Raw genomic sequence first — 55,466 nt, 5'->3', positions numbered from 1 at the left:
ACCTGATCCTGGCGGCTCCCGGCCCCATCGATTCGGCCTACTACCAGGGAATGCTCAAGGACAGCGCCAACCTGGGCGCGCTGGAGATCATCCCCAGCCTGGCTGGCCTGGACTTTGCTGACCAGCGCAGCGCGGAACTGCGTGACACCTTGCTGGCCTGGAATGGCGACCAGCACCGCGACTCCTCTGAGGCGCTGCTGTTCAACTACTTCTGGCGCCAGCTCTTGGCAGACATCTTCCACGATGAACTGCCTGAGGATTACTGGCCGGGCGGCAGTTCGCCCTCCTTCGTCACCGTCAAGAACCTGCTGGCTGACCCGGCCAACCCGTGGTGGGACGATGTTACTACGGCCGCCAGGGAAACCAGCACAGATATCCTGGCTGCCGCCTTCGAAGCCGCCGTGGCCGACATCACCGCCGCCCACGGCAACGACCCGGCGGGCTGGGCCTGGGGCAGCGAGCACACCATGACCTTCGAACATGAGGTCATGAGCAACTTCCCGTTGATCGACAGCCTGTTCAACCGCGGCCCCTTTGCCGTTCATGGCGGCAGTTCCATCGTCAACGCCAACAACTGGAGCGCCGCCAATGACAGCTTTGCCGTCACCAGCCTGCCCTCCAAGCGCAGCATCTTTGACCTGTCCAACTGGGACAACTCCCTGCAGATCCACACCACCGGCCAGTCCGGCCATGCCAATGCGCCCCACTACATTGACATGGCCCAGCCCTGGGCGGATGTGCTCTTCAACCCGCTCTACTGGGAACGGGCCACTATCGAGGCCGCCGCACCCGACCATCTGCGTCTGCTGCCCTAGTACGCTGCAACAAAAAAAGGCCCTGCATTATGCAGGGCCTTTTTGTTTGCCTGGATCTTTATGACTTGCTCTTTTTCTCGGTCAGGCGCTTGGTAATCGCCAGGCCGGCGCCCTTCTTGCGCAGGTAATAGAAATAGCCGATGCCGGTCGCCATCATCAGCGCCAGCACCAGATAGCCAATGCCTTCCAGGCTCTCGAAGCCTTCGCTGACCGAGGTGGCGGCTTGCAGGCTGGTGTAGCCAAAATACAGGTAGAGCACATTGCGTACCAGTGTGCCCAACAGGGTCGAGAACAGGTACGAACGCAGGTTGAGCTTGATCAAGCCGGCCACCAGCGAAACCGGCGCAGTGGGGATGATCGGGATGGCGCGCAGCAGGAACATCACCGGGCCGTCACGCCGGCCCTGGTTGAGGTGCTTGCCAAAGGCTTCCACTTCTTCGTGCGAGATGCCCAGGAACTTGCCAAAGCGGCCCAGCACAAAATCTTCCCCCAGGTCGGCGATGATGTACACCACCCAGCTGCCGATCGTTTTGCTGATGGCGCCGATCACGGCCAGCCATAGCAAGTACGGTTGGGCATAACCGGCGGAGGCGGCCAGCGAACCGGCCAGGGTCATCACCAGCGGCGAAGGGATCGGGGCGATCACTTCTTCCACGAAGGCGGCCACCACGGTGAACAGGGGCAGCGGCAAGCTGGTGGCCAGCGTGTGCAGCAGATCGATCATCGCATCAAGAATTTGGGACATATAGGTTGGGGCTCCTCGTTAGAACAAATTTTAGTTCGGTTGCAGTCTTTGGTTAATGCGCCAGATGGCCAAAATGCAGGTGCTGCCCAGCCCCACCAGCAGCACGGGGCCGATCATGGCAAAAGCCGCCGGAACCAGACCCTCTGCGGCCGCCAGGGTTACCGCTCCAGCCGCGCTGAGCAGCACCAGGCCGTTCCATACGGCGTGGATCACGACATTCAGCAGATAGATGCCCAACAGGCGCACATAGCGCCGCTGTTGCCTGGCCTGCACCAGCGCCAGGCCCGCCAGCGCTCCGGTGAGCACATGCATGGCGCTGGCCCCGGCCCGTCCCGCCACGGCCACCGCCAAGGTCTCCGCCGGGGCGGAGAGGAACAGATTTTCCGCCAGGGCAAAGCCGGCCCCGCTCAGCGCCCCCAGGGCGAAACCCTGCGCGGGGGTCAGCGGCCGGCGCAGCAAAAGCACCACGGCCAGGGGCTTGAAGAATTCTTCCACCAGCGGCGCCACCGCGGACAACGAAAACAGCCCGGTTAGCAAGATCACCGGGTCGTTCATGAACGGCGCCAGCAGGCTGACATCGTCCAGGTTTTCTGAGGCTTGCAGCAGCGCCTCGATCGCCCGGGTCAGTTCCGGCGTCACCTGCACATACACCGCCAACCCGGCCAGCACCACTACACCCGCCACGGCCTCCAGGGCCAGGGAAAAGCTGGTCACGCCGATCAAACCGGCGGCCAGACCGCCCCAAATGCGCTGCGCAGAAAGCGGCCCCAGCTTGCGCAGGGCGAGCCAGGCCAGCCAGGCCACCACCAGGATGGCCGGCCCCAGGTACAGCAGCGCCACCAGCCAGTCCAGCCGGGCTTCCAGCGCCAGGTAGGAGGCCCCGATGCACAGGGGCAGCGCCAAGATGCTGAAGGCAAAGGCGCGCCCATAGGGGCGGAAGACCGCCCCGGGCTTGCCCAGAATGCGCCGCAGCGCATAGTAGGTGGAGGGCAGCAACAGTAGGGCCGCCGCCAGGATGCCCAGCAGGCTGCTCAGTTGGACCAGGCCGTCCAGGCTGCTGGCGCGGGGCACAAAAGCCGCCGCCACCGCCAGCCCCAGTGCAGTGGTCAGACCGCTGGCCAGCGCAAAGCCGCTGCTGCCAAACTGCAGCAGCGTCAGCCAGTCAAAGGGGTGCTTGTCTACGGTTGGGGCAGGGACCTGACTCAATGGACCTCAATGCTCACGCGGTACAGCATGTCGCCCGGCGGCAGGTCGGCTTGTTGCGACACATCCCGCGCCTGGATCTGTTCGACGACGTCCATCCCCTGAATGACTTCTCCAAAGATCGTGTAGCCGCCATTCAGATGGGGCGCCGGCCCCAGGGTGATGAAGAACTGGCTGCCGTTGGCCGTCGGGCCGGAATTGGCCATGGCAAACAGGCCGGCGCGGTCAAAGCTCAGGTTGGGACTGGTTTCGATGGCGTAAAAATAGCCGGGGTCGCCGTAGCCCGTATTGGAAGGGTCGCCGGATTGGGCCACGAAGCCGGGGATCACGCGATGGAAGGTGACATTCTCATACCAGCCTTGCTCCACCAGGAACAGGAAACTGTTGACCGCCATCGGGGCCACTTCCGGCAGCAGTTCCACCACGATCTGGCCGTGCTCTGTGTGCAGCGTGGCGGTGTACCGTGCCCCAGGCTCCAGGGCCATCTCCGGGCAGAAGTGGAACTGGCGCTGCGCCAACAGCTTGGCTTGAATAATGTTGTCCAGGCTGAGGATGTCCAGCGGGCCGCCGTAATACAGTTGGCCGTTGATCACCAGGAAGGGCGTGCCGGGCAGGCCGATCTCCTGGCCCCAGTCCCAGGCGGCTTGGGCCGCGGCGCTCAGTTCTTCACTGTGCAGGTCTTCCTTGAATGCGTTGGCGTCCAGTTCCAGTTCGGCGGCGGCTTCGTTCAGCAGCCAGCCGTTAAATTCCGCCTGGCTGAGGGCAGACCAGCTGGCCTGCTGCGCAAACAGCAGGTCGTGCATTTCCCAGAACTTGCCCTGCTTGCCCGCCGCCTCGGCGGCCTGCATGGCCAGCGCCGCTTTGGGGTGCAGCGGCTGTTCGGGCGTGCCGGTCAGCGGGTAATGGCGGTAGACCACGCGCAGCTCGTCGGGGTAACGCGCCAGCAGTTCGTCCAGCACGCCGCTCAGCTGGGCGCAGAAAATGCACTCGAAGTCGCTGTATTCCAGGATGGTGATGAAAGCGTCTTCCGGGCCGCGTTGCCAGTCGGCCGCGCTAAGGCTGTCAAATGGCAGGCCGGCCAGGTAATCGCCGCCTGGCTGCGGCGGGCTGGTGACGGCCGTGCAGGCGGCCGCCGGGTAGCCGCTGGCGGGGAGCGGTTCCAGGGGAGCGGTGATGTTGTTTTCCGGCGGGGTTGGGGCGGCGCAAGCGGCCAGCAGCAGGGCCAGCGCCGCCAGGAGGGAAGTACGCATAAGCCATGATTGTAGCCCCAAGCCGCTTAGTCTGCCAACAGCCTTTGCAGACCCTCAAAGGAGGTCAGCCAGGCCATTTGATCCACGAAACTGCGCAGGTCTGGGCTGCGGGCGTACAGCTCGCGCACCGCCGCGCCCACCGGGTCGGCTCCCGCCGGGCCGGTGGGGCTGTCTGCGTAGCTGCCGTAAAAAGCAAAGTAGGCCTGGTTTAGCTTGCGGATGATGTAGCCGTGCTCCCAGAAGATCAGGCGTCGCGCTTCCATATAGTCTTCGGCTTCGTGCAGCCTGCCTTCCGCCAGCAAGGCGTCCACTTGCAGCCGGGTTTCGTGCATCTCGGCCCGGAAATCAAAGGCGGGCGGGGCCGGCGCCTCCTCCGGTGTGGTTGGTGTTGGCGCCGGCTGCGGTGGCGCCGGCACGCGTTCGGGGTAGTAGCGCGCGATGACCGCCTCGCCGATCTGGCGGCCGGCCAGGTTGGCGGTGGTTTCGTTCATGGTGGTCAGTTCCGGGCTGTGATAATACAGGAACCCCAGCGGCCGCAGCGTCAAGTAGTTGTGCAGCCATTCGTGTGCGATCGTCTCGGCCAGCCAGTTGAGGTTGCTGCTCTGCGCCACCATGGTGGGGTACACGCCAATCCCGCCTACCGGCACCACCAGGGTCGAGACGTTCATCCCGACTGCCACCTGATCTTCGATCCGGATGTGCTCCTCCAGGGTCAGCTCGGTGCGCAGCGAGAGGTTGTGCTGCTGGGCGATGCTGTCGCGCGGCGAGACGATCAGCGCCCAGGGCAGCGGGGTGCTGTGGTACAGCAGCGGAGGAAAGACCACGAAGCCTTGCTCTCTGAAGACGGCGCTCACCTGGGCCTGCAGAATGCTCTCAGCCAGCGGCGCGGCCTGCTGGCGCTGTTGGTAGAGCTGCTCCAACTGCGCCGCCAGGGCACTGCGCTCCGCCGCGCTGGCGGCCGGGTCGGCATGCAGGCGGCGCAGCTCGTTCTCGGCGTCCAAAATACGCTGCACCAGCGCCATGGTGGCGCGCACGTGCGCGCTTTGGGATTCCTCATCCAAAAAGCGCTCGGGCTGCAGCCGGCCCTGGCCGATCTTGAGCGCCGCCGCATGGGCCACCCAGGTCAGGTAGTCAAACTCCACGTCCCAGGTGTAATGGCGGATCGTTTCGGGGCCGGGCAGGCGAATGGCGGAATCGCGCAGCGGTAGGCTGAGGGTGACCAAAAGCACAATGGCGATCAGACGGCGCATGCCGTGATGATAACTGCCAGAGAATCCGCGCGTCAAATCCGCAGGGGCCGAATGCTATAATCGCCGCGCATGAACTTTCTCATCACCGGCGCGGCCGGTTTCCTTGGCTCCAGCCTGGCCAACCAACTGGCCCGTGAGGGCCACCTGGTACGCGGGCTGGATGACCTCTCCAGCGGCGACCCCGATGCTTTGTATAAGGACGTGCATTTCACCCGCGGCGATGTCAACGATCGCCCCAAGTTGTGGTCGCTGCTGCAGGATGTGGACTGCGTCTACCACTTGGCTGCCCGCGTGCGCGTGGCGGAATCGCTACTGTACCCGCGCGAATACACCGATGTGAACGTGGGCGGCACGGTCAGCTTGATGGAAGCCATGCGTGATGTAGGCGTGCGCCGGGTGGTCTTCGCCTCCTCGGGCGCGGTGTACGGCGACCAGCACGAACAGCCGCTCAGCGAAGCCGCCACCCCCAACCCGCGCTCACCCTATGCGGTCTCCAAACTGTCCGCCGAATATTACGTGCGCACCATCGGCTCCCTGTGGGGCATCGAAACCGTCTGCCTGCGCATCTTCAATGCCTATGGCCCCGGCCAGCACCTGCCGCCTTCGCACCCGCCGGTGGTGCCCAACTGGCTGCGCCAGGCGGCGCGCGGCGGCTCCCTGGTGGTGCACGGCGAAGGCAACCAGACCCGCGACTTCGTCTACGTCAACGACGTGGTGCGCGCCCTGACCGCCGCCGCCACTGCGCCGGACGTGAACCAGCTGGTGCTCAACGTGGGCAGCGGTCAGGAAACCAGCATGCGCGAGCTGGCCGAGGCGATCCTGCGCATCACCGGCAGCAGCGCCGAGATCTTGGATGCGCCGCGCAGCGAAGCCGGCGCCTCACGCATGTGCGCCGACACTACGCTGGCCGCTAAGATGCTCGGCTTCCGCCCGCGCACTTCGCTGGAAGACGGCTTGCGCCAGACGCTGCAAGAGGACCCGCGCTTCGCCCAGGTGGAGGGCGCCTGATGGCCACCCAAACCGCCGTGTTTGCCGGCGGCTGTTTCTGGTGCACCGAGGCTGCCTTTCAGCCCCTGCGCGGTGTGCAGCGCGTGCAGCCCGGGTACGCCGGCGGCCAGCAGCCCCATCCGACCTACGAGCAGGTCTGCACTGGCCGTACCGGCCATGCCGAAGTGGTGCAGGTCGACTATGACCCGGAGCAGATCAGCTACCACGACCTGCTCAACGTCTTCTTCACCGTGCATGACCCCACCACGCTCAACCGCCAGGGCAACGACATCGGCACTCAGTATCGCTCGGCCATCTTCTATCTAGACCAGGCGCAGAAAGCCGAAGCAGAGGGCTTCATCACCGAGCTCAATGCAGAGCTGGGCGGCGGCATTGTGACCGAGCTGACCCCGCTGGATATCTTTCATGTGGCCGAGGAATACCACCACGACTATTTCAAGAAGAATCCCGGCTCTGGGTACTGCCAGGCCGTCATTCCCCCAAAGCTTGCCAAGCTGCGCAAACAATACGCTGAGTTGCTGGCGCGCTAATTGGTCATTGCCGTGACTTGCAGGGGCGCAGCATGATGCGCCCCTAGCCCTGACCTCCGTGTTATTCCGAGCGGATTCATTACTTGTTTGCCATCTTCTGGGTTAACTCGATGCAGCAAAAACTCTTCGCTTCGCTCTGAGCGACACGCGGCGCATTGATGGGTCGCGGCTAATAATCGCGCATGGCCCAGCCGGTGCTGGGCAGCTGCTCCCAGGGATACACAATATAGGCGTCCGTGCTGGCCGCGAAGTAGTCCGGACGGGCATTGCCGAACAGGTTGCGCTGCGGGTTGAAGTGCAGCACGCTGGTGAAGGGGATGCCCCCGCCTGCCGAAACCTTGTTCTTCACCGCCGTGCTGGTGCGGCCGGAACCCCATACATCGTCCACCACCAGAATGCGCCGCCCGCTGACTAAGCTGTCTTCCGGGAACTGCAAGAACTGCGGCCAGACCAGCATGTTGTCGCGCGGGTTGTCCAGCATGGCCGGGAAGTCCACAGCCGCCGTCAAGATGTCTTGCAAACCCATGCGCTCGGCCAACATGCCGCCCGGCACGATCCCGCCGCGTGTGATCATCAGCATGGCGCTGAACTCATGCTCGAATTGCACGATTAAATGATCGACCAGCTTGGTGACTTCGTCCCAGCTGACCAGTTCTCTTCGGATGGCCAATGCAGATACCTCAATTCAGGATTCTTTGATTGTATAGCGCATCCCCTGGGCGCAAAAGCCCAATCAAGATAGGATTTTCGGAAAGCAACTTAGCGACATTTGCCCCTTGCAAATAAATAATCGAACATTTATAGTGTGTAAGTAAACAAAATCGAACAACGGGGAGCTTTATGACCACTACTGCGGAACGTAGGCGCTGGATCTCCGAACAAGTCATATCGGCAGGCCATATCACAATTGCCGATATCTCCACGGAATTCGGTGTGTCTGAGATGACCGCCCGGCGCGATCTGAGTGCTCTGGATCGCGATGGTTTGGTGCGCCGCGTGCATGGCGGCGCCATCGTCAGTCTGGGACGCAGTTTTGAACCCCCTTTCCGCAGCCGATTAAACAATCAAACTGAAGTAAAGCGCCGCATCGGCCTTAAGGCGGCCGAGCTGATCCTCAATGGAGACAGCATCGCCTTGGATGTCGGCACCACCACGCTGGAGATCGTCCCTGGCCTGGCCAGCAAGCGCAACCTGACGATTGTGGCCTCCTCCCTGCAGATCGCCAACGAAGTCGTGCGCACCCTTCCCCTGGAAAACCATTCCCGGCTGATCCTGACTGGCGGCATTGTGCGTCCCGGTGAGCTTTCCATGACCGGGCCGATCCCCGAAAAATCCCATCGCGAGCTGCACGTGGACAAGGCCTTTTTAGGCATGGGCGGCATCAGCCCGCGCGACGGGCTGACCGAATACAACATCGAGGACGCGCGCATCAAGCAGGTACTGCTGGAACAGGCCCGAGAGAAGATCATCGTGGCCGACGGCAGCAAGTTTGGCCAGACCACGTTTGCCCATGTCGGCCCGCTTTCCAAGATCAACACCATCGTCACAGATTCCTCGGCCCCCGCAGACATTCTCAAAGAGATCGAAGCTGCGGGGGTGACTGTCATCATTGCCGATTGAACATTTCTGGAAGGACGACCTTATGAAGAACATGATGCAACCACAACGGAGCGGGCCATGAGCAAAGCCGACGGCCGTGCGCTCAGGATCGTGGTGGCTTGCGGCACCGGGATCGCCACTTCGACCCATGTCGCCATCAAGATCCAGGAGATGTTGGCCGCCCGCGGTGTCCCGGTGGAGACGGTGCAGTGCCGGGTGCCCGAAGTGCCGCACAAGCTTTCCGGCGCCGATGCGGTGGTGGCCACCGCCCAGGTGCCTTACGACGATGTACAAATCCCCACACTTAGTGGCTTACCTTTCTTGACAGGCATTGGGGAGGAGGAGGTGATAGACCAGCTCGAACGCATCTATTTGGATACTCCCTAACAACTATCATTCAGCAATACCTTTGAGGAGGTAGTAGTGGAAACTATTCAAGCGATCAGTGATTTCCTTACCGGTTTCGGCGCCCCGGTCATGTTGCCCATTGTGATCTTCATTTTGGGCCTCGTCCTGGGTCTGAAGCCCGGCAAGGCGCTGATCTCCGCTTTGACGGTGGGCGTTGCGTTTGTCGGCCTGGGCCTGGTCATCGGCCTGCTGATCGGCGCTCTGGACCCCGCCAGCCAGCGGCTGATTGCCAACACCGGCCTGCAGCTCGACGTTGTCGATGTGGGTTGGGGTGTGGCGGCGGCGATCGCTTTTGGCACTGCGGTGGGCGCTCTGGTTATTCCGCTGGCTTTCGGCGTCAACATCCTGATGCTGGCCATGCGCTGGACCAAGACGCTCAACGTGGATATGTGGAACTTCTGGCACTATGCCTACACCGGCTCCCTGGTCTTCCTGGTGACTGGCGGCAATCTGCTCTTCGGCTTGGTGGCTGCGGCCATCCATGCGGTCGTCTCGCTCTTGATCGCAGACCTCACCGCCGAACGCGTGCAGAAGTTCTTTAACCTGCCGGGCATCTCCATCCCGCAGGGTTGGGCCATCACCAGTGTGCCCATCATCCTGGGTCTCAACTGGCTGGTGGATAAGATCCCCGGCCTGCGCGACATCAACTGGGATGCCGACACGATCCAGAAGCGTCTGGGTGTTGTCGGCCAGCCGATCATCCTCGGCGGTCTGCTCGGTTTGCTGCTGGGCGTGCTGGCTTACGGCGTGGGCGACTACGCCGCCTGGAGCAGCGTGCTGACCCTGGCGGTGCAGATGGCTGCGGTCATGTTGCTGGTGCCGCGCATCATCTCCCTGTTCATGGAAGGCCTGACCCCCATTTCGGAGGCGGCCCGCAACTTCATGAAGAAGCGCTTTGCCGGCCGCGAATTTCACATTGGTCTGGACTCGGCCATCCTGATCGGTCACCCGATCACGATCGCCGCCGCCATTGTGCTCATTCCGGTTACGCTGCTGCTGGCGGCCATCCTGCCGGGCAACCGTGTGCTGCCCGCCGCAGACCTGGCGGCCACCGCCTTCTTCGTGGCCATGGTGCCCCCGCTGACCAAGGGCAACCTGTTCCGCTCCATCCTGTACGGTGCGGTGATCATGACCATGATCCTGTATGTAGCCGGTGACCTGGCCCCGCTGCTGACGCAGACGGCCGCCAACATCGGCTTCGACACCGGCGGCGCGACCAGCATCACCGGCCTCTCCGGCGGCAACTGGATCGCCTGGCTGCTCACTTCGATCGGCCGGCTGTTCGGCGCTAAGCCTTAGCCTCTAAGCCTGTGGGGTGGGGCGCGCAAATGCTCCCCGCCCCACAGGCACAAATGCGCTAAAGTTGGAGAACGATGGCTAAAGAGAATTGGAACTTGTTGGAGCAGCTTTGCGCCATCCACGCCGTCAGCGGCCGGGAAGACGCCATGACCGCCTTTTTGCGAGACCACCTCACGCCCTTGGTGGACGAGGTGCATGTGGACAACCTGGGCAATGTGGTCGGCATTTTACGCGGCGCCAAGCACCCAGACACGCGCCTGATGCTGCAGGCCCACATGGACGAACTCGGGCTGATCGTCCGCAACATCACCGAGGACGGTTACCTGCTGATCGAGCGCATTGGCGGTGTGCCCGAGAAGAGCCTGCTGGGCCAGCGCGTGGACGTGCTGACCGACGCGGGTGACCTGCTGCCGGGCTACGTGGGCTCCAAGTCGCATCACATCGTGCAGCCCGACGAGAAATTCGTGGTGCCTCGGATCCACAGCATGTACATCGACCTGGGCCTGCGCAGCCGCGCCGCGGTGGAGCAGGCCGGCGTGCAGGTCGGCGACCCGATCACCTACCACCCCAACTTCCATCGCTTTGGCGACAAACAGATCTGCTCTAAGGCGCTGGACAACCGCGTCAGCGTCTACATCCTGCTGATGGTGCTGGAGCAGCTGGCAAAAAAGCGGCCTGACGTGACCGTCGTCTTCGCCCTGACTGTCTTGGAAGAATTCAGCATCCGCGGCTCGCTGCCCACGGTGAATTTCAGCAAGCCGGACGCCATCATTTCACTGGACATCACCATTGCCGCCGACACGCCGGACACCGACAACAATTTGCAAGCCGTCAAGATGGGCCAGGGCCCGGCGATCAAGATGATGGACTTCCACGGCCGCGGCACTCTGGCCGGCATGATGTCTTCCCCCAAGCTGCGGCGCTTCATCGAGAAGCAAGCGGCCGAGAACAAGATCCCCCTGCAGCGCGAAGTCATCGTGGGTGTGATCACCGACCCGGCCTTCCAGCTCTACCTGGGCGAACGCGGTTACATCATCGCCGCCCTCTCGATCCCGCATCGCTATTCACATGCTTCCATCTCCACCTGCCACGAGACCGACATTAACCAGAGCGTTGATCTGCTGGAAGCCTGTGTGCGCCAGTTCAGCCCGGACCTTGACCTAAGCCGCGGGTAAGCATGCAGTACACCCTCACCGATCTGCTTCAAGCAGACCAGATCGTGCTTGACCTGCAGGCGGCCGATGCTGAAGGCGTCATCCGCAGCTTGGTGGATCGTCTGGCGGCCAACGGCGCCGTGACCCCCGCCTATGCGGACGATGTGATCGCCCGCGAACAGACTTTCCCCACCGGCCTGCCCACCGAACCGCTGGCGGTGGCCATTCCCCATGCCGACCCGCCGCAGGTGCTGCGCTCCGCCATTGGCTTGGCTGTGCTGGCCCAGCCGGTGGCTTTCGGCCAGATGGGCACGGACGGGTCCACCCTGGTGCAGACCCGGCTGGTCTTTCTCTTGGCGATCAAGGAACAGGAGAAGCAGGTCGAGATGATCGGCCAGCTGATCGGCGCCATTCAGAACCCCGGATTGCTCGAAGGCCTCACCCAGGCGGCCAGCCCGGCGGCGGCCCTGCAGCTGATCCGCGAGACCCTGCAGCCCTAAAGCACGTTCGGCGGGTTGACCTCCACCCGCCAGCCGGCGGGCAGCCGCTGGCGCAGCAGTGAGGCTGGGTCTGGCCCGCGCAGCAGGATATGCCAGCGGTACTCCCGGTTGCGCCGGGCGAAGAAGCACGGCGCCGGTCCGGTCATCTGCGTGCTACTGCGCTGTTCCTTTTCCAGCCAGCCCTCGATCACTGCCCCCAAGGCCATCGCCTCGTCTTCGGCTTTTTGCGCCTCGGCATGCCGGTATTCCAGGCGCAGCAGCTGCGCAAAAGGCGGATAGCGCAGCTCGCGCCGCCGCTCGCTTTCCTGTGCGTAAAAGGCGGCGTAATCGTGCTGGGCGGCGGCTTGAATGGCGTAATGCTCCGGCTGGAAGGTTTGCAGCACCACCCGGCCGCCCAGCGGGCTGCGCCCGGCCCGCCCGGCCACCTGGGTCAGTAGCTGGAAGCTGCGCTCGGCGGCCCGGTAGTCCGGCAGGTTCAAGCCCACGTCCGCTAGCACCATGCCCACCAGCGTCACTCGCGGCAGGTCCAACCCTTTGGCCAGCATTTGCGTGCCCACCAGCACGTCCGCGCCGCCCCGGCTGAAGGTCTGCAGGATCTGCTCATGGGCGCCTTTGCGCGCCGCCGTGCTGCGGTCCCAACGCAGCACGCGCGCCCCGGGCAGCAGCTTGCCCACCTCGGCTTCCACGCTCTCGGTGCCGGTGCCGTAATACCGAATTTGGCTGCTGGCGCAGTTGGGGCAGGCCTGCGGCGACTGCCGGCTGTAATTGCAATGGTGACATATCAACCGAGCGAAGCTCGGTTGATTTAACGCTTCGCGTTTCTCTTCGCCTGTCCGCTTGCTTGGGGTGCTTTCGAAATGCTGGGTCAGCGGGATGTCGCAGTTGGGGCAGCGCAGCACATAGCCGCAGTCCCGGCAGAAGACGTAGGTGGCGCTGCCCCGCCGGTTGAGGAACAGGATCGCCTGCTGTCCGGCGGCCAGCGTCTCCTCCAGCGCGGCTTGCAGGCGCCGGCTGAAGATCGAGCGGTTGCCGCCGCGCAGCTCGCTGCGCATGTCCACGATCTCCACCGGCGGCAGCGCCAGGGCGCCCTCTTCCGGCTGCGGGCTGCGGGCCGCGCCGCGGTGGGCGCGCACCCGCTCAGGCAATTCGAGCAGTTGCCAGCCGCCGCGCTGCGTGCGTGTGTAACTGTCCAGGTCCGGCGTGGCCGAGCCCAACAGGCACACCGCCCCCGCCAGCTGGGCATAGGCCACCGCCGCCTGGCGGGCATGGTAGTGCGGCAGCTGCCCGGCTTCGTAGTAGCTCTCGTCGTGCTCTTCGTCCACCACGATCAGACCGATGTCCGCCAGCGGGGCGAACAGCGCCGAGCGCGCTCCGACGATCACGCGCAGTTTGCCCTCGCGCGCCAGCCGCCAGGTGTCGTAGCGCTCGCCCTCGGAAAGCTGCGAGTGCACCAGGCCCACCTGGCCGGGGAAGCGCGCCAAAAAGCGCCCGGCGGTCTGCGGGGTCAGCGAGATCTCCGGCACCAGCACAATCGCGCTGCGGCCTTGCGCCAGCACGCGTGAGACAGCTTGCAAATAAATTTCGGTCTTGCCCGAGCCGGTCACGCCGTACAGCAGGAAAGGCGTGGCGTGCTTGCTGGCGCTGGCGGCGATCGCCTTGTGGATCGCCTCCCAAACCGCCGCCTGCTTCGGGGTCAGTTTGGGCTCCAGCCCGGCTTCCGGCACGGCGTCGGCCAGCGGGTCGCGCAGGCTCTCGCGGCTGCCCAGGCGCAGCCAGCCGCGCTTGTTCAAATAGGTCAGGTCGGCTGCCGTCGCCCCGCTCTCGGCCAGCAGCCATTCGCTGTCCATTGGCCCCGGTTCGCTCTGCAGCACCGCCAGCGCCCGCCCTCGCCGCCCGCGGGTGGCCTCGTCCCGCCCCAGAGCTTTTTCATCCTCCGGGGCCGCGGCGAACTCGGCGGTGGGCAGGGTTTTGACCTTGATGCCCGGCTTGGGCGGCAGGCCGCGCCGGGTGAGCAGGCCCTTGGCCGCCAGCGCCGCGGCCGCCGCCCGCCAATTGCGTCGCGGCAGCGCATGGTTGATCTGCCCGTCGCGCAGTGCGCCACGCCGGCGCAGCAGGTCCAGCAGGGTTTGCTGCCCGGCCGGCAGGCTGCCGCTGAACTGGCGGCCTTCTTCACTGAGACTGAATTCCACTTCGGGGTTGCCGCCCAGGCCGGGCGGCAGCATCAGGCCGATGCAGGCCGCCAGCGGCGCCAGGCAACTTTCGGCCAGGTGCTGCGCCAGCTGCAACTGCAGGGCGGTCAGCACGGGGTCTTCGTCCAGCAGCAGGGCGATCGCCTTGGTTTCGGCCACCTCGGGCTGGGCCACCTGCTCCAGCACCACGCCCTGCACCTGGCGCGGCCCAAACGGGGCCAGCACCAGGTGCCCGGGTCGCAGCCGCCCGCTCAGTTCAGGCGGGCTGTGATAGTCAAATACGCCTGAGACCTGGGGCAGGTTAACCGCAACGCGCAGATAGTCTGGCATGGCGTTACTCAGAGGGCAAAAAGCCGATGTAGACGTCGTTGCTGATCGCCAAGAGAATGGCGCGGTTGGGGGTCACCGCAAAGGCCGTGGCCAGCCCGGCGGGCAGGTCGTTCAGGCTGCGGAACTGCGTATCCAAGCTTAGCGTCAGGCTCAAGCGATACACGGCGCGCGCCACTGGGTCCAGCATATACATCGCCGGCTGGGGCGGTTCGCTGATCCGCACCTGCTCAAAGTTGGCGCCCTCGATCTGCGGCCCGTTGCCGAAACCCGGCCGTGTGTCGGTGTAGGTGGCCGGGTTCTCGCAGCTGGTCGGGTTGTTGACGCTGGTGCCCAGCGTGCAGCGCACCATGCGCCCATCGCTGCTCAGCAGGTAGATGTCGCTGCCGTTCACCGCCATGTCTTGCACGTCGCGCAGGCTGGGCACCTCGGCGCCGAAGAAGAAGCGCGGCGCTTCGCCAAAGGCGTGGTCCTCGCCTTCATACAGCCACACCGCGTTGGTTTGCGGGTCCAGGATGTACAGGTCGCCGTTGGCGATGCGCAGTGAACGCGGCCGCCCCCAGTGGTTGTTGGGCGGTGTCAGGGTTTGCGCCGAGGGCGCCTGGCCCTGGGCGCAATACAGCACGTTGCCGTTGGCGTCCATGGCGATCAGCTCGGCATTGGCCGCGTTGCCGCGCGGCAGCAGCGCCAGGTCCACCAGCGCCGAGACGATGAAGCTGCCGTACTGGCCGGGGCCGCAGCGGAAGTTGGCGTCCTGCTGGTAGCGGCCCAGGTTGCCGTCTCCGGCCAGGAACAGCCGCAGGATGTTGCCGCTGCTGCTGTCCAGCAGATAGATCTCGTTGTTGGTGGCCACCATGCGCGTGATCTGCGCATCGTTGGCCAGCGGCTGGCTGAGGATCGGGTTGAATTCCAAGCGCCGGATGACGTCCATCTCATCCAGGGCGGCATTGGCCCGGCTCAGCAGCTCAAAGGCCACCGCTTGGTCTTCTTCATAATGGGCGGCGCGCTCGGCGTAGTACATCACGCCTTCCCAGGCCAGGCGCACTTCGCCCGCGTCGCCGCTGGCTGTGGCGATGGCCGCCGCGGCCTGGGCGCGTTCCAAATAGTTGACATACAGCTGCTGGCGGCCAAACTGCAAATACACCACCGCCACCAGGATCACCACCGCCATCGGCACCAGCAGGGCGATCAACCCCATCACCCGCGGCGGCAGGTTGAAGATCGGCTCTTCCGGCAGAATGCGCTCCAGGAACTGGCGTAGCGGCGGCACAAAGCGCCCGGAAAGATCCCGCAGCCGTTCAGAAATTGGCGTTGGCGTCGCCATTTCTGGCTCAGGGGGGTCGGAATACGTCGTGGCAGCCGCCAGAGGCGGCTCTACCCAGGCGCCGGCCAGCGGCTGCGCCCGGACCGGCGCCGTATCGCTCAGCGTCGCCGGGGCCGGCACGTCAGCCGCGGCTGCAGCGGTTGGCTTGGGTTGCGGCCGCAGCTGGCTTGCGCTCACTTGCTGCAGACTGCCCGTGCCGGGTTGCACTTCCAGCAGCACTGCCGTCAGCTGCTCGCCGGCTTGGTCCAGCAGGCGCTGGCTTAATGCGCCCAGCTCAGCCTGCTCGCTGTCCGCCAGCGTGCTTTCGTTCCAGCTGGCCGGCAGCTGCGCCAGGCTCAGCAGGCGTTCGCCCGGGTGCAGCTCGAATTGGTAAAAGCGCATCTGCGCATTCTGGCCCAGGCCCAACCCGCGGCCGGCGCCCTGCGCATCGTAATAATGGTGGATCGACTTGCTCAACTGGAAGCCGTGCAGCGGGCCGCACTGCGCCAGCGTCAGGCGCTCCTCGCGTAGCAGCATCAGGCTCAGCTGCGCCGCGCCGGCCGGCGGCGACCCCTGGTTGCGCTGGAACAAGTAAGTGTTCAGTCGTTCCACCTGCTCGCGCAGGGCCGAGGTCACCGCGCCCGCCGTGCGGAAGTAGCCGTTGGCCATATCTTGCAGCAGGCTGGCCTGCGCCTCAGCGCTTAACCCCAATTCGGGCGGGGCGAACAATTGCAGCACCAGGCGGTCTTCGCCCCGGCCGCGGGCCGCCCGCCGCGGGGCGGGCGCGCAAAACAAACCGGGCAAGTAAGCTTCATCTTGCCCGTCCACTCTATACAGCGAAACTACGGTTAGATCCAATTTGGCTGACATGCGAGACGAGGCCTGCTTCGTCTTGAAAAATTATACAGGTAAAATTTGGTTGGCTTTTCCTGCCGCCCTGTGTTCATTCCCAACTCAACTTGATCGGAGCTGTATTGCGCATCGAAACCATCCACACGGTGGAGGATTGGGCTGCCCTGCAAGCAGACTGGCAGTCTTTGCTTGAAAGCACACATCAAAATTCCCCCTTTCTGACCTATGACTTCCAGCGCGCCTGGTGGCAGCACCTGGGCGGCGGCGAGTGGCAAGCTGCGCAGTTGCACATCCTCACCGGCCGCGACGAGGCGGGTCAGCTGCGCGGCATCGCCCCCTTGTTCGCTGTCGGCGACACGCTGCGTTTCATCGGCGCTCACGAGATCGCCGATTTCCTTGATCTCATCGTCCGGCCCGCCGACCTGCCGGCCTTCGTGCAGGCGCTCTTGGCTCACCTGGCCGGCAGCGATTGGGCGGCCTTGGAGCTGCACAATCTGCTGGACGAGTCGGCCACCCCCGTCGCCCTACAGTCGGCCGCCGCAGCCGCCGGTTGGGCCGCCGAGCTGGAGACGCTGCAGCCCAGCCCGTACATTACCCTGCCGGACAGTTTTGACGCCTACGGCGAGATGCTGGATAGCAAACAGGCCCACGAACTGCGCCGCAAACTGCGCAACGCCGCCAAGTACCCGGTGGCGGTCGACCTGGAGATCGTCGACAGCCGGCACCCACAGCTGGCCGCCGCCCTGGACGACTTCTTTGCCCTGATGGCCCAGGAAGCCGACAAGGCTGCTTTCCTCACCCCTGATATGCAGGTGCAGATGCGCGCCATCGCCCAGGCCGCCGCGGCTGGTGGCTGGCTGCAGCTGGCTTTCCTCACGGTCGGCGCGGAACGTGTGGCGGGCTTCATGAACTTTGACTATCTGGGGCGCATTTGGGCCTACAACTCCGGCTTCAGCAGCCAGCACGCACGTCTGTCCCCCGGCTGGGTGCTGCTGGCCTACATGATCGAATGGTGCATTGCGCAGGGTCGCAGCGTCTTCGACTTCATGCGCGGCGACGAGGAATACAAATACCACTTCGGCGCCCAAAACCGCTTTGTACAGCGCCTCAGGCTTACCCGCGCTTAGCGGCTGGCCTGCCACCACTTCAATACCCGCAGCGCGCGCAAGGTGTTCCAACGCCCCGGCTTGCCCGGGGTCTCCATGCGGAACCACAGCTTGCCGCTGGCCGGGGTTTGTTCATCCCAACGGCCGTCACCACTTTGGCTTTTCTGCAGCAGCCCGATCGCTTCTGCCAGGCGTTCGTCCCGGGCGGCGCCAGTGGCCTGGAAGTGATCCAGGGCGCGCAGAATATCGTACTGCCAGCTGGGCTGCGCCGGCGTGCGCAGGAAAGCCGCCTTCACGATTGTCCCGCTGCGATGCGAACGGAACAAGCTGTGTTCCAGCAGAAATTGCCGGCCGGCGGCCATGGCCGCCGTAATCGTTTGCGGAGCGGCTGGTTTGGCCTGCCAATAGCGGCGCAATCCCTCCAGCACCAGCAGAGTGGTGTGGAATGAGCTGTGCGTATCGCCCCGATACGAGCGGCAATTCCAGCCTCCATCCGCCATTTGCTGGGCCAGCAAATGGCTGGCGATCTGGTCCACGCGGGCATCATCCAATTCGAAGGCAGAGAACAACCCCAGCGCCATGCCGGTGATGCAGGTCTCGGCGTGACCGTGTTTGTCGGGCTTTTTGAGGTTATAGCGAATGCCGTGGTCCGGCAAGAAACCGTCCTCCAGCAGGATCTGGCAGGCTTTCTGCGCCTGCGCATTCGCCGCCGGCAGCCCCAAAAAGGCCAGGGTCAATAAAGTGTAGTGGGTCGAGGTCCACTTGGGCGTGTAAAGACCGCCCGCCCAGGTGCCCTGCGGGTCTTGCAGGCTGAGCAGCCGGGCGCCCCAACCTTCCTCGGCCACTTTGGCGCGTTCGGCTTCGTAGACAGCCGGGCTCTTATCCAGCAGGTCGCGCTGGGTTTGCCAGCGCACCGCCGGGTCGCCCTCCAGTAGCCAGGCCAGCACCTGTTTGTCCGCTTCCAGCATGCCAGAATTATATAGCGGCTGCCGAGGGGGCGCATGGGCCACGTATAATACGAGGCGACCATGCCCCAGACCAAAACTACCCCCTCTCGCTTCCCGGCTGAGCCGCCGCTGCTGCGCCGCCAGCGCGCCGTCATCGTCGGCGCCTCTTCCGGCATTGGCGCCGCCCTGGCGGCGCGGCTGGCCGCCGAAGGCTACCGTGTGGCCGTGCTGGCCCGCAACAAGGCCCGCCTCAACGCGCTGTGTGAGGACATTAACCGCGCCCACGGCGAAGCCCGCGCCGCGGCCTATGCGCACGACGTCACTGACCTCAAGGCCGTCCCGGTCTTGTTCCAGCGCCTGGTCAAGGACCTGGGCGGCATAGACCTGTTCGTTTATTGCGCCGGGGTTACCCTTCCGGTAAAGATCGACGAGTTCGACAGTCACAAAGACCAGCAGATGCTGCAAACCAACCTGGCCGGCGCCCTGGCCTGGCTGGGCTGTGCGGCGGCGCTCTTCCAGGGCGCCGGCCGCGGCCAGCTGGTGGGCATCTCCTCTGTGGCCGGTGACCGCGGCCGGGTGCTCAACCCGGCCTACAACGCCTCGAAGGCGGGCCTGGACGCTTACCTGGAAGGCTTGCGCAACCGGCTCACCCGCCGCGGCGTGCATGTGCTCACCGTCAAGCCCGGTTTTGTGGATACTGACCAGCTCAAAGGCTCGCCGCGCACCTTCGGCGTCATCTCGCCGGAAAAAGCCGCCGATGGCATTTGGAAAGCGCTGCGCGCCCGCCAGCAGTTGGTCTATGTGCCCTGGTTCTGGCGCTACATTATGTTGGTCATTCGCCTGGTGCCCTCCTTCATCTTTCGGAGACTGTCCTTTTGAGTCCCGACCCCAGCCTGTCGCTGCAGTCCCTGTCGGGCCTGGAAAATTTTGGCCATTCGCTGCGCAGCAGTGCCTGGCTCTACCAGCCGGAGCAGGCCGGTGAACTGCCGGCCCTGTTCAAGCTCGCCCGCCAACAAGGCCTCAGCATCGCCTTGCGCGGCTCCGGCCGCAGCTACGGCGACGCCGCCCTGAACAGCGGCCAGATTGTGCTCGACCTGCGCCGTCTCAACCGCGTCCTGGCCTGGGACCCGGCCCGCGGCCGCATCACCGTCGAACCCGGCGTGACCATTGAAGATCTGTGGAACTACGTGCTGGCCGATGGTTGGTGGCCGCCGGTGGTGCCCGGCACCATGTTTCCCACCATCGGCGGCTGTCTCTCGGCCAATATTCACGGCAAGAACAATTGGGTCGCCGGCCCCATCGGCGAGCATGTGCTGGAGTTCAGCGCCCTGTTGCCCAACGGCCGGCGCGTGACCTGCACGCCGCGCAAGAATGGCGGCTTGTTCCGCGCCATGATCGGCGGCCTGGGCATGCTGGGCGTCTTCACCAGCATCACCCTGCAGCTCAAGCCCATCGAATCCGGCCGGCTGGAAGTCAACGCTTGGGCCGAGCCCAATCTGGACGCCATGCTGGCCGCGATCGACACGCACAAAGACCGCGACTACGTGGTGGGTTGGGTGGACTGCACTGCCGGCGGCCGGGTGCTGGGTCGCGGCCAAATCCACACGGCGCGCTACCTGCACGCCGCCGAAGACCCTCAGGCCGAAGCCAGCCTGCGCGTGGACGCGCAGGTCCTGCCGGCGCGCATGTTCGGCCTGGTGCCGCGCGGCTGGCTGCCCAAATTGATGGCCCCCTTCATGAACAATCTCAGCGTTTGGGCGGTCAACACCGCCAAGTACCTGGCCAGCCGCACCATCAGCCACCACAAGACCTACCGCCAATCGCTGATCGAGTTCAACTTTCTGTTGGACTACATCCCCGGCTGGGAACGCAGTTACGGCCGCGATGGGCTGATCCAATACCAGAGCTTTATCCCCAAAGCGCGCGCCGCGGACGCCTTTGCCGAAATTCTGCGCCTGTGCCAAAAGGCCGGGCTGCCCTCTTACCTGGGCGTGCTCAAGCGCCACCGGCCCGACCCGTTCCTGCTGACCCACGCCCTGGATGGCTACTCGCTGGCCCTGGACTTCAAGGTCACCCCGGCCAATCGGGCGCGGTTGTCGGCCCTGGCCGTTGAACTGGATGAAGTTGTGCTTGGTGCGGGCGGGCGGTTGTATTTCGTCAAAGACAGCACCTTGCGGGCGGGCAGTGCCAAGCGTTTCTTGGGTCGCCGCGCCGTGGCTGAGTTCAAAAAGCTCAAAACCAAGACCGACCCGCACAACCTGTTGCAAAGCGACCTGTACCGGCGCTGGTTTGACTAGTCGCTGATTGCCGCCCGCTTGAAATTTCGTCCAAGAATCACCCCAACCAGCCTTTTGCCTGTATCCTGGCCAGCGCAAAGGGGCAGCTTGTCAAGCCATTAATCAAACTTACCCCCCGCCCCCGAAAGGATTAATATATCTTTTTGACTAGAGGGGTTACGGCTTGGCCCGTTCCGCCGGCGAAGTCGGCGGGTTGGGTTCTCCCGGCTGCTGGCGCACTTTGCTCAGCGGCGAAAGGTAGGCATACAAGGGGCCTAGCAGGCCGCCCACGCCGCAAATGATCAGGGTGGTGCGCAGGTCGCCCAGCCAGGTGCCTAACAGCCCGCCCAGCAGCGAACCCAGCGCCGCCGTGCCGAACACGGCAAAGCGATGCCCGGCGGTCACCCGCGCCAGAAAATCGTCGGTGACCGTATTCTGGCGGAAGGTCCACTGGTGGATATTGGCGATCGTGCCGAACACGCCCATCACAAGATGAACGCCGACCAACCCGGGCAGCAGCGCCCAGCCGCCCGCAAAGGGGATCATCAGGCGCGCCAGGCTCTGCATCAGCCAGCCCAGAATGATCGCCGGGCCCACGCCGATGCGTTGGGCCACCGGTTTGGCCAAGGCTGCGCCGGCCACCGCCGCGCCGCCGCTGCTGGCGAAGATCAGGCCGATCGTGGCGGGCGAGAACGCCAGGTCTTGCACCAGGTACAGCAAATAGACCGACATGCCTGCCGAGTTGAACAGCACCAGGATCATCGAGGAGACGATAATGGCCCGCAGCGCCGGCGTATCCAGCAGGGCGTGCAGCCCGGCCAGGATGCCCTGCCACACGTTCTCCCGCTCGGCGGGCTGCTGCGGTTTGATCGCCTCCGGCGTGCGGATGCGTGCGATGGTCAGCGCCGACCCCAGGTTGGCCATGCCGTCCAGCAGCACGGCGAAGGGCGCGCCGATCCACTGCACCAGCAGGCCGCCCAGGCCGGGGCCGCCCAGCTCGGCCAGCGAGTGGCTGGCGTGCAGCCGGCTGTTCGACTCGATCAGCCGGCTGCGCGTCACCAGCGCAGGCACGAAAGCAAAATGAGCCACGTCGTAAACTACGGAGAGCGTGCCCACGCCGAACACCACCAGGTACAGCTGCTCCAGGCTCAGCCAGCCCAGCCAGGCCGCCAGCGGCACGGAGAACAGCAGCGCTGCCCGCAGCAGGTCCACCGTGACCATCACCGGCTTGCGCAGCGCATGGTCCAGCCACACCCCGGCGAACAAGCTGAAGAGCGGAAAGGGCAGGGTGCTGAAAGTGCGCAGCAGACCCATCTGCCAGGCGTTGGCGCCCAGCAGGGTCACCGCCACCAGCGGGATCGCCAGGTTGGTGACCTGCATGCCAAATACCCCCAGCGTGGTGGCGAACCACAGTTTGTTGAAGTCGGCCAGGCGTTCTTTCAGGCTGGGGCTGATCGTATCGGCTTGGGCGGGTACATCCACGGGTCTTGTCTCCTCAAACAATGAAAAGGGCGCAAAGTTCGCGCCCTTTTGCGAATGGTATCATCCCCTCAACAAAATGACCACTTGCCAAGTTTTCCGCTTGGGTGTCACCGAGTATCAAAAGGCCTGGCACCTGCAAAACCAGCTGGCCGCCCAGATCGCCGCCGGCGAACAGCCGCCTACCCTGTTGCTGCTGGAGCATTCGCACGTCTACACCTTTGGCACCCGCGGCCAGGCCGAGAACCTGCTCTGGGAGCAAGCCAAGCTGCAAGCCCAGCAGGTGGACGTGCACTGGGTGGACCGCGGCGGGGATGTCACCTATCACGGCCCGGGCCAGCTGGTCGGTTACCCGCTGCTGCCGCTGGGCGAGGTGCGCGTCGACCCCGAAACGGGCAAGACCCGCATTGCGCAGGGCGACTACGTCGGCTACCTGCGCAAGCTGGAGTACATGCTGATCGCCAGCTTGGCGCATCTGGGCGTGCCGGCTGGCCAGGTGGCCGGCCAGACCGGCGTGTGGGTGCAGCCGGATGTGGCCTCACGCTGCCGCCACTGCCCGCCGGAACTCAAGCAGGCGCCCAGCAAGATCGCCTCCATCGGCGTCAAAGTGGACGCCCGCGGCATTTCCCGCCATGGCTTTGCGCTCAACGTCGCCCCGCAGATGAGTTATTGGGACGGCATCATCGCCTGCGGGCTGGAAAACCAGAACCAGATCAGCCTGGATTACCTGCTGGACCCCGCACCTGGCATGGATCGTGTAATAGACCAGATCGTGGAGACATTCGGGGCCAGCTTTGGCTACGAAATGCAGCTCGCCGAAGGCGTGCTGCAGATTTAGTTGCTGCCCGGCTTCGTTTGACACCCCTCACAATCCTTTGTAGACTCAAACCCGATCCACTATGAGCATGAACTTCGTATTGACCCTGCAGACCCAGCCCAACCCGGGCCAGCGCTTCGAGATTAGCGGCCCCAGCCTTTTGTTGGGCCGTGACCCCAGCGCAGACATTATGGTGGAAGACTTGGAGGTCTCCCGCCGCCACGCCCGCCTGATCGCCCAGAGCAGCGGCTACGCCATCGAGGACCTGGGCTCCACCAACGGCACCTTCGTCAATGAGCGTCCGGTGCGCAGCTTGCTGCCGCTGCGCCCCGGCGACCAGATCCGCCTGGGTGACCAGATCACCCTGCGCTATGAAGCTGTGCCTGCTGCCGGCGAAGGCGCCACCAGCAGCTTCCCCGTCTGGCAGGTGGCGCCTGAGGAACCGGAGCCGCTGCCCCCAGCCCCGCCGGTCGCCCCGCCGCCGCTGCCCATGGCTCAGCCGGAAGCGCACATGGCCCCGCCGCCGGCCGCTGCTCCGCTGCCCATGCCTCAGGCTGAGGAGTACGAGCCGGCCGCCAGCCGCGCCGCCCGCCGCCGTGAACGGCGCAAGGGTCTGCGCCTGCCGCTGGACAAACCCTGGGTGGCCCCGGTGCTGATCCTTGGCTTATTGGGCGCCTGCGCCCTGACCTTTTTCTTTTGGTATGTGGACGCCAACTTCTTATGGTGTGATGTCTTCGGCGGGATCATCCCCGCCTGCCGCTAACCCAAAGCCCTTGTGCAAACAGGGGCTTTTTTCTTGCGGCGTTACAATGGGAGCAGTTTCCCTTAGGGAACCCAAGTGTGATTCTGGAGGCTGAATGGCTCGTTTGTTTATTCCCGGTCCGGTAGATGTCGACCCAGAAGTGGCCGCTGCCCAGACCCAGCCTATGCTGGGGCACCGCAGCGCCCAGTTCGAGGAAATTTATCGCCGGGTGGGCGACACCGCCCGCCAACTCTTTTATACCGAAAGCCGGGTGCTGATCAGCGCCTCTTCCGGCACCGGCATGCATGAGGCGGCTGTGCGCAACCTGGCCCAAGAGCGGCTGCTGTGCTGTGTCAACGGCGCCTTTGCCGCCCGTTGGCAGCAGGTCGCCGAGACCAACGGCAAGCAAGCCTCGGTGCTGCAAACCGAATGGCAGGAGCCGATCACGCCCGACCTGGTGCGTGAGGCCTTTAAGGGCGAGCGTTACGAAGCCATCCTGATCGTGCACAACGAAACCTCTACCGGCCTGGTCAACCCGATCAAAGAGATCGCCGCCGCGGTGCGTGAGGTCAGCCCGGACACCTTGATCTGCGTGGATGCGGTCTCCTCCCTATCCGGGGACAAGATCGAGATGGATGCCTGGGGGCTGGACTTCGTGCTGACCTCTTCGCAGAAAGCGCTGGCTTTGCCGCCCGGGCTGGCCCTGGCGGCGGTCAGCGACCGCGCCATGGCCAAGGCCGAGACGGTCAAGAACCGCGGCTGGTACTTCGACCTGCTGCGCATGGAAAAACACCGCATCAAAGATTCCACACCGGCCACGCCGGCGCTCAGCCTGATCTACGCGTTGGATGTGCAGCTGCGCCGCATCTTGGACGAAGGCCTGGAGGCGCGCTTCGCCCGCCACGCCGCCATGGCGCAGATGACCCGGGAGTGGGCCTTGCAGCGCGGCTTCCAGCTCTACGCGCCGGAAGGCTACCGTTCGCAAACCGTCACCACCGTGGACAACCAGCGCCAGATCGACATCGCCGCCCTCAATGCGTATCTGGGCGAGCGCGGCATGCGCATCGCCAACGGGTACGGCCCCCTGAAGGGCAAGACCTTCCGCATCGGCCACATGGGTGAGCTGCACCCCACTGACGTGGAGGAACTGCTGGCCGCCATGGACGGTTACCTGGAGACCTTGTAGCTGAACTCAGCGAAAACAAAAAAGAGCGCCGTGAGGCGCTCTTTTCTTTTATCGGCGTTATTTAGCGCGGGCGCTTGGCGCTGGAGCGCGGCTTGCCATCCGGAATGATGGCGTACAGCACCATGCTCACCAGGCTGACGATGATGGCGCCAAAGAAGGCGTCCGGCCACATTTGGATGGTGCTGGTCACGCCAAACTGCGAGCCGATCCAAAAGGTCAGCGAGAACAGCAGCGTGTTCACCACCAGGCTGAACAGGCCCAGGGTCAGGACGTAGAACGGACAGGTGACCAATTTGAGCAGCGGGCGGATGAGCACATTCACCAGGCCGAAGATCAAGCCCAGGGCCACATACGTCACCCAGTTCTGTGGGTCGGTCACCGCACCTTGCAGGCCCGGCACCAGGTAGATGGCGGCATACAGCGCCACTGCGTTGACTGCCAGGCGAACGATCCAAAGACTTTCCATAATTCAAAAACCTCCTAGTTTTCCTCAGGGGCAAAATTTTCTATGTGGTGTTTCACCGCATAGGCCGCGGCTTCGGCCCGGGTCGCCAGGCTGAGCTTGCTGAGTATAGAGCTAACGTAATTGCGCACCGTTTTCTCACTCAAGAATACCTCGCTGGCGATCTCTTTATTGCGTTTTCCCTGCGCCACCAGACCCAAAATGCGCAATTCCTGGTCGGTCAGGGGCGAAAAAGCCTCGGTTTCCGCCTTGCGCTGGGTTTCACGCATGCGTTTGAAGACCTGCTGGGTCACCGCCGGGTCCAGCAGCGATTCGCCGCGGCCAATGCGTTCCAGGGCGTTGATCAGCTCGCCGCTGTCGATCTGCTTGAGCACATAGCCGGAAGCTCCGGCGGAAATGGCGTCGAAGAGCAGATCATCATCGGCGAAGGTGGTCAGCATGATGACTTTGGTGTCCGGCTGGGCGGTGGTAATCTCCCGGGTGGCTTCGATGCCGCTCTTGCCGGGCAGGCGAATGTCCATCACGATCACATCTGGCTTGTATTCCGCTGCCAGGCGGATGGCCTGCTCGGCGTTGCCCGCCTCAGCCACCACTTCGAATTTGGGATAATTAGAGAGCAGCGACTTCAGCCCCAAGCGGACTACTTCGTGATCATCAACTAACAGGATTTTCAGCATGCAAATTCCCGAATGGGCGAAAGTTTATAATGAGAGCGTGATTATAGCATGCGTAGGTTTGGGCCAATGAACAACCGCCAACTCCGCTGGCTGGCGGTCATACTGCCCACGCTGTTTTTGGCGCTGGTTCTGTATCTGCGCTTCCGTGCGCCCACAGAACATGAATTGGCCGCCAATGTGTATGCGATCCTGGCGGTCATGCTGGGGGCGATCGTCTTTTCCATCTTCGTCTTCAGCGCCATCGAGCGCAGCCAGGAAGCGCTGTATGAGACCAACAGCCAACTCGAGGCTCTGCACCAGGCGGCCCTGGCGCTGACCACCGAGCTGGACTTGCAGTCTGTGCTTCAAAAAGTGGTGGATCTCAGCCGCCAGCTGCTGAATGCCAAATATGGCGCCCTGGGCGTGGTGGACTCCGGGAACAACCGCATTCGCCAGTTCCTCACCTCCGGCATCAGCGACGAGGTGAGCGCCCGCATCGGTGCGCCGCCGCAGGGCCACGGCCTGCTGGGGGTGCTTAACCCCGGCGGCCAGCCGCTGCTGGTCAACGACATCAGCAAAGACCCGCGCTCGCGCGGTTTCCCGCCCAACCATCCGCCAATGCAATCCTTGCTGGGTGTGCCCATCCGTTCCAAGGGAGAATTATTCGGCAATCTTTACCTGGCGGATAAGTACGAGAATTCCAGCACCGGCGAGCATTTGTTGAACTTTGACCCCAGCGACCAGCAGTTGCTAGAGAAATTTGCCACCCAGGCCGCCATCGCCATCGAGAACGCCCAGCTCTACCGCAAGACGCAGGAACTGGCCGTTCTGCAGGAACGGGAGCGTTTTGGCATGGCCTTGCATGATGGCATCATGCAGCAGGTCTACGCCACCGGCCTAGCGCTGCAGGAGGCCCAACGCCGCATCAGCGACCAGCAGCCGCAGCAGGCTGGCGAGCGCATTGCCCAATCGATCGAAGACCTCAGCCAGATCCTGCGCGATTTGCGCAACTACATCCTGGGCCTGCGCACCGGTCGCTACCAGGGGCAGGACCTGGCCACCAGCCTGGGCCAGATGGCCCGGGAACTGCATGCCAATACACTGATGCAAGTGAGCTTTACTCCGCCTGCCAAAGCCGCGCCGCTGGGATTGAGTGAAGAGCAGACCGATGAACTCATATACATTGTGCAGGAGGCGCTCAACAATATTCGCAAACACGCCTACGCGCGTAATGTAGATCTGGGTTTGGAGCGCCACGAAGCGGGCGTGCGCCTGCGCATTGATGATGATGGGAGCGGCTTTGACCCGGAAACGGCTGGCGAAGGCGGCGGCAACGGGCTGCGCAACATGCGTGAGCGCGCCGCAAGGCTGGGCGCCAGCCTGCGTTTGTGGTCGCAGCCTGGCAAAGGCACTCATCTGGAATTGCTGGTGCCTGTGCCCCCGGTGGAGAAGGCTCAATGACCGGGCATAATGTCCCAAAAAGTCGGGACAAGCGCGCGGACAGCTGTACCTGTTTGACAACCCCGACAGTATTTATAGTTAGCGCAACTTGATAAAGATTCGCCTTATGCGAATCAAGGAGATTAAGATGGCATCTATACTGCAACGTGGACGTGTAATCCAAGACCCAAATTTCGTGCGCACCTTGTTCAACGATACCCGCATGGCCTGGCTGTGGCTGGTGGTGCGGATCTGGTTGGGCTACGAGTGGCTGGAAGCCGGCCTGCATAAGGTTGAGAGCCCGGCTTGGACGCAGACCGGCGACGCGATCAAGGGCTTTTGGACCGGCGCGGTAGCTATCCCTGAGGGTGGCCGCGCTCCGATCACCTTCGACTGGTACCGCAGCTTTATTCAGTTCCTGCTGGACAGCGAATCGCACACCTGGTTTGGCCCGCTGGTGGCCTACGGCGAGGTCCTGATCGGTATCGCCCTGATCCTGGGCGCCTTCACCGGCATTGCCGCCTTCTTCGGTGGCCTGATGAACTGGAACTTCATGATGGCTGGTTCGGCGAGCAGCAACCCCCTGCTCTTCGTGGCCTCCCTCGGCCTGGTGATGGCCTGGAAGATCGCCGGTTACATCGGCCTGGACTACTTCCTGCTGCCCCTGATCGGCACCCCGTGGGGTTGGGTTTCCGAACGAAAACCTAAGAGCTAGTTTATAGCCCCTCCAAGGCTAAGGGTTTCTCTCCTTCACAAAACTGGGCCTGCACTGCAGGCCCAGTTTTGATTCGATCTTCGGGTTGCCGCGCTAGCCCAGCAAGGCGCGGTGGTCCACCATGATGCAGCGGTCCATCACGATCGGCAGCCCGGCCGCGTCCGCTCGCTGGGCGGCAGCCTGGTCGGCCACGCCCAACTGGGCCCACACGCTGCCGGCCCCTGCGGCAACTGCCTGGGCGACGACCGCGTCAAGCTCCTCAGAGCGCCGGAAGACATTGACGATATCGACCTGCTCCGGCAGGTCTGCCAGGCTGGGGTAGGCGCGTTCGCCGGCCACCTCGGTGATCATCGGGTTGACGGCGTAAACGCGATAGCCTACCTGGCGCAAATATTCTGCAATGCGGTAGCTGGTGCGGTGCGGCTTGTCTGAGTGGCCCACCACAGCGATGGTTTTGGCCTGGTTGAGCAGGGTCTTGCGGGCTTCATTGTCCATTAAAAGTGATTTCCTTCCAGGGATAGTCCATCCAGATCAGTGTGCGTATGGCACGGAAGCCACAGCTTTGCAGCCCTTCTGCGGCTCGTCCGGCAGGATAGTTTAGCGTAAGCGGGCGGTAACTGTAGAGGTGCTTGTTGGCCAGCTGCACCAGAGCGGGCAGGGCGGCGGCCTCGCTTTCGGCAGGGGCCGCCAGCCATAAGTTGTCGGCTTCCAGGCCGGAGGATTGCCACACCAGGGTGCCCAGCAGCTGTTCGCCCTGCCGCGCGCTCCATTGCTGCACTTGGCGGCCGCTGAGGGCGCGTTCCAGGCTGCCGCGCCAGCCGGGCTGCAGCAGGCGCGGGTCCAGTGGCAGCTGCCAGCGCAGATCAGCGGGGTAGTTAGCGTCCAGCCAGGCTTGCTGCTGCGCCCAGTCTTCGCTCTTACGCGGGCCGGCTGTAGCTGTTGTAGCCGGCCAACTGGGGGTGGGCTGCCAGACCAGCCGCCAACTGGTGCGGCGCATGCGTTCACGGAAGCCGATTTGCGCGTAGAGCTGGATGGCGGCCGGGTTCTTGGCATCCACCTGCAGCCAAGTGGCTGGCCGGCCGCGGCGCTGCAACTCTTGCAAGGCTGCGACGGTCAGCGCCGCGGCAATGCCGCGGCGGCGCTGGCTGGGGTGCACGGCCACATTGGCGATCAAGTACAGTTTCTGCCCCTGATGCTGCTGGGGGATCAGGCTCAGGTTGCCAACCACCTGCTCACCCTCCTGCCAAACAAAGCCATTCATCGGCAGGTCGGTGCGCCCACCGCTGGCCGCCAGGTCCAGCAGCGGGCCGCCGCGGGCGGCCTGGCGCATTTGGTCGATGTATAGGCGGCCGTCTGCATCCAGTGTGTCGGCAAAACACAGCTCCACCAGATCGGCCACGGGGTTCAGGTCGCGGCGCAGATCGAAGCGGCGTACATGATGGGATGTGTCTTGGGGAAGGGCAATGGCCTGGGAATTCATGCGACCCGTCAATTATATTCCTGCGCGATATAATTACGAATTATGCTCGTTGCCAAATCGAAATTCTGGTCCCTTTTTGCTGTTTTGACGATTTTATTGGCTGTGGCCTTCAGCCTGCCTGCGCCTGTGCTGGCGGCTGATCTGAGCCAGCAGGCCACGCCGCAGCCCCTGCCACCAGCCGGCGAGGATGGCCGTATTCTGTATACCGTGCAGGCCGGCGATTCGCCGTGGGCGATTTCCGCCCGGTTTGGCATCCCCCTGCAAACGCTGCAAAGCCTGAACAACTGGGGCCCCGATGCGGTGGTTGCCGAAGGACAGGTGATCTTGCTGGGTCTGGCCGAAGAGCCTACCCCGACCACAGACCCGCAAGATTCGGTGGTGGCGACGGCCACGCCTGAAGGTCCGCTGGACAACCCCGGCACGGGTGTGATCTGCGTATTGCTGTTTGATGACATCAATGGAGATGCCATGCGCCAGGAAACGGAATTCGGCATTTCCGGCGGCCAGGCCAGCGTGAGTGAGCGCACCGGCCTGGCCAGCCGCACCCTGGCGACCCAAAGCGGCCTGGACGAAAACGGCGAACCGGCGCGCAGCTGCTTCGAAGACCTGCCGCTCGGCGAATATACGATCAGTGTCGCCATCCCCGACGGCTATAACCCCACCACTGCCCCCAACATCACCATTCAGATCGCCCCGGGCCAGACCCAGGACATCAACTTCGGCGCTCAGCAGAGTTCTTCCGGCGGCTTCAATGTGCTTTCGCCTGAAGAGGGCGGCCGCTCGCCCCTGATGGGCCTGCTGGGCATTGTGCTGCTGCTGGCGGGTGGCGGCCTGGGCTTTTACACCTTGCAGCTGTCGCGGCGGCGTTAGCCGCGCGGCCTATTACACTTAGAAGAAAGACCAGGTGCTTCGCCTGGTCTTTTGCTTTATCCGGCTGGTCAGGCCCCCAGCTTTCGGTAGTGCTCTGCCAGTTGCCCGGCGAAAACTGCCTGTGTCCAACCGGCGCTGCGTTTGATCGCCGAGTCTTCTAGCTCTTCGCGCACTTTCTCGTCCACTACAACGGTGATGATCGCGGCCCCGAAGGCGCGCGAGTCACCGGGCTGCAGCAGGTAGCCTGCTGAGCCGAGCAGCGCTTCGCTGGACGCGTTCTGCAACGCCACAATGGCTTTGCCACAGGCCAGTGCCTGGCGGTAAGGGTCACCCCAGGCCAGCGGCGGTGCCGCGCACACCACCGCCGTGCTGCACTGCAGCAGCGCAGCCTGCTCAGACGGGTCCAGCAGTGGGGCCACCTGCAGCGTGTCGCTGGCGTGCTGGGCCTCCAGCTGGCTTTGCAGCCAGGCGGCGTGCCGGGCATCGGTGGGCGCCAGCAGCAGGGGGTAGTACTCGCCGATCGACGCGGAGGCCCAGCTCCAGCTGTCCAGCAGGGCGCTCAGCGCGGCTTCATCTACTAAGCCCAAGACCAGCACATATTCGTCCGGCAGCCCGGCGGGAGCCTGCCGCGGCCGGGTCGGAGTGAAGCTGGGGTGCACGGCCGGGCTGAGGCGCTGCAGCACCCCCGGCAGACGCGGCGCGGGCAGATCTTGAGGCCACAGAATATGGGCGCGGGCCAGGCCGCCGCGGCCCATGGCGGCTTGCAGCAGGCTGCGCCCGCCGGGGACTTCCGGCTCGGCCGGGCTGGCCACGCTGGGCGTTTTGCCGAGCAGGCTGGCGCCCAGCCCACAGGTGTGGATGGCGTCTGCAGCGTGCTCGGCCGCCAGCTGCGGCAGGATGCGCTGCTCCCAGTCGCCGCGGGCGTGGCTGTGCCAGTAGACCGCCTTGGGCCCATCCGGCAGCGGGGCGTTCTGCGGGTCGGTGGGCAGGGCCAGCAGCGGCTCCACGCCCTCTGGCGCGGCGGCCAGCAGCGTGCGCAAGTGCCAGGCCGCCGGGCTCAGCGGCGCGTAGGCCAGCGGCCAGCCATCGTAAAGCATGCGAATAGGCATGGGGGAAGTAAATCAGGGACGGGGGAATTGGTCAATGGATAGGCACACATGCCAGTAGGGCGCACAGCCGTGTGCGGCGCTAGAGATCAGAAATGGAGATTCAAACCCCGCCTTTCTCCCTCGCTTATAATCGTGCCAATGACTACATCAGCCCCAACCTCGCCTGACTTCCAAACTCTCATCACTCGTCTACAACAGTTCTGGGCGGATGCGGGGTGCGTTGTCTGGCAGCCCTACAATGAAAAGGTGGGGGCGGGCACGATGAACCCGGCCACCTTTTTGCGCGTGCTGGGGCCGGAGCCCTGGAACGTGGCCTACGTGGAACCTTCCGTGCGCCCGGACGATGGCCGCTACGGCGAAAACCCCAACCGCATGCAGCAGCATACCCAGTTCCAGGTGATCCTCAAACCGGACCCCGGCAACCCGCAGGATATCTATCTGCGTTCGCTGGAAGCCATCGGCGTGGATGTGCACAAGCACGATATTCGCTTCGTGGAAGATAACTGGGCCTCTCCAGCGCTGGGCGCCTGGGGCCTGGGTTGGGAAGTGTGGCTGGACGGTCTGGAGATCACCCAGTTCACCTATTTCCAGCAGTCGGGCGGCATCGCCCTGGACCCGGTCTCGGTCGAGATCACCTACGGTCTGGACCGAATCGCCATGGCGATGCAGGGCGTCAAGTTCGTGGGCGACCTGCGCTGGGACGGCCGCCGCAGTTGGGGCGATATGTATATGCAAGGGGAGCGCGAGCACAGCAAGTACTACTTTGAAGTCGCCAGTGTGGAGCGCAACCGCAAGCTGGCCGAGCTGTATGAGGCAGAGGCCAAAGCCGCTCTGGAGGCGGGCGTGCTGCTGCCCGCCTACGATTACCTGCTGAAGACTTCGCACACCTTCAACGTATTGGATGCGCGCGGGGCGATCGGCGTCACCGAGCGCCAGGCCTATTTCCGCCGCATGCGCGGGCTGGCCAACCAGGTGGCGGAAGCCTACCTGGCTCAGCGCCAGCATGAGGAGTTCCCCTGGCTGGAAACCGAATCCGCCGCGGCAAGGACGGGTTCCAAACCCGCCCCTGCGACTGCCATGCCAACCTCTGCGGCCGACTTCCTCCTCGAGATCGGTACCGAGGAACTGCCGGCCGGCGAAGTGCCGGCGGCCATTGCCCAGTTGGAGGCGGCGCTCGCCGCCCTGCTGACTAACCAGCACCTGGAGTACCAGAGCCTGGGGGTGGGCGGCACGCCGCGCCGCCTTGCCGCCCAGGTGCGCGGTCTGGCTCCCGGCCAGCCGGACCGTCATCAGGTGGTCAAAGGCCCACCGGCGGCGCGCGCGTTTGGCGCCGACGGCAGGCCGACCCCGGCCGCCGAGGGCTTCGCCCGCGGCCAGGGGGTCAATGCGGCTGACCTGGCCGTCGAGACCATCGACGGCGGGGAATACGTGGTGGCTAAAGTGCACCAAAAAGGCCGCCCGGCCGCCGAAGTGCTGGCCGCCGAACTGCCCAAGCTGATCGCCGGCCTCAAGTTCGAACAATCCATGCGTTGGAACGCCAGCGCAGTGCATTTCTCACGCCCCATCCGCTGGCTGCTGGCCTTGCACGGCGAGCACCTGGTGGCTTTTGAGTATGCCGGGCTGCACAGCGCGGCGGCCAGCCGCGGCCTGCGCCTGGGCGCCGCGGCCGAGTTCGCGGTCAAGTCGCCGGCGGATTACCAGACTCAACTGAAGAAACAGGCCATATTGCTGGACCCGGCTGAACGCCGGGCGGCCATTGAAGCACAGATCGCCAAACTGGCCAAAGCGGCCGGCGGCAGCGTGCCCGCCGACCCCGGCCTGCTGGACGAGGTCACCCACTTGGTCGAGGCGCCGGCGGCCCTGGTCGGCGAGTTTGAAGCGGAGTATTTGCAGCTGCCGCGCGAAGTCCTGATCGCGGTGATGCGCAAGCACCAACGTTGCTTCCCGCTGGAGAAGGATGGAGCGCTGCTGAACAAATTCATTGCCGTAGGCAACGGCGACTTTGATGTGCCCACGGTTACAGCCGGCAACGCCGCCGTGATCCGGGCCAGGTTTGCCGACGCGGCCTATTTCGTGCGGCGCGATCGCGAACAGCCGCTGGCCAGCTACCTGGAGCCTTTGCGGGGCCTGACCTTCCAAAAGGACCTGGGTTCCATGTACGACAAGGCGGGGCGCATCCGCAAACTGGTGGCCGAGCTGGGGCCGGGTTTGGGCCTGAGCGCCGCCGAGCAAGCCACGGCTGAGCGTGCCGCCGAACTGAGCAAGGCTGACCTGGTGAGCAAAATGGTGGTCGAGATGACCTCGCTGCAGGGCGTGATGGGCAAATACTATGCCCTCGACTCCGGCGAACCCGCCGAAGTGGCCGAAGCGATTTTTGAACATTACCTGCCGCGCTATGCTGGGGACGCCACGCCCAAAGGGGCAGCCGGTTTCGTTGTGAGCCTGGCCGACCGCCTGGATAGTCTGGCGGGTTTGTTCGCTCTCGGCCTGGAGCCGACCGGCGCCAAAGATCCCTTTGCCCAGCGCCGGGCGGCGATCGGTCTGGTGCAAAGCCTGATTGCCCGCGACGCCGACTTCGACTTGCGCGCCGGGCTGGCCGCGGCGGCCGCCGCCCAGCCCGTACCGGTCAGCGCTGAAGCGCAGGGGCGCGCCGCTGAATTTGTCGTGCAGCGTCTGCGGGCCCTACTGCTGGAAGGTGGCGCCCGCCACGACGTGGTGGACGCCGTGCTGGCGGCCCAGGGCCACAACCCAGCCGCCGCGGCGCGCGGCGTGCAGCAGCTGGCGGCACACAGCGCCCACAAAGCCTGGGCACAGGTGCTGCCCGCTTTCGCCCGCTGTGTGCGCATCACGCGTGAACTGCCGCAGCGCTACGCTCTGGACGCGGCCTTGCTGCAGGACGAGGCCGAGAAGGTGCTCTACGCGGCCCTACAAACCGCCGGGGCGGTGGAGCGCCGGGCGGGCTCGGTGGATGATTTCCTCAAAGCCTTTATGCCCATGATCCCGGCCATCAACCGTTTCTTTGAGGAAGTGCTGGTGATGGCTGAAGACCCAGGCGTAAAGAACAACCGTCTGGGCTTGCTGCAGGCCATCGCCGCTTTGGCGGACGGCGTGGGCGATTTTTCGAAGCTTGAAGGGTTTTAGGCAGCTCCGGCGGGAGATATGGATCCAAATAAACAAGAGGGGCCAATACGGTTTTCACCCTTTCCAGAAAACCATGCGTTGAAGGGTCCTTTGTTATTAAATATTGCAAAAGGGAGTTATGTTTTATCAAGGTCTTATCTGAATATGGGGGTTACGTTGTTTCATTACTCAATAGTATTCACTTTGATGCACCACTCGGTAGAGACCTTCATCAAAGCCTTTCTTGTTATGGAAGGGATAGTCTTTGGAAGAACACATGCGTTGGCGAACCTTCTTGCGCTTGGAGCCAAATCTGAACGCCTTAGATTCTTTAAAACAGAGCTTTTGGATGATCCAGCGTTAGCAAATCTTTTTAATGAATTGTCGGATTTTTATGCACCAAATAAATATGGTGAAACGGCCTATTCAGTAATGCACTTAACTTTGTTGCGAGTGTATGACGAGATAGTTTATATTTTTGTCAAAAACCTAGCAGTCTTGTACCCCGACTATTCACCGCAAATTTATGCGTTTGATGTTCCAGAGAACTTGCTAGCTTATTTTCAGAAGCATTTGCATAAGGATTACCATATTGTTGTTTGGCCTGAAGATCTATAACTGCATCCTAAGGAGGTTTATAGCTCGTGTGCTAGCCAAATGTTCCGACCCTTACAGGAGCAGCCGGCCTGCAAACCACGCAAGTATATGGGTGCGAGTATTGTTCACGGAATATGCCCGTGTATACCCGCGATGTATCTAAGCGCAGCGGATGTGAAGCAATGACCGATTATCGTGCTGGTTGCCTTACTTCAGCGAAGCGTTGATCTCGATCAGCGTGCCGGCTGGGTCGCGCAGGTGGGCCACCCGCAATACCCAGGCGGGCTGGTCGTGCGGCTGGCGCACGAACTGGGCGCCTTTGGCTTTGAGGGCTTCAAAGGCGGCGTCCACATCCGGCACCTGGAAAGTTAGGGCGGCCTGGTCGCCGGATGCTGCAGGCTGGGCGCCCAGCACGCCCGCCATCAGCTCGCGCGAATAGAGGCCCAGGCGGCAGTCGCCGGCCAGGAATTCGTAGTAGATGCCGTCAACCGCCACCACTTCCTCCAGCTCAAGCACCTCTTTGTAAAAAGCCCGGCAAGCTTCGATCTCATCCAACAACAGGCGGGTGTGGGTCAGTTTCATCACATCTCCTTAAAAGATTTGGCCATCAGGCCCAGGACGACCAGCGCCAGGGCAGGCAGCAACAGAATGCCGCCGATGCTAAAGAGAAACAACAGCGAGAATGCCAACAATGCGGCGGCCCCAACCCAGTAGGCGCCGGCCTGTTTCCTCCACAGGCCCCAAAGGATGCCGCCGGCTGCCAGTAACGGCAGCCAGGCCGCGGGTGCCGGGGCGCGTGAGGAGGTTGTGATGGATGAATTCTCCATCATGCTGGTGATGCCCACACCGGCCGCCAGCAGCCACAGCGCATAGGCGAACACAGCCGCCGCCAGTACCGCGGCCAGCCCAGTGACGATCTTTTGGCTATTCACGCGTAGTTCCTATTGGGCGGCTTCGCGCCGCACCCGTTCCAGAAAACGAGGCGTGTTCAGGCTGCGTTCTGCCAGGTAGGTGATATAGGCGTTCATCAGGGTTTCCAGTTCGCGCAGCACGCTGGGGCTGGGGGCAGCGCGCTGGGCCTGGGTGTAATTGCTGCGCTGCAGATGACGCAGGACCTTGAGCGCAGGCATGGAGATGGGACGCGAGCCGCTGCGTCCCCGCCCGCAGCGCGGGCAGAGTACGCCGCCCTGCTCGAACGAGAAGAACTGGTCTACCGGCTGGATCTCTTGGCGGCAGCCCAGGCACTCTTGCAGCTCAGGCCGGAACCCCACCTGGTCCAGCAGACGCACTTCGTAATAGCGCACCGAGAGTTGCCCGCCTTCGCCGCTGGCCAGACGGGCCAGGGTTTCGGCCAACAGCCGGTAGAGGCCGGGCTGGGCTTCGCCCTCCAGGCTGAATTTCTCGGCCAGCTCGGCGGCGTAGGCGGCGTAACCCAGGCTTTCCAGGCTGTTGCTGAGCCCGCTGTTGATCTCGATGGCTTCCGCCTGGCTGACGATGTACAGGTCACGGCCGCTGGCCAGCTGCAGGCGCACCCGGCTGTAAGGCTCCAGGTGGCCGCCTTTGCGTGAGCCGGGCTTGCGGGCGCCCTTGGCCAGGGCGCGCAGCTTGCCCTGCTCACGGGTGAACAGGGTCAGCAAGCGGTCAGCTTCGCCGTAGTCGCTGTGCTTGAGCACAATCGCTTCGACGCGCTGCGAGCGGGCTTCACGCGGCATAGGGTGATTCTATCAGCGCGTTTTGTCGCCTGTATAATTTGTCATCTCGGATTTTGGAGGACGGCAATGGATTTGGGCGCCTTTTCGATCAGTTTGAGCGTAAAAGATGTTAAAGCCTCTCGCCAGTTTTATGAAAAACTGGGTTTCGAAGCGTTTGGCGGCAAAGAAGAGGACAACTGGTTGATGTTGAAGAATGGCAATGCGGTGATCGGTTTGTTCCAAGGCATGTTTGACAAGAACATGCTCACCTTCAACCCGGGGTGGGATGCGGTAGGCAATGACCTGCCCGAATTCACTGATGTTCGCCAGCTGCAGCAGATGATCAAAGAGCGTGGAGTGGAATTGGACGGGGAGGTGGATCCGACAGTAGAAGCCGGACCCGGATTCTTTACGCTTGTGGACCCGGACGGCAACCCGATCCTGGTGGACCAGCACCGTTAACTTCCTTGCAGAGATTTTCAAGCTCCTGCCAGCGGCGGGAGCTTTTCTTTTTTGCTTGACAAAGCTGCGGCTCTATATTATTCTAGCGATAGAATATATGACCCATACTGAACTGGCCATACTTGGTTTGATCATCGAGGCCCCCCGCCACGGCTACGAGATCGAGCAGCTGATCGAACAGCGCAATATGCGCTCGTGGACCGAGATCGGCTTCTCCTCGATCTACTACATTCTCAGCAAATTGGAGCGGCGCGGTTGGCTGAGCAGCCGGAGCCAGCCGGCGGCTGGCCGCGGGCCGCAGCGCAAGGTCTATGCGGCCCGGCCCGCCGGCCGCAAAGCCTGGGCCGCAGCCACCCTGCAGCTGCTGGCCGACCCGGGGCAGTCGCGACCGTTCCTGCTGGGGCTGGCCGGCCTGCCCGGCCTGCCGGCAGGCGAGGCGCTGGCCGCCCTGCGGCAGTACCGCCGCGGCCTGCTGCTGCGCCGGGACGAGGTCGAAGCGGCCTGGCAGTCTGGCGGGCAGCTGCCCTATTTCCTGGATGGCATGTTCGAATACAGCTTCAATTTGCTGCAAACCGAGATCGAGTGGCTGGACCGTTACATCCCGCGTCTGGAAAGTCATCTCGATCAATAGGAGTGATGATGCAGAAGCTAGACCTGAAGAAAGACTACAAGCACCTTTACAACCCGGGAACCAGAGAAGTCTCCATCGTGCAGGTGCCACGCTTCAACTTCATCATGATCGACGGCCAGGTGCCGGCCAACATGGCAGTGGACGATGCGCCGGATTACCAGCATGCGGTCGAGGCGTTGTATAGCTATTCGTACACGCTTAAGTTCATGTGCAAGAAAGACTCACACAACCCGGTGGATTATGCCGTGATGCCGCTGGAGGGTTTGTGGTGGTCTGCTACCAGCAGCCGTGAGTTCACGCCCAGCCGCAAGGACATCTGGTACTTCACCGCTATGATCATGCAGCCCCAACCGGTGACGGCGGCGCATTTTTCCGAAGCACGCGAGCAGCTGCGCAAGAAGAAAGAACTGCGCAGCCTGGACCTGGCACGCTTCGAAGCCTTTGAGGAAGGGCTGGTGATGCAGATCATGCACATCGGCCCGTATTCCGAGGAACCTGCCACGATCAAGCGCATGATCGCCTTCGGCGAAGAGCACGGCTATAGCGCCCACGGTAAGCACCACGAGATCTACCTGGGCGACCCGCGCCGCACCGCGCCCGATAAGCTCAAGACGGTGCTACGGCATCCGGTGAAGCAGTTGTAATCTGGGCATCCGGTCCCCACCACTGATACAACCCCAAATTTCCGCCAGCGCCGTCTGAGAGAAAACTTTCCTCGACGGTGAAGCCAACCTCGGCAGCTAGTTCAGTCAACTCGTCTTCGCTGAAGTGGTGCGCATAGCGCAGGCCGTGGCCGCCGCCGCGCCAGTCCAGCAGATAGTCGCCCGGGTCCACATCGCTGGCGCGCAGCCCGACTGCTTCCCAGGGCTGGATACGCGCCCGCAGCCGGGGACTGTTGAGGAATTGCCAATTGGACAGCGCCAGGCGTCCCGCGTCCCGTAGCAACGTCCGGGCTTGGCGCAGAAAGCTCAGCCGTCTGGTCTGCCCGGGGATGTGGTGCAGCACGGCGAAAGCGAAGACGAAGTCAAAGCCGGCTGACACCCCGCCTGCCCAGTCCGCCGCGCTTAGGTCGGCCTGGGCGAATTCGGCTTCCAGGCCGACCGCACGCTGGCGGGCGGCGGACAGCAGTTCCGTGCTGAAATCCAGCCCCAAGTAGCGGCCGGTGTGGCCGCGGCGGGCCAGCTCCGCCGCCAGTACCCCGTTGCCGCAGCCCAGGTCGAGGATGCTGGCCCCGGCCGGCACGGTTTCCAGCACGCGCAGCACGCCGGTTTGCGGCCGGGCGCGGCTGGCGGAAAACGGTTGCGCCAGCGCCTGATAGAATTGCTTGTTCAAGGCGATCAAGCGTTCGGCAACGGCGTCTTGCATGGCTTGAGTATAGATGATGACTCTCACCGGCAACCAAGAACCCCGCATTCGCAGCTGGGAGCAGGCCAAGCGGGCCACTCCGGAGCGCTTGGCCTTGGCGCGCGCCGCGCTGGAGGATATCCGCGCCGGCAAGCCGGTCTTCGAAGCGCTCAGCCGCCACCCGCTGGCGGGCGGCGGCTTCGTGGGCAAGCAAATGCTGGTGGCGGTCTACCGCCAGCTGGTGGACAGCGGCGAGTGGGCTGAGGACCCGGCTTTGTTGGCGCGCATCCGGCTGAAGCCGATGCGCAGCCTCTCGGGGGTCAGCGTGGTGACGGTGCTGACCAAGCCCTACCCCTGCCCGGGCAAGTGTGTCTTCTGTCCCACAGATGTGCGCATGCCCAAGAGCTACCTGCCGGACGAGCCGGGGGCGATGCGCGCCCTTCAGCACGACTTCGACCCCTTCCAGCAAGTGGCCAGCCGGCTGCAGGCGTTGGACGCGGTGGGGCACCCCACCGACAAGATTGAAATGCTGATCTTGGGCGGCACCTGGTCTTCGTACCGCCGGGATTACCAGGAAGACTTTGTGCTGCGCATGTTCGCCGCGCTGAATGGCGAGGCCAGCCTGGATATGGCCGCCGCCCAGCGCTTGAACCAGCGCGCCGCCCACCGCAGTGTGGGTTTGGCGATCGAGACGCGTCCCGACCACGTCAACCCGGAGGAGCTGGCCTGGCTGCGCTATTTGGGAGTCACCAAGGTGCAGCTCGGCGCACAGAGCTTTGAGTCGCGCATTCTAGAGCTCAACAAGCGCGGCCACACGCCGGAAGAGACCCGCCAGGCGGTGCAGCTGCTGCGGGCGGCCGGCTTCAAGATCGTGCTGCACTGGATGCCCAATTTACTGGGGGCCACATTGGAGAGCGACCGGGCCGACTTCACCAAACTGTGGGAGGGCTATTGTCCGGACGAGCTCAAGGTCTATCCCACCCAATTGCTGGAGAACGCCGAGCTGTACCTGCACTGGCAGCGCGGCGAATACCAACCCTATACCTCTGAAGAACTTGTCGAACTGCTGGCCGACCTCAAAGCCGATATCCCCGAGTACTGCCGCATCAACCGCGTGATCCGCGACATCCCTTCCAACAACGTGGTCGAAGGCAACCGCCGCACCAGCCTGCGTATGGATGTGCATGAGCGCATGCAGGCGCGCGGCCAGCGCTGCCGCTGCATCCGCTGCCGCGAGGTGCGCGGCAGCCGCGTACAGGCCGACCAACTGGAACTGCGCGACGTGGCCTACAGTGCCGGCTCGGCCCAGGAACATTTCCTCACCTTCGTGACTCCGGAGGACAAACTGGCCGGTTTCCTGCGCCTTTCGCTGCCCGGGCCGAGTTCGCCCGCCACGGGCCTGACCGACCTGGATGGGGCCGCGCTGGTGCGTGAGGTGCACGTCTACGGCCAGTCGCTGGAGATGGGCGCCGAGCAGCAGGGCGCCGCCCAGCACGCCGGCCTGGGCACCCGCCTGCTGGCCGCGGCTGAGGAGCAAGCGCGGGCGGCGGGCTTCCGCCGTATGGCGGTCATCGCCGCCGTGGGCACGCGCGACTATTACGCCGGCCGCGGCTACCGCCTGGGTGAGACCTATATGGTCAAAGACTTGTAATGGCCGCTCGCGATCTGTATACCCGCCTGGCTTACGCCGGCCGCCATCCGCTGTGGGGCCGCCTGGCTTATGGATTGCTCAAGCTACTCGGCGCCGAGATCCCGCGCAGCGTGGAGATCGGCCCCGGCTTCACCCTGGTGCACGGCGGCTTCGGCGTAGTGATTCATCCGCGCAGCCGTATCGGCCGAAATGTCAAGATCTACCCAGGCGTGACCCTGGGCCGGGCGGACATCCACCTGCCCATCGAGCGATCCAAGTTCGAAGGCATCGAACTGGGCGACGAAGTGATCCTCTCGCCGGGCAGCAAGGTGCTCTGTAAGCAAGGGATATTGCGCGTGGGCCGCGGCACGATCGTGGGGGCTAATGCGGTGCTGCTCGAGTCCACCGGCGAGGGCGAAGTGTGGGCTGGGGTCCCCGCCAAGCGTGTGGGCCGGCGCGAGGGATGAGCCTAATTTCGCCGCTTTCTTGACAGGCACTCGCCGCGCCTGTACAATTCCCCTCCTTGCCGAGGTAGCTCAGTTGGTAGAGCACGCGACTGAAAATCGTGGGGTCGCCAGTTCAAGTCTGGCTCTCGGCACCTATGTTGCTGCTGGCGCAGCAACCAAGGGAGAAACTACCGGGCTTTGCCTGGTAACGGTTCTCCAGCAGTAAGGCAGACTCCACAATTGGAAATGGCTGGGTTATAATTTCCGGCCTAACTTGCGGGCGTGGCTCAGTTGGTAGAGCGTCTCCTTGCCAAGGAGAAGGTCACGAGTTCGAGTCTCGTCGCCCGCTCTGGTACAAAAGAAACGGGAAGCTTCCCGTTTCTTTTTGTTTCGGTCAAGTTTGCTCGGTATAATCACGACGTTTGGCGACGTGGCCAAGTGGTAAGGCAAGGGTCTGCAAAACCCTGACCACGGGTTCGAATCCCGTCGTCGCCTCTAAAAGGAATAAGAAAATAGCAGCCCAACGGCTGCTATTTTTGTTTCCACATGGCCTGGCGGGCGAGCTGATCCACGCGCTGGTTGTCCCGGTTGGTCGAGTGGCCTTTGACCCAATTCCAGTGGATCTGGTGGCCTTTGATGGCGGCGGCCAGCGCTTGCCACAGTTCCACATTGGCCAGCGCGCCGCCTTTGCGTTTCCAGCCGCGCGCCTGCCAGCCCGGCAGCCATTCGGTGATGCCTTTGCGCAGATACTGTGAATCGGTATAGAACTCCACTTGGCTGCCGGCCGGCAAAGCCTGCAGGGCGCGCAGCGCGGCGGTCAGTTCCATGCGGTTGTTGGTCGTGTCCGGCTCACCGCCGCTGAGGATCTGCTCGCCCTCGGGGCTGCGCAGCAACGCCGCCCAGCCGCCCGGGCCGGGGTTGCCCAGGCAGGAGCCGTCGGTGTAGATGGTGATGGGGGATTGCATGACCGCATTGTAGCGGACTCGGCGGTTATTGGTCGGTTTCGTTGAAGTAGACCCAGCTCTGCAGGTCTGGGGGTTCAATGCCCAGCTCGGTCAGAATCGCTTTGATCTGTTCGCGATGTTCGGTGGCATGGTTGATCACCTGGGTGAGGATGATACTTTTGGGCACCTGCCGCGGTGTTCCGCGCCAGTTGACTTCCACCGCGTCCCCAGCTTGCACCCTGGGCGCCCAGTCGATCAGCCCCTCGCCGGTCTGGCGCAGCGCCTCCGCCATTTCCGCCATGCTCATTGGCGGGGCGTCCTCAGGATGTGCGTAGGGCTGGCCGGTGCTGATGCGCGAGAAATACGACCGCTCGGAAGTGGTGATGTGCTGCAGGGTCTCGTAGATGCTGCCATACGACCCGGCGATGCGCGCCTCAAGCTGTTCGGCGCTCAGCTTGGCGCAGTGTTCCAGCAGGCGCAAATTAGCCCACAAATGATGGCGGAAGAGCACGGTCAGTGCGGTTTCGGGTTGCATGCGGCTCCTAGATGCGCACGCGCTCGCCGTAGAGCTGCTCGCGCAAGTTGCTGACCTGGCGGCGCAGGCGTTCGTCGTGCTCCAGCAGTTCGTTGATCTTCTGGCAGCCGTGCATCACGGTGGTGTGGTCGCGGCCGCCCAGCAGTTCGCCAATCGCCGGCAGTGAGAGTTGGGCTTCCTCGCGCAGCAGGTACATGGCCACCTGGCGGGCCAAGGCCACTTCGGCCGAGCGCTCGCGGGAGAGTAAGCGCTCCATGGAAATGCTGAAGGCGCGGCTGACGGCTTCGACCAGCTGCTCCGGCTCCATCGGCTGTGGGTCGGGCAGCAGGTCAGCCAAGGCGCTGTCCACCAGGTTGGGGGTTAGCGGCATGTTGCGCAGGTAGGCGTAGGCGATGATGCGATTGAGGGCGCCTTCCAGCTCGCGGATGTTGGACTGCATGCGCGCGGCGATCGTCTCCAGCACGGCCGGGTCCACCTGCTTGCCCAGGCGCTCGGCGTTGCTGCGCAGGATCGCCAGGCGGGTCTCGTAGTCCGGCGACTGGATGTCGGCGGTCAGGCCCCACTCGAAGCGGGAGCGCAAGCGCTCCTCCAGCGTGACCAGGCCCTTAGGCGAACGGTCGGAGGTCAGCACGATCTGCTTGTTCTGCCCGTGCAGGGTGTTGAAGGTGTGGAAGAATTCTTCCTGGGTAGATTCCTTGCCAGCGATGAATTGGATGTCGTCGATCAGCAGCACGTCGGTGCGGCGGTATTTGTCGCGGAAAGCCTGGGTGCTGTGGCTGCGGATGGCATGGATCAGATCGTTGGTGAACTCTTCGGAGGAGACATACAGCACTTGCAAGCCGCTTTGCACGGCGGCATTGCCGATGGCGCGCAGCAGGTGCGTCTTGCCCAGGCCGACCCGGCCGTAGAGGAAGAGCGGGTTGTAGGACTTGGCCGGGTTGTCGGCCACGGCCAGGGCGGCCGCATGGGCCAGGCGGTTGCTGCCGCCCACCACGAAAGTCTCGAAGGTATAGCGCGGATTGACAGTGAAGTTGCCCGAGCCGTAAGCGCTGCTGAGTTCGATCTGCTTTTCCGGCTCAGGTTCACTGGCCGGGGCTTCGCTGAGCGTCTCGGGCGGATTGGAGGCCTGCCAGACCACAAAGCGCACTTCCACACTGCGGTTCATCATGCCGGTCAGCAGGCGGGTCACCACGCTCTTCAACCGGCTTTCCAGCCAGTCACGCGCATAGGCGTTGTTCACGCCAATCACAAAGGAGCCATCCTCATACGCCACCAACTCGGCGTCGCGCACCCAGGTGTCAAACGTGCCTTTGGGCATGTCCACTTGCAGCTGGCCTAGGGCGGCTTGCCATGCTTGGCTGGCGTTCATATGGGATGCAACCTCCTTTGCTAAGATGTCTTTGCAGTGAGTAGCTAGGGAGAATGAACCCATCGTCGTCATGCGGTGACGATCGCAATTCGCCAGCTATTCCATTGCTTTGTATTGGTGTCCAGCAGCCACACATCTTGATGTGCAGGGGCGTGATTCTAAATCAATAAACCCCGCTGACCATGCGCAACGCCCTACGCTTGCCTAAAAAAACCCCATTCTTTAAGAATTTGAAATGTTAAAGAATCAGCTGGATAGAGCCGCACATTTTCGGCCGGCCCAAAACCTTTTAGCTCATTTGTTTGAGCCTAGGGATGGGGGTTGCCACGGACAAAAGCCCTACACAGCGTATCTTTATGCTTGGGAGCGGCGCCCAAAGCAAGCTGCAAGAGCAAACTTAAAAGGCCTTGGGATGCGAGCCGCGCCTTGTACGAGAAACTAACTTCGCAGTTTGTGAATCTCGTTTTTTGCGCCCAGATCCATCTCCAAACCTGTCAAAACCTCCAGAGAAATTTTCAATAATGGTGTGCTTGGTGCGCACCTGCAGGATACACAGTCTTCTCCCAGGGGTCTAGCCTTCTGATTCTGAGCTTCATATAGTTAGTTCACATATTGGGATGCCAATCCTGTTTTCTGGAGGTGCTTACGCATACGTACTAACCTGACCCATTTCGCCGAAAGAATTCGGTAATTTCTAACCCTATTCCCTCAAACACATTTTGAAAGAGAGAAGAGAATGACCGCACGAAAAGGTATTCTGTTGTTAATGCTGTTTGCTATGGCTCTGGCGGCCTGTGCGCCTGGCGCGGCGGCGCCAGCAGCCGCGGGAGAAACCTCGGCTGTGAACCTAGCCCCCATCAAGGACTATCTGTTGGGCAAGACGGATGAGCTGGAGGCCGCCAGCGGCGACCTGCAGGCCGCCGCACAGGCCTACTATGACCTGGCCGAAACGGCCGGTTTTGATTACGCCGCCATGTGGGACGCCGATGCAGCCGCCGTCAGCGCCGCGTTGCAGTCCGCCAAGGACGCCTGGATCGTGGCCGCGCCTGCTTATGAGCAGATGGAAGGCATTGTGGCCGGTGTGCCGACCCTGGCTGACTATGACGTGATCCTCGACGCGGGTGCCGCCGGTGACGAGGACCCCGAGGGTGCCGTGCCCTTCGACTTGGAATTGCCGGATGGGCGCGTCTTCCCACAGCCGGGCAACCTGTTCGGCGTGCTGGAAAGCACCCTGTGGGGCACCTACGATGACTACCTGTCTGGCGTGGAAGCTGACCTGGACGGCAACGGCCAGATCGGTTTTGGCGAGACGCTGCCGGATGCCAACGTGTTGAAGGCGGCGGCTGACTTGACCTATGCCTACGCGGTCGAGCTCAAGGAAGCCTCCCAAGCCTGGACGCCCAGCGAGTCAGATGCTTTCACCGCCCTGGTGGTGATGGTGCCGACGATGAGCGAGTACTTTGAATCGTGGAAGAACTCGCGCTTTGTGGCCGGCGACGACTCCACCCAGCGCGACTTCGTGGTCATCTCCCGCCTGGCGGACATCCAGGACATTCTGACCAGCCTGGAAGTGGTCTATGCGGAAGTCAAGCCGCTGGTGGCTGGTTATGACGCTGCTCAGGCGGACGCCATCGAGCAAGGCATGACCGACCTGAAAGCCTTTGTGGCTGGCGTGTATGCTGAAGAGCAGAGCGGCAAGCAGTTCAGCGCGGAAGAGGCTGACACGCTGGGCCAGGAAGCCCAGGACCGCGCCACGGCTGTGGCCGGCCAGGTGGCCCAGGTGGCGGCTGCGCTGGATATCGAGATCGCTGAATAAGAGTATGTAGCATGCGCCTGGCAAGGCCGTTCCGAACGGCCTTGCCAGGCTTTTGATTAAGGATCTGCGTGAGACGCATTGCGTTTAACACCTTTATTCTGCTTGTTTGTGTAAGTTTGCTGGCGGTGTGCGCCAGCCCGGTCCAGGCCGCGGCCTCAACCGCTCCGCAGGACTTGGCGGAGCAGATGCGCGCCGCGCTGTTTGCCGCCCAACGCGATCTGCTGGCGGGCGGCGATGGCTTGGCCGCTTTTGCGCAGGCCCAAGCGGCCTATGGCAGTTTGCGGCCTCTGCTGGCTGGCCCTGCGGCCGACGCGGCGGTATCCGCTGACCAGGCCTTTAGCGCCATGGAAGACGCGCTGGCCGGCGCCGATGCGCCCGCTTTTGCCACCCAGCGTTCCCTGGCTTGGACGGCTGTGCTGGCGGGCAGCTACCGCATGGTCGAACAGGCCATGCGGGCGGGCGAGCATGGCCAGGCTCAAGCCTGGCTGGCTCTGCGCGAGTACCGTACGGTTAACCGCTTTGCGCGCCCCAATGCGGATGCGACCCTGGCCGTGCAGCGCCTGGCCGCATCTGAAATGGATGCCGAGACCGCCCTGCAGTTCTTGCGGGCGGATCTGTTTGATGCTTATCAGGCCCGCCTGGGCGAGGCGCTGCGTGAGTTGCAGCTGGCTGAGGCCAGCGGCTTCACCGTGCGCCGCGCTGAACTGGCCGGCCTGGCACAGGGCTACTTTGGCCTGCTGAGCGCGGCGTACCAGGAGCAGCGCGGCGCGGCCGCGTTGCAGACCGCCCAGCAGGCCTTCCAGCAGCTGACTGTGGCAGCCCTAGCCGGCCAGCCGCTGGATGCGCGCTTGGAGGCGGTGACCGCGGTCCTGGAAGGCTTCCGCGCCGCACCGCTGAGCCCGGCAGAGCAATCCCGCCGGGCGGGTCAGCTGCTGCGCTATGTCAATCTGGTTTCGGTCGAATACGGCCGCGGCGTCTCGGATGGGCGCGTGACTTTGCAGTTCGAGATCCAGGAAGCGGTCACTTTTCAGGAAGCGGCCCAGGCCGCCTTCGATGATTTGCGCGACCTGCTGGCCGAGCTGGATGCGCCAGCTACCCAGCAGGCCCAGACGCACCTCAGTGAACTGAACGCCATGCTGCGCAGCGCCAACAGCGGCGGCGCGGTGGCCAGCGCCGCCGACATGCGCACCAGCGCCGAGCAACTGTTGGCCCTATTGAACGAAGTCATCCCTGCCGAGTGGAAACAAGGCAGCACCTCCGGCGATTTTGATGTGATCGATTCGATGCTGGACCAAATGGAGAATGCTGTACGGGGCGGCGATTATGCCGCGGCCGAATCGGCCCGCATCGAGGCCTATGCCATTATGGAAAGCGGGCCGGAGGCGCGCCTGATCGCCATGGCGCCGGACCTCAAGCTGCGCGTGGAGGAGCTGTTCTGGAACGGCAACAGCCAAACCGTGGGCCTCAGCCGTCTGCTGTCTGAGCAGGCCCCCCTGCAAGAGGTGCGCTCCGTGCGCGTCGCCCTGGATGCCCAGTTGGCCGAGGTGGAAACCCTGCTCTCAGGCTCCAGCACGCCGGCTTCTATTCTGAGCAATGCGGCCGTGATCGTCTTCCGTGAGGGCTTGGAGGCGGTGCTGATCCTGGCCTCGCTGATGGGCAGCTTCAAAGCCGCTGAAGGCCGCAAATATCGCCAGCCGCTATGGCTGGGCAGCGGGCTGGCCTTGCTGGCCACTGTGCTGACCTGGACCCTGGCGCGCGAGGTGTTGCAAGCCCTGGCGCGCTATGGCGAAAAGCTGGAGGCGGTGATTTCGCTGATCGCCATCATCGTCTTGCTGTTGATCACCAATTGGTTCTTCCATAAAAGCTACTGGGACGGCTGGTTGGCGCGCTTCCATGCCCGCAAGCGCAGCTTGCTCTCCGGCGAGACGGGTTTGCTGCTGGGCTTGGTTTCGCTCGGCTTCACCAGCGTCTATCGCGAAGGTTTTGAGACCGTCCTGTTCTTGCAAGCCCTGGTGCTGGACGGCGGCACCTCCGTCGTGCTGGGCGGCGTGGCGATCGGCTTGGCTTTCACCTTGCTGGTCGGCCTGCTGACCTTTCGCTTTCAGGCCCGCCTGCCGCACAAAAAGATGCTGATCGTGACCGGCATCATGATCGGAGCGGTTTTGCTGGTCATGGTGGGCAAGACCGTGTATGTCTTCCAGCTGGTAGGCTGGATGCCGGCCACGCTGGTCTCTGGGTTGAGCTTCCCCACCTGGTTCAGCATGTGGTTTGGGGTCTATCCCTCCTGGGAGGGGCTGCTGCTGCAGTTTTCTGCGGCGGCTTTCGTGATCGGCAGTTATTACCTGGCGGAAGGTCTGAGAAAACGCCAGCGCGCTTAAATTTGCCGCAAACTCAACTCCTGACGGCGGCCCGCCGTCAGGAGTTGTAGTTACTTCTAAAAGCTCTAAAAACTTCAAATCAGGTGAGAACTGCGCACAACGTGGGGGCTGGACGGCGTCGTCGGCGCTTCGTATAGTGATTGGCTGAATTCGCCATCTGGCGGTAAAACGAGTCAAGTTACATATTCACTTGCCGGGTTAGATGGTAAAACTGCTTGAGCGACGAGGAGTTCTTATGCGGATAAAATGGAATACCCGTGATTTGATGGTCACTTTGGTGATCGGTCTGGCTTTGGGCGTGCTGCTCATCCCGGTGACCTATGCGTATGTGGCCTTTTTGGGCGTGGGTGGCTTGTTCACCCGCTCTCTGATTGGCGGCATTTATTTTCTGCCGGCGGTGTTCGCCGCTTACGTGGTGCGCAAGCCAGGCGCCAGCTTCCTGGCCAGCGCCATCGGCGGTCTGACCAGCATGCCTTTCACGCCCTATGGCTTTATTGTGCTGGCGGTCAGCATCTTGATCGGCCTGGTGGGCGAACTGTTCATCTGGCTCAACACGCGCTACAAGGACTTCGCCCTGCCGCGTCTGCTCACTGCCGGGGCGGCCACCGGCCTGGCGGTTTTCTTGCTGATCCTGGGTTCGGTGTTGCGCTCTGCGGAGTTCGAATGGAACGCGCTGGTGTTGGTGGCCCTGGTGCTCTCGGGCGTCACGTTCGCGGTGTGCGGCCTGCTGGCCAAGGCTCTGGCGGACGCAGTCGCCCGCACTGGTGTGCTGGGCAACACAGCTTTAGGAAAGGCCAATGTTGAAGAGATCTGAGTTGGCGGCGCCCAGCCCGGTTGTGCAGAAACGCAGTGATCGTCTCACGGGCGGTTACCTGGTCTTTGTGGCCGTTCGCTGCACTTTGCAATATGTGGTCCTGCCTTTTTTGTTGCCCTTCCTCGGCTTCGGCGGCGCCTTTTCTACGGGGATCGCCGCCGCCATTGATATCCTGGCGCTGGGGATGATCATCTACAACATCTTCAATTTATGGAACACGTCGTGGCGCTGGCGCTATCTGGCGCTGAGCGTGATCATGATCTCAATTTTGGTGGTTTTCCTTTACCAGGATTTCAAATACTTCTTTCCTGGTTAGCGGGCTGGAATGATTGATGTTTCGGCCCTGACAATCAAATACACAGGGCGCAAACGACCGATTTTGCGCGACCTGTCTCTGCAGGTACCCCAGGGCCAAACCCTGCTGATCCTGGGAGCCTCCGGCTCCGGGAAGAGCAGCCTGGCCCTGACCTTCAATGGGCTGATCCCACACTCCATCGGCGAGGTGTTGGCCGGGCAGGTGCATGTGGCCGGCGCCGACACGCAGCAAACCTCCGTGGCCCAGCTGGCCCAACGGGTTGGCATCCTCTTTCAAGATCCGGATGCGCAATTCGCCACCCTGACCGTTGAGGACGAGATCGTCTTCGGGCTGGAAAACCTGTGCCTGGACCCGGCCCAAATGGAGGCGCGTCTGGAAACTGCCCTGAGCCAGGTGGGCATGCTGCACACTCGCCACCGGCCGGTCTACGCCCTGTCCGGCGGCGAGAAGCAGCGCATCGCCCTGGCGGCGCTGCTGGCCATGCAGCCGGAAGTGCTGGTCTTCGACGAACCCACCGCCAACTTGGACTCGGTGGGCACGCAGCAGGTCTTCGCTCTCCTGGCCCAGCTCAAGGCGCGCGGCCAGCACACCTTGATCCTGATCGAGCACAAGCTGGACGAGCTGATGCACCTGGTGGACCGGGTGCTGGTGCTGGACTCCGAGGGCCAGATCTTTGCCGACGGCGCGCCGCGCGAAATTTTCGACCGCTACGCTGCAGAGCTGCAAGAGATGGGCGTCTGGACGCCGCAGGTGTGCATGCTGGCTCATGAGCTGCGCCTGGCCGGCCATGTGCTGCCGTCCTTCCCGGTCACGATCGGCGAAGCGGTCAAAGTGCTGGCTCCGCTGCTGGCTGCCCACCCGGCCCTGTCCGCGTCATCTGCACCGCCCGCTGGCGCCAGCCCGCGCAGCAGCGTCTATTCCATTCGCGACCTGTCTTTTCACTACGGCGATATTCCCGCCCTGCACAATGTTTCGATGGAGATCAGCCAGGGCGACTTTCTGGCCATCGTCGGCCCTAACGGGGCGGGCAAAAGCACCTTGGCCCGCCACCTGATCGGCCTGCTGGACCCGCCGGTGGGCAAGGTCTTCCTCAATGGGCGGGACATTCATGCTCTGGATGCCCGCCGCCTGGCTGAGCAGGTTGCCTATGTTTTTCAAAACCCGGAGCACCAATTCGTCACCGAGCGCGTGGAAGACGAAGTGGCCTACGGCCTGCGCGTCGCCGGGCTGGATGAGACGCTGGTTGCCGAACAGAGCCGCCAACTGCTGGATACCTTTGGCCTGGCGCGCTATGCGCGCGCCAACCCCTTCACGCTCAGTCACGGCGAAAAACGCCGGCTGAGCGTGGCCGCCATGCTGGCTGTGGGCCAGCAAACGCTGATCCTGGATGAGCCCACCTTCGGGCAGGACGAGCGCAACGCCGCGGCCCTGATGGCCTTGCTGCGCGCCCTGAACGCTCAGGGCAAGACCATCATTATGATCACGCACGACATGCGCCTGGTGGCGGAAGCCGCGGACAAGGTTGCCGTAATTTTGGAGGGCCGGCTGGAATTCTTTGGGCAGCCTGCTGCGCTGTTTGCCCAGGAAGACCTGCTGGCCCGGGCGCACCTCAATTTGCCGCCACTGGCGCGCCTAGCGGCGCTGATGGCCACCCAGTATCCCCATATGCAAGGCTGGTCCACCTTGCAGGACTACCAGACCCTCACGCAGATGGTCAGGGTTTAGCCATGCGCATGGTCTACCTGCAGGGCGAATCATTCCTGCACAAGCTCAACCCGCTCAGCAAGTTCTTGGTGAATATGGCGTTGTTCACTTTTATGCTCTTCACCAGTGATCCGTGGACGCCGCTGGTCTTCATCGTGCTGACCGTGTTTGTCTTGCTGATATTGGGCAAAATCTCCTTCGTGCGCCTGGCCAAAATTCTGGCCCCACTGGCCTTGATCGCGGTGCTGTTTTTGCTGATGTACCCGCTGGCTGTGCGCCAAAGCCTGGTGGATCACACCCCGCTGCTGTGGCAATGGGGGCCGTTGCGGGTGTATCAAGGCGGCATTAGCTACGCCATCTCCACTGCCCTGCGCATTTTGGCCCTGCTCACTCTGTCTTTGCCCTTTTCGCTGACGACCGACTCGGCAGACTTTATACGCGCCCTGGTGCAGCAGTGGCGTTTGCCTTACCGGGTCGGGTACAGCGTGCTGGCCGCCTTTGGCTTCATCCCGTTGCTGCAAAGCGAGGTTTCCGTGATCAGTGCCGCCCACCGTGTGCGCGGCGTGCACGCCGCGGCCGGCTGGCGCGGCGCCTACGAACGCTTGCGCCGCTACGCCGTGCCGCTGTTGACCGGCGCCATTCGCCAAGCGGAGCGCACGGCCCTGACCATGGACGGGCGCGCCTTTGGCGCCCTGGCGGAGCGCACGTATTTTCGACGCATGCGCTTTCTGCCGACGGACTGGCTCTTTATCATTGGCTCATTGGCCGCCTCGATCCTGCTGGTGCTGGTCCTGCAATATTTTGGCTTGCTGGGGGATCTGAGCCTGCTGAAAATCCTCTAATAGGTTGAAAACTACGTTCAACTACTAAACTTGTGTAAAGTTACATATTTCCCATAGAATACTTCCATTGAGGTGATTCTATGGTGATGGAACGAACACTCCCGGTGCTAACCGGTTTGTCTGCAGAAGAACGCCGCAGCGCCATTCGTGAGGCCTACGACCAGGACCGCAAGCAGATGGTGCTGCTTTTGGCCATGCAGCTTGGCGTACCTGAACGTGAAGTGGTGGAAGCCATGCCGCTGGACCTGGCGCGCGAGCTGGACTTCGAGCGTTGGGAAGAGATCATTCGCTCTTTTGAGGCTCTGGGCGAAGTGCACGTCATCGTTTCCAACGCCGCCTCCACACTGGAGTGTGTGGGCGAGTTTGGCAAATTCAGCACGGCACATGGTTTTTTCAATGTACAGACACCCTCGCTGGACATGCATATTCGTATTGCCGGCCTGGCCAGCGTGTACGCGGTGCGCAAGCCCAGCCACACAGACGGCAAAGAGGCCCTCAGCTTTCAGTTCTTTGACCCGCGCGGCAGCGCGGCCTTCAAAGTTTTCCTGACCTTCGGCGGCAAGGATCCCTCGCCGGAGCGCCTAGCCCAATACGAAGATATCATCCAGCGCTTCACGCTGGACTAGCGCGACAAAAAAAGAGCGGCGAAAGCCGCTCTTTTTTTTGTGGTTGGTTGCCTAGGGCCGTACGGAGGGCAGTTCGTCACAGGTAGTTCCATTCATGTTCAGGGCGCTCTGTTCCATCCATGCGATACCGGTCAGCGGGGTGTTGCCGTCGTTCAGGTCCAGTTGGGCCCAGCCGGTGCTGGTCAGGCCCAGCACCCCGGCAAACTGGCCCATCTCCAGCGTGCCGCGCACCGAGGCGTTTGTGCCGGGGTTGGTGTGCAGCGTCACGGTCTCCATCGGCATCACATAGCATTGCTGTGGTCGCGGGATCCAGTTCAGCTGGGTTACGGATAGGCAGTCGCCGCTCAAGGTCACGTCGTCGAAGTGCGCCCAGCGCATCCTAAAAACGCCGACATTGGCTGCCTGAGCGATCCCCGGGTCAAAGCCTACCCAGCCGCTTTCCGTGCGCGCCACCACGGGCGAGCTAAACCCGGGGCTCAGCTCGCCGAAGACCTGCGCATCCCGGCTGGGGCGGGCATACACCTCGCCGATCTGCTCAGCTTGCAGCACACAGGCGCTGCTGCCCTGCGGCCAGGGGTAGGCGCTGTTGGCCGGTTGGGTTTCAGCCGCTGCTTCGGTGGGGAGCTCCAGGCTGATCTCGGTTGCGGGGATTTGCACGGCAGTGGCTGCGGGGTCTTCGGTCAGCGCGGGCGTCTCTGCAGCAGGCGCGGCGGAGCAGGCTGCCAACAGCAGCCCGGCTAGCAAAAACAAGGGGAAGTTGGTTTTGGCGCTCATGTAGAGGGCAACGAAGCGCGCCAGCTGCCGTTACCCTACGTTTATTTTGTATTAATCCGCGGGGCAATCAGCCAGTGCGGCCACCTCGGCGTAGGTGGCCGCGGCTCATTTGCAACTCCCTCTCGTTTGTGGAAATTTCAGTTTAGGCGGCGACGCGCTGGCTGAGCGGCAGGCACAGCGGCAAACCGGTGACCGGGTGGGGCACAATGCGGCTTTTGATCCCGAAGACCTGCTCCACGGTCTCTTCGGTCAGCACTTCCGCCGGGCTGCCCTGGGCGAAGATCTGGCCCTCACGCAGCGCCACCAGGCGGTCGGCGTAGGCTGCCGCCAGGTTCAAGTCGTGCAATACCATGATGATGGTCTTGCCCTGCTGGTTGAGGTCGGCCAGTAGATTGAGGATATCCAGCTGGTGCGCCAGGTCCAGATAGGTGGTTGGTTCGTCCAGCAGCAGGATGTTGGTCTCCTGGGCCAGCGCCATGGCGATCCAGGCGCGTTGGCGCTGCCCGCCGGAGAGCGTGTCCACGGCGCGCTCGGCCAGGGGCTGCAGGTGGGTCAGGTCCAGGGCGTTTTGCAGGGCTTGCTCATCTGCCTGGCTCCATTGCTGGAACCAGTCCTGGTGTGGGTAGCGGCCCTGGGCCACCAGCTCACGCACGCTGATCCCTTCGGGGGCGGTGGGTGCTTGCGGCAAGATGCCCAGTTCGCGGGCCATCTGCTTGGTGGGCAGGCTGTGGATAGCGCGGCCGTCCAGCAGCACGCTGCCGTGGCGCGGCCGCAGCAAACGCGCCATACCGCGCAGCACGGTGCTTTTGCCGCAGCCGTTGGGGCCGATCAGCGCCGTGATCTGCTCGGAGGGCGCCGCCAGGTTGAGCGCCTCGATGATCGCCAGCGGGCCGTAGCCCAGGGACAGGTCTTGAGTTTGCAGCAGGCTCATAGCTAAATCTTCTCTCTCTTCCACAACAGGTACAAAAAGAACGGCACGCCCACCAGGGCGATGATGATGCCGGCCGGGATCTCGATGGGCGAGAATAGACTGCGGCCCATCAGGTCTGCCAGCAGCACCAGAAAACCCCCCGACAGGGCCGAGGTGGGAATGACGCCTTCATATAAAGGGCCGACCATGCGGCGGGCGACGTGCGGGGCGATTAGCCCGACAAAGCCGATGATGCCTGCCACGGTCACGGTGATGGCCGCCAGGGCCACCGCCAGCAGCAGCAAAAAGCCGCGTTTGAGCGAGAGAGGCAACCCCAGTCCCTGGGCCACTTCCTGGCCCAGGTTCAGCGCGTTCAAATCTCTTGCCGAAAAAGCGGCCAGCGGCAGGCACACCACGATCCAGGGCAGAACCACGCTCACATCTGTCCAGCTGGCTGCGTACACGCTGCCAGCCAGCCACATCATCGCCTTTTGCACATGCCACAGGTCGCCAAAGGTCAGCGCGTAGGATGTGTAGGCGCCCATTACGGCGGAGAGGCCAATGCCGATCAAGATCAGGCGAATGGGCGAATCGCCGCCGGCATCGCCCGTGTTGCGCCAGGCCAGCAGATACAAGAGCGCAGCGACCAGCAAGCCGCCGCCAAAGGCGGCCAGCGGCAGTACGCTGCTGGAAACGAAGGGCAACAGAATGATCAGCGTGACGGCTGCGGCGCTGGCCCCGGCGGTCACACCGGTCAGGTCTGGCGAGGCCAGCGGGTTGCGGGTGAGGCCCTGGATGA

General features: G+C 63.3%; 55 protein-coding genes and 3 tRNA genes (2 of these 58 only partly in view). 34 read left to right on the top strand and 24 right to left on the bottom strand.

The features are described from left to right. A protein-coding gene (locus tag KF885_03015) for a penicillin acylase family protein (GenBank protein MBX3048121.1) crosses the window boundary here: on the top strand, positions 1-815 show its 3' end. The gene continues 1,696 nt to the left of window position 1, outside the view; 815 of the gene's 2,511 nt are visible here — the last part of the coding sequence; the start codon falls outside the window, past its left edge; its stop codon occupies positions 813-815. Between the two features lie 58 nt (positions 816-873). Here KF885_03015 and KF885_03010 read toward each other — a convergent pair whose 3' ends face one another. The 4 genes from KF885_03010 to KF885_02995 are packed head-to-tail and all read right to left on the bottom strand — an operon-like array spanning position 874 to position 5,263. Next, positions 874-1,560 (bottom strand): VTT domain-containing protein, encoded by a 687-nt coding sequence (locus KF885_03010; protein ID MBX3048120.1) that lies wholly within the window; start codon positions 1,558-1,560, stop codon positions 874-876. Between the two features lie 30 nt (positions 1,561-1,590). Further along, a complete protein-coding gene (locus KF885_03005; GenBank protein MBX3048119.1) occupies positions 1,591-2,766 on the bottom strand; it encodes a PrsW family intramembrane metalloprotease in 1,176 nt (391 codons plus the stop codon). After that, complete coding sequence (locus tag KF885_03000; protein MBX3048118.1) at positions 2,763-4,013, bottom strand: peptidylprolyl isomerase; 1,251 nt, start codon at positions 4,011-4,013, stop codon at positions 2,763-2,765. The genes KF885_03005 and KF885_03000 overlap by 4 nt, the downstream gene beginning before the upstream one ends. 26 nt (positions 4,014-4,039) lie before the next feature. Beyond that, positions 4,040-5,263 carry a hypothetical protein gene (locus tag KF885_02995; GenBank protein ID MBX3048117.1) on the bottom strand — a complete coding sequence of 408 codons (1,224 nt, stop codon included), beginning with the start codon at positions 5,261-5,263 and terminating at the stop codon, positions 4,040-4,042. Positions 5,264-5,332: 69 nt separating this feature from the next. Here KF885_02995 and KF885_02990 point away from each other — a divergent pair, with 69 nt between their 5' ends. Together KF885_02990 and msrA are read left to right on the top strand one after the other, a co-directional pair. Next, on the top strand, positions 5,333-6,271 hold the full coding sequence (locus tag KF885_02990) for an NAD-dependent epimerase/dehydratase family protein (GenBank protein MBX3048116.1): 939 nt from the start codon (positions 5,333-5,335) through the stop codon (positions 6,269-6,271). After that, positions 6,271-6,801, top strand: coding sequence for a peptide-methionine (S)-S-oxide reductase MsrA (msrA, locus tag KF885_02985; GenBank protein MBX3048115.1), 531 nt, complete (start codon positions 6,271-6,273; stop codon positions 6,799-6,801). The genes KF885_02990 and msrA overlap by 1 nt, the downstream gene beginning before the upstream one ends. 169 nt (positions 6,802-6,970) lie before the next feature. On the opposite strand, the gene KF885_02980 is transcribed toward msrA, so the two are convergent. Further along, positions 6,971-7,471 (bottom strand): hypothetical protein, encoded by a 501-nt coding sequence (locus tag KF885_02980; GenBank protein MBX3048114.1) that lies wholly within the window; start codon positions 7,469-7,471, stop codon positions 6,971-6,973. Positions 7,472-7,641: 170 nt separating this feature from the next. On the opposite strand from KF885_02980, the gene KF885_02975 reads away from it, so the two are divergent. The 5 genes from KF885_02975 (at position 7,642) to KF885_02955 (ending at position 11,761) form a co-directional block, all read left to right on the top strand. After that, a complete protein-coding gene (locus tag KF885_02975) occupies positions 7,642-8,421 on the top strand; it encodes a DeoR/GlpR transcriptional regulator (GenBank protein ID MBX3048113.1) in 780 nt (259 codons plus the stop codon). Positions 8,422-8,478: 57 nt separating this feature from the next. Next, entirely contained in the window at positions 8,479-8,787 is a 309-nt protein-coding gene (locus KF885_02970; protein ID MBX3048112.1) for a PTS sugar transporter subunit IIB, read from the top strand. A 36-nt stretch (positions 8,788-8,823) separates the two neighbouring features. Next, a complete protein-coding gene (locus KF885_02965; GenBank protein MBX3048111.1) occupies positions 8,824-10,107 on the top strand; it encodes a PTS galactitol transporter subunit IIC in 1,284 nt (427 codons plus the stop codon). A 74-nt stretch (positions 10,108-10,181) separates the two neighbouring features. Next, complete coding sequence (locus KF885_02960) at positions 10,182-11,282, top strand: M28 family peptidase (protein MBX3048110.1); 1,101 nt, start codon at positions 10,182-10,184, stop codon at positions 11,280-11,282. Between the two features lie 2 nt (positions 11,283-11,284). Next, complete coding sequence (locus tag KF885_02955) at positions 11,285-11,761, top strand: PTS sugar transporter subunit IIA (GenBank protein MBX3048109.1); 477 nt, start codon at positions 11,285-11,287, stop codon at positions 11,759-11,761. Here KF885_02955 and priA read toward each other — a convergent pair. Both priA and KF885_02945 read right to left on the bottom strand, forming a co-directional pair. Next, the gene (gene priA, locus KF885_02950; GenBank protein MBX3048108.1) at positions 11,758-14,280 is read right to left on the bottom strand and encodes a primosomal protein N'; all 2,523 of its coding nucleotides are present in this window, start codon (positions 14,278-14,280) and stop codon (positions 11,758-11,760) included. The genes KF885_02955 and priA overlap by 4 nt on opposite strands. A 4-nt stretch (positions 14,281-14,284) precedes the next feature. Further along, positions 14,285-16,450, bottom strand: a complete 2,166-nt coding sequence (locus tag KF885_02945) for a hypothetical protein (protein MBX3048107.1) — start codon at positions 16,448-16,450, stop codon at positions 14,285-14,287. Positions 16,451-16,554: 104 nt separating this feature from the next. Here KF885_02945 and KF885_02940 point away from each other — a divergent pair, with 104 nt between their 5' ends. Beyond that, positions 16,555-17,559, top strand: a complete 1,005-nt coding sequence (locus KF885_02940) for a GNAT family N-acetyltransferase (GenBank protein ID MBX3048106.1) — start codon at positions 16,555-16,557, stop codon at positions 17,557-17,559. Here the strand turns inward: KF885_02940 and KF885_02935 are convergent. Continuing rightward, a complete protein-coding gene (locus tag KF885_02935) occupies positions 17,556-18,506 on the bottom strand; it encodes a hypothetical protein (protein MBX3048105.1) in 951 nt (316 codons plus the stop codon). The genes KF885_02940 and KF885_02935 overlap by 4 nt on opposite strands. Positions 18,507-18,566: 60 nt before the next feature. Between KF885_02935 and KF885_02930 the strand changes: the two genes are divergently transcribed. Together KF885_02930 and KF885_02925 are read left to right on the top strand one after the other, a co-directional pair. Then, entirely contained in the window at positions 18,567-19,364 is a 798-nt protein-coding gene (locus KF885_02930; protein MBX3048104.1) for an SDR family NAD(P)-dependent oxidoreductase, read from the top strand. Then, entirely contained in the window at positions 19,361-20,782 is a 1,422-nt protein-coding gene (locus KF885_02925) for an FAD-binding oxidoreductase (protein MBX3048103.1), read from the top strand. Before KF885_02930 ends, KF885_02925 begins: the two co-directional genes overlap by 4 nt. A 156-nt stretch (positions 20,783-20,938) precedes the next feature. Here the strand turns inward: KF885_02925 and KF885_02920 are convergent, their stop codons facing one another. Continuing rightward, positions 20,939-22,243, bottom strand: coding sequence for an MFS transporter (locus tag KF885_02920; GenBank protein ID MBX3048102.1), 1,305 nt, complete (start codon positions 22,241-22,243; stop codon positions 20,939-20,941). 76 nt (positions 22,244-22,319) lie between these two features. Here KF885_02920 and lipB point away from each other — a divergent pair, with 76 nt between their 5' ends. From lipB to KF885_02905, 3 genes are all read left to right on the top strand, one after another. Further along, entirely contained in the window at positions 22,320-23,078 is a 759-nt protein-coding gene (lipB, locus tag KF885_02915) for a lipoyl(octanoyl) transferase LipB (GenBank protein MBX3048101.1), read from the top strand. Positions 23,079-23,145: 67 nt separating this feature from the next. Beyond that, positions 23,146-23,820, top strand: coding sequence for an FHA domain-containing protein (locus KF885_02910; GenBank protein MBX3048100.1), 675 nt, complete (start codon positions 23,146-23,148; stop codon positions 23,818-23,820). A 94-nt stretch (positions 23,821-23,914) separates the two neighbouring features. Beyond that, positions 23,915-24,985 (top strand): alanine--glyoxylate aminotransferase family protein, encoded by a 1,071-nt coding sequence (locus KF885_02905; protein ID MBX3048099.1) that lies wholly within the window; start codon positions 23,915-23,917, stop codon positions 24,983-24,985. A gap of 61 nt (positions 24,986-25,046) precedes the next feature. Here KF885_02905 and KF885_02900 read toward each other — a convergent pair whose 3' ends face one another. Further along, the gene (locus KF885_02900) at positions 25,047-25,451 is read right to left on the bottom strand and encodes a phage holin family protein (GenBank protein ID MBX3048098.1); all 405 of its coding nucleotides are present in this window, start codon (positions 25,449-25,451) and stop codon (positions 25,047-25,049) included. 14 nt (positions 25,452-25,465) lie between these two features. Next, positions 25,466-26,125, bottom strand: coding sequence for a response regulator transcription factor (locus KF885_02895; protein MBX3048097.1), 660 nt, complete (start codon positions 26,123-26,125; stop codon positions 25,466-25,468). Positions 26,126-26,191: 66 nt separating this feature from the next. Between KF885_02895 and KF885_02890 the strand changes: the two genes are divergently transcribed. Together KF885_02890 and KF885_02885 are read left to right on the top strand one after the other, a co-directional pair. After that, positions 26,192-27,565 carry a GAF domain-containing sensor histidine kinase gene (locus KF885_02890; protein MBX3048096.1) on the top strand — a complete coding sequence of 458 codons (1,374 nt, stop codon included), beginning with the start codon at positions 26,192-26,194 and terminating at the stop codon, positions 27,563-27,565. Positions 27,566-27,671: 106 nt separating this feature from the next. After that, the gene (locus KF885_02885; protein ID MBX3048095.1) at positions 27,672-28,259 is read left to right on the top strand and encodes a DoxX family membrane protein; all 588 of its coding nucleotides are present in this window, start codon (positions 27,672-27,674) and stop codon (positions 28,257-28,259) included. A gap of 93 nt (positions 28,260-28,352) precedes the next feature. Here KF885_02885 and KF885_02880 read toward each other — a convergent pair whose 3' ends face one another. Together KF885_02880 and KF885_02875 are read right to left on the bottom strand one after the other, a co-directional pair. Further along, positions 28,353-28,754: a CoA-binding protein gene (locus KF885_02880; GenBank protein ID MBX3048094.1), complete on the bottom strand. Its 402-nt coding sequence runs from the start codon at positions 28,752-28,754 to the stop codon at positions 28,353-28,355. Then, positions 28,744-29,739, bottom strand: a complete 996-nt coding sequence (locus KF885_02875; protein MBX3048093.1) for a GNAT family N-acetyltransferase — start codon at positions 29,737-29,739, stop codon at positions 28,744-28,746. The genes KF885_02880 and KF885_02875 overlap by 11 nt, the downstream gene beginning before the upstream one ends. A 42-nt stretch (positions 29,740-29,781) precedes the next feature. On the opposite strand from KF885_02875, the gene KF885_02870 reads away from it, so the two are divergent. Beyond that, complete coding sequence (locus tag KF885_02870) at positions 29,782-30,609, top strand: LysM peptidoglycan-binding domain-containing protein (protein MBX3048092.1); 828 nt, start codon at positions 29,782-29,784, stop codon at positions 30,607-30,609. Positions 30,610-30,677: 68 nt separating this feature from the next. Here the strand turns inward: KF885_02870 and KF885_02865 are convergent, their stop codons facing one another. Next, positions 30,678-31,718: a hypothetical protein gene (locus KF885_02865; GenBank protein ID MBX3048091.1), complete on the bottom strand. Its 1,041-nt coding sequence runs from the start codon at positions 31,716-31,718 to the stop codon at positions 30,678-30,680. Positions 31,719-31,856: 138 nt separating this feature from the next. Here KF885_02865 and glyS point away from each other — a divergent pair, with 138 nt between their 5' ends. Further along, positions 31,857-34,859 carry a glycine--tRNA ligase subunit beta gene (gene glyS / locus KF885_02860; protein MBX3048090.1) on the top strand — a complete coding sequence of 1,001 codons (3,003 nt, stop codon included), beginning with the start codon at positions 31,857-31,859 and terminating at the stop codon, positions 34,857-34,859. An 18-nt stretch (positions 34,860-34,877) separates the two neighbouring features. Next, entirely contained in the window at positions 34,878-35,456 is a 579-nt protein-coding gene (locus tag KF885_02855; GenBank protein ID MBX3048089.1) for a HEPN domain-containing protein, read from the top strand. A 186-nt stretch (positions 35,457-35,642) separates the two neighbouring features. Here the strand turns inward: KF885_02855 and KF885_02850 are convergent, their stop codons facing one another. From KF885_02850 to recO, 3 genes are read right to left on the bottom strand one after another with little or no spacing between them, the layout of a single operon-like run. Continuing rightward, positions 35,643-36,017, bottom strand: a complete 375-nt coding sequence (locus tag KF885_02850) for a VOC family protein (GenBank protein MBX3048088.1) — start codon at positions 36,015-36,017, stop codon at positions 35,643-35,645. Beyond that, positions 36,017-36,367 carry a hypothetical protein gene (locus tag KF885_02845; protein ID MBX3048087.1) on the bottom strand — a complete coding sequence of 117 codons (351 nt, stop codon included), beginning with the start codon at positions 36,365-36,367 and terminating at the stop codon, positions 36,017-36,019. The genes KF885_02850 and KF885_02845 overlap by 1 nt, the downstream gene beginning before the upstream one ends. 9 nt (positions 36,368-36,376) lie before the next feature. Continuing rightward, positions 36,377-37,147, bottom strand: coding sequence for a DNA repair protein RecO (gene recO / locus KF885_02840; GenBank protein ID MBX3048086.1), 771 nt, complete (start codon positions 37,145-37,147; stop codon positions 36,377-36,379). A 66-nt stretch (positions 37,148-37,213) separates the two neighbouring features. Here recO and KF885_02835 point away from each other — a divergent pair, with 66 nt between their 5' ends. From KF885_02835 to KF885_02825, 3 genes are all read left to right on the top strand, one after another. Then, entirely contained in the window at positions 37,214-37,588 is a 375-nt protein-coding gene (locus KF885_02835) for a VOC family protein (protein ID MBX3048085.1), read from the top strand. Positions 37,589-37,685: 97 nt separating this feature from the next. Continuing rightward, complete coding sequence (locus KF885_02830) at positions 37,686-38,219, top strand: helix-turn-helix transcriptional regulator (GenBank protein ID MBX3048084.1); 534 nt, start codon at positions 37,686-37,688, stop codon at positions 38,217-38,219. Between the two features lie 5 nt (positions 38,220-38,224). Further along, positions 38,225-38,863, top strand: coding sequence for a GyrI-like domain-containing protein (locus tag KF885_02825; protein MBX3048083.1), 639 nt, complete (start codon positions 38,225-38,227; stop codon positions 38,861-38,863). On the opposite strand, the gene KF885_02820 is transcribed toward KF885_02825, so the two are convergent. Then, the gene (locus KF885_02820; protein ID MBX3048082.1) at positions 38,826-39,584 is read right to left on the bottom strand and encodes a class I SAM-dependent methyltransferase; all 759 of its coding nucleotides are present in this window, start codon (positions 39,582-39,584) and stop codon (positions 38,826-38,828) included. The two genes, KF885_02825 and KF885_02820, sit on opposite strands and share 38 nt — an antisense overlap. Before the next feature lie 16 nt (positions 39,585-39,600). Between KF885_02820 and KF885_02815 the strand changes: the two genes are divergently transcribed. From KF885_02815 to KF885_02795, 5 genes are all read left to right on the top strand, one after another. Next, complete coding sequence (locus tag KF885_02815) at positions 39,601-41,214, top strand: tRNA uridine(34) 5-carboxymethylaminomethyl modification radical SAM/GNAT enzyme Elp3 (protein ID MBX3048081.1); 1,614 nt, start codon at positions 39,601-39,603, stop codon at positions 41,212-41,214. After that, positions 41,214-41,660 carry a hypothetical protein gene (locus KF885_02810; protein ID MBX3048080.1) on the top strand — a complete coding sequence of 149 codons (447 nt, stop codon included), beginning with the start codon at positions 41,214-41,216 and terminating at the stop codon, positions 41,658-41,660. Before KF885_02815 ends, KF885_02810 begins: the two co-directional genes overlap by 1 nt. Positions 41,661-41,718: 58 nt before the next feature. After that, a tRNA-Phe gene (locus tag KF885_02805) sits at positions 41,719-41,791 on the top strand. A 124-nt stretch (positions 41,792-41,915) separates the two neighbouring features. Then, a tRNA-Gly gene (locus tag KF885_02800) sits at positions 41,916-41,988 on the top strand. A gap of 75 nt (positions 41,989-42,063) precedes the next feature. Further along, positions 42,064-42,134 (top strand) — tRNA-Cys (locus KF885_02795). A gap of 35 nt (positions 42,135-42,169) precedes the next feature. Here the strand turns inward: KF885_02795 and rnhA are convergent. Genes rnhA through dnaA form a run of 3 tightly spaced genes read right to left on the bottom strand, consistent with a single transcriptional unit; the run spans position 42,170 to position 44,487 of the window. Continuing rightward, positions 42,170-42,604, bottom strand: a complete 435-nt coding sequence (gene rnhA, locus KF885_02790; protein MBX3048079.1) for a ribonuclease HI — start codon at positions 42,602-42,604, stop codon at positions 42,170-42,172. Positions 42,605-42,629: 25 nt separating this feature from the next. Beyond that, positions 42,630-43,118 (bottom strand): DinB family protein, encoded by a 489-nt coding sequence (locus KF885_02785; GenBank protein ID MBX3048078.1) that lies wholly within the window; start codon positions 43,116-43,118, stop codon positions 42,630-42,632. Between the two features lie 7 nt (positions 43,119-43,125). After that, entirely contained in the window at positions 43,126-44,487 is a 1,362-nt protein-coding gene (gene dnaA, locus KF885_02780) for a chromosomal replication initiator protein DnaA (protein ID MBX3048077.1), read from the bottom strand. Between the two features lie 736 nt (positions 44,488-45,223). On the opposite strand from dnaA, the gene KF885_02775 reads away from it, so the two are divergent. The 7 genes from KF885_02775 to KF885_02745 all read left to right on the top strand — a co-directional run bounded on the left by KF885_02775 (position 45,224) and on the right by KF885_02745 (position 52,983). Next, entirely contained in the window at positions 45,224-46,303 is a 1,080-nt protein-coding gene (locus KF885_02775) for a hypothetical protein (protein MBX3048076.1), read from the top strand. Between the two features lie 68 nt (positions 46,304-46,371). After that, positions 46,372-48,681, top strand: coding sequence for an FTR1 family protein (locus tag KF885_02770; protein MBX3048075.1), 2,310 nt, complete (start codon positions 46,372-46,374; stop codon positions 48,679-48,681). Positions 48,682-48,916: 235 nt separating this feature from the next. After that, positions 48,917-49,495 carry an ECF transporter S component gene (locus tag KF885_02765; protein ID MBX3048074.1) on the top strand — a complete coding sequence of 193 codons (579 nt, stop codon included), beginning with the start codon at positions 48,917-48,919 and terminating at the stop codon, positions 49,493-49,495. Beyond that, entirely contained in the window at positions 49,479-49,811 is a 333-nt protein-coding gene (locus KF885_02760; GenBank protein ID MBX3048073.1) for a hypothetical protein, read from the top strand. The genes KF885_02765 and KF885_02760 overlap by 17 nt, the downstream gene beginning before the upstream one ends. 9 nt (positions 49,812-49,820) lie before the next feature. After that, positions 49,821-51,536 (top strand): ABC transporter ATP-binding protein, encoded by a 1,716-nt coding sequence (locus KF885_02755; GenBank protein MBX3048072.1) that lies wholly within the window; start codon positions 49,821-49,823, stop codon positions 51,534-51,536. A gap of 2 nt (positions 51,537-51,538) precedes the next feature. Next, positions 51,539-52,357, top strand: a complete 819-nt coding sequence (locus KF885_02750; protein ID MBX3048071.1) for an energy-coupling factor transporter transmembrane protein EcfT — start codon at positions 51,539-51,541, stop codon at positions 52,355-52,357. 86 nt (positions 52,358-52,443) lie between these two features. Then, positions 52,444-52,983 carry a hypothetical protein gene (locus KF885_02745; protein MBX3048070.1) on the top strand — a complete coding sequence of 180 codons (540 nt, stop codon included), beginning with the start codon at positions 52,444-52,446 and terminating at the stop codon, positions 52,981-52,983. A gap of 51 nt (positions 52,984-53,034) precedes the next feature. Here KF885_02745 and KF885_02740 read toward each other — a convergent pair whose 3' ends face one another. The 3 genes from KF885_02740 to KF885_02730 form a co-directional block, all read right to left on the bottom strand. Beyond that, complete coding sequence (locus tag KF885_02740; GenBank protein ID MBX3048069.1) at positions 53,035-53,757, bottom strand: SH3 domain-containing protein; 723 nt, start codon at positions 53,755-53,757, stop codon at positions 53,035-53,037. A 142-nt stretch (positions 53,758-53,899) separates the two neighbouring features. Then, the gene (locus KF885_02735; protein MBX3048068.1) at positions 53,900-54,688 is read right to left on the bottom strand and encodes an ABC transporter ATP-binding protein; all 789 of its coding nucleotides are present in this window, start codon (positions 54,686-54,688) and stop codon (positions 53,900-53,902) included. Between the two features lie 2 nt (positions 54,689-54,690). Next, positions 54,691-55,466, bottom strand: the 3' portion of a protein-coding gene (locus KF885_02730; protein ID MBX3048067.1) for an iron ABC transporter permease. Its footprint extends 289 nt past the window's final position; the window shows 776 of its 1,065 coding nt (coding positions 290-1,065); its start codon lies beyond the right edge, outside the window; it ends in the stop codon at positions 54,691-54,693.

Source organism: Anaerolineales bacterium, assembly GCA_019637805.1.
Taxonomy (GTDB): Bacteria; Chloroflexota; Anaerolineae; order Anaerolineales; family UBA11579; genus JAMCZK01.
The sequence above is the reverse complement of the archived record's forward strand: the minus strand, read 5'-3'. Positions and strand labels throughout refer to the sequence as shown.

Bases quoted from the DNA above. Each gene is read 5' to 3' on its own strand.
- KF885_03010 (MBX3048120.1), bottom strand. From the start codon at position 1,560: ATGTCCCAAATTCTTGATGCGATGATCGATCTGCTGCACACGCTGGCC.
- KF885_03000 (MBX3048118.1), bottom strand. From the start codon at position 4,013: ATGCGTACTTCCCTCCTGGCGGCGCTGGCCCTGCTGCTGGCCGCTTGC.
- KF885_02995 (MBX3048117.1), bottom strand. From the start codon at position 5,263: ATGCGCCGTCTGATCGCCATTGTGCTTTTGGTCACCCTCAGCCTACCG.
- KF885_02990 (MBX3048116.1), top strand. From the start codon at position 5,333: ATGAACTTTCTCATCACCGGCGCGGCCGGTTTCCTTGGCTCCAGCCTG.
- msrA (MBX3048115.1), top strand. From the start codon at position 6,271: ATGGCCACCCAAACCGCCGTGTTTGCCGGCGGCTGTTTCTGGTGCACC.
- KF885_02975 (MBX3048113.1), top strand. From the start codon at position 7,642: ATGACCACTACTGCGGAACGTAGGCGCTGGATCTCCGAACAAGTCATA.
- KF885_02970 (MBX3048112.1), top strand. From the start codon at position 8,479: ATGAGCAAAGCCGACGGCCGTGCGCTCAGGATCGTGGTGGCTTGCGGC.
- KF885_02960 (MBX3048110.1), top strand. From the start codon at position 10,182: ATGGCTAAAGAGAATTGGAACTTGTTGGAGCAGCTTTGCGCCATCCAC.
- KF885_02955 (MBX3048109.1), top strand. From the start codon at position 11,285: ATGCAGTACACCCTCACCGATCTGCTTCAAGCAGACCAGATCGTGCTT.
- priA (MBX3048108.1), bottom strand. From the start codon at position 14,280: ATGCCAGACTATCTGCGCGTTGCGGTTAACCTGCCCCAGGTCTCAGGC.
- KF885_02945 (MBX3048107.1), bottom strand. From the start codon at position 16,450: ATGTCAGCCAAATTGGATCTAACCGTAGTTTCGCTGTATAGAGTGGAC.
- KF885_02935 (MBX3048105.1), bottom strand. From the start codon at position 18,506: ATGCTGGAAGCGGACAAACAGGTGCTGGCCTGGCTACTGGAGGGCGAC.
- KF885_02930 (MBX3048104.1), top strand. From the start codon at position 18,567: ATGCCCCAGACCAAAACTACCCCCTCTCGCTTCCCGGCTGAGCCGCCG.
- lipB (MBX3048101.1), top strand. From the start codon at position 22,320: ATGACCACTTGCCAAGTTTTCCGCTTGGGTGTCACCGAGTATCAAAAG.
- KF885_02910 (MBX3048100.1), top strand. From the start codon at position 23,146: ATGAACTTCGTATTGACCCTGCAGACCCAGCCCAACCCGGGCCAGCGC.
- KF885_02905 (MBX3048099.1), top strand. From the start codon at position 23,915: ATGGCTCGTTTGTTTATTCCCGGTCCGGTAGATGTCGACCCAGAAGTG.
- KF885_02900 (MBX3048098.1), bottom strand. From the start codon at position 25,451: ATGGAAAGTCTTTGGATCGTTCGCCTGGCAGTCAACGCAGTGGCGCTG.
- KF885_02895 (MBX3048097.1), bottom strand. From the start codon at position 26,125: ATGCTGAAAATCCTGTTAGTTGATGATCACGAAGTAGTCCGCTTGGGG.
- KF885_02890 (MBX3048096.1), top strand. From the start codon at position 26,192: ATGAACAACCGCCAACTCCGCTGGCTGGCGGTCATACTGCCCACGCTG.
- KF885_02885 (MBX3048095.1), top strand. From the start codon at position 27,672: ATGCGAATCAAGGAGATTAAGATGGCATCTATACTGCAACGTGGACGT.
- KF885_02880 (MBX3048094.1), bottom strand. From the start codon at position 28,754: ATGGACAATGAAGCCCGCAAGACCCTGCTCAACCAGGCCAAAACCATC.
- KF885_02875 (MBX3048093.1), bottom strand. From the start codon at position 29,739: ATGAATTCCCAGGCCATTGCCCTTCCCCAAGACACATCCCATCATGTA.
- KF885_02870 (MBX3048092.1), top strand. From the start codon at position 29,782: ATGCTCGTTGCCAAATCGAAATTCTGGTCCCTTTTTGCTGTTTTGACG.
- KF885_02865 (MBX3048091.1), bottom strand. From the start codon at position 31,718: ATGCCTATTCGCATGCTTTACGATGGCTGGCCGCTGGCCTACGCGCCG.
- glyS (MBX3048090.1), top strand. From the start codon at position 31,857: ATGACTACATCAGCCCCAACCTCGCCTGACTTCCAAACTCTCATCACT.
- KF885_02855 (MBX3048089.1), top strand. From the start codon at position 34,878: ATGGATCCAAATAAACAAGAGGGGCCAATACGGTTTTCACCCTTTCCA.
- KF885_02850 (MBX3048088.1), bottom strand. From the start codon at position 36,017: ATGAAACTGACCCACACCCGCCTGTTGTTGGATGAGATCGAAGCTTGC.
- recO (MBX3048086.1), bottom strand. From the start codon at position 37,147: ATGCCGCGTGAAGCCCGCTCGCAGCGCGTCGAAGCGATTGTGCTCAAG.
- KF885_02835 (MBX3048085.1), top strand. From the start codon at position 37,214: ATGGATTTGGGCGCCTTTTCGATCAGTTTGAGCGTAAAAGATGTTAAA.
- KF885_02830 (MBX3048084.1), top strand. From the start codon at position 37,686: ATGACCCATACTGAACTGGCCATACTTGGTTTGATCATCGAGGCCCCC.
- KF885_02825 (MBX3048083.1), top strand. From the start codon at position 38,225: ATGATGCAGAAGCTAGACCTGAAGAAAGACTACAAGCACCTTTACAAC.
- KF885_02820 (MBX3048082.1), bottom strand. From the start codon at position 39,584: ATGCAAGACGCCGTTGCCGAACGCTTGATCGCCTTGAACAAGCAATTC.
- KF885_02815 (MBX3048081.1), top strand. From the start codon at position 39,601: ATGACTCTCACCGGCAACCAAGAACCCCGCATTCGCAGCTGGGAGCAG.
- KF885_02810 (MBX3048080.1), top strand. From the start codon at position 41,214: ATGGCCGCTCGCGATCTGTATACCCGCCTGGCTTACGCCGGCCGCCAT.
- rnhA (MBX3048079.1), bottom strand. From the start codon at position 42,604: ATGCAATCCCCCATCACCATCTACACCGACGGCTCCTGCCTGGGCAAC.
- KF885_02785 (MBX3048078.1), bottom strand. From the start codon at position 43,118: ATGCAACCCGAAACCGCACTGACCGTGCTCTTCCGCCATCATTTGTGG.
- dnaA (MBX3048077.1), bottom strand. From the start codon at position 44,487: ATGAACGCCAGCCAAGCATGGCAAGCCGCCCTAGGCCAGCTGCAAGTG.
- KF885_02775 (MBX3048076.1), top strand. From the start codon at position 45,224: ATGACCGCACGAAAAGGTATTCTGTTGTTAATGCTGTTTGCTATGGCT.
- KF885_02765 (MBX3048074.1), top strand. From the start codon at position 48,917: ATGCGGATAAAATGGAATACCCGTGATTTGATGGTCACTTTGGTGATC.
- KF885_02760 (MBX3048073.1), top strand. From the start codon at position 49,479: ATGTTGAAGAGATCTGAGTTGGCGGCGCCCAGCCCGGTTGTGCAGAAA.
- KF885_02755 (MBX3048072.1), top strand. From the start codon at position 49,821: ATGATTGATGTTTCGGCCCTGACAATCAAATACACAGGGCGCAAACGA.
- KF885_02750 (MBX3048071.1), top strand. From the start codon at position 51,539: ATGCGCATGGTCTACCTGCAGGGCGAATCATTCCTGCACAAGCTCAAC.
- KF885_02745 (MBX3048070.1), top strand. From the start codon at position 52,444: ATGGAACGAACACTCCCGGTGCTAACCGGTTTGTCTGCAGAAGAACGC.
- KF885_02740 (MBX3048069.1), bottom strand. From the start codon at position 53,757: ATGAGCGCCAAAACCAACTTCCCCTTGTTTTTGCTAGCCGGGCTGCTG.
- KF885_02735 (MBX3048068.1), bottom strand. From the start codon at position 54,688: ATGAGCCTGCTGCAAACTCAAGACCTGTCCCTGGGCTACGGCCCGCTG.